The following is a 57,671-nucleotide window of genomic DNA, read 5'->3' as shown; positions in this document are numbered from 1 at the left end:
GCAAGCTCGAGGACGGGCACCTGGTGCCCGGCGGTCTGCTCGGCGACCAAGCCGCCATGGACGACATCGACGTCGGCATCTATGTGCTGGAGAAGGACGGCACCCTGATCGCCTGCAACAAAACCGCCATCGGAGCCTGGGGCCGCACCCCCGAGCTCGGCACAAGCGAAAAGTACTGCGGCGCATACCGTCTGCGCTACCCGTCCGGCGAGGTCATGCCGCACGAAGCGGCCCCGCCCTCGGTGGTCATCAACAACGGCGGCACCGTCCGCGACGCCGACGTCATCTGCGAACAGCCCGACGGTTTCCGCCTGCTCGCCCTCGTCAACGTCTTCCCCATCCGCGACGACTCCGACGAGGTGGTCGGCGCGGTGAACATCTTCCGCCACAACACCACCAAGACCGTGCCCGGACTGCTGGAGTCGGCCGGGGCCAGCTGACACAGTTCCTGTAGCTACGTAGCGCCTCTCTGCGCGGAACCGCCTGCACGGAGAGGCGCCGCCCCGAGCATCTCCCACCGAAGCCCCGACATCCGTCTGTCAGATGACTGCCAGGCACCCAATGCCGCACTCTTCAGGCGGCAAGTTGTAGTACCGAGTCCACGACCTCTCGTGACGACGATGACTCGTGGATCGTTTCTGGCACATAAGCTTCGGGGTCGGGTAGCTTGGGGCGTGTTCGGACATCGACGGGCGGAGGGGGATGCCGATGGATGACAGTGCGGAGCTTTACGCCGAATTGTTGAGTAAGGTCGAGGCATTGCTCCCAGATGTCGCCGCCGAGGTTCGCCGGGAAGTCGCCAGGGGTGGTCGAGAAATCGAGCTGTACGAGCTCCCAGAAGTCTGGGAAATGTATGACGGTCTGTCCGTGTCAGAGAACGGGCTACCAGAAACAACCGTTGGGCACGACCCGAATGACACCACGGTTGCGACGCCTTTCGAAGACGTGCCACAGCCGCACAATGATCCCACGCCACGCCCTGATTTAGTCCAGTCCCTCTCCGGTGACCAGGCTCTGGAGACTCTCCTCGAAGCATTGAGCACGCTGCTCCGGGTGGTCGACGGATCCGAACAGGAATTCACAGTCTTCCTGAGCCAGTGGGGAATCCGTTCCGTAGCGTTCGGGGTCGACGGCGTGCGACAAGCCCGTGTCGGTACGGCCGAGACGAGCGAGGTCTCCATTCACAGGGAACGGATACGAGAACATCTGTCCGAGCTTCTCGCTGCACTGAGGGAACAGCAGTGGTAACGCGGCAAGAGTTGAAGGCCGCAGTCGAGACAGCGCTCGCACTTTCGCTGTCAGGTCGGTACTCGACGCTGGCTCGGCCGACAGACCTCTACGAGGCGGCGCTGTTCGCGATCATGCTACGGGCTGCCGAACAGGCTGGGGGCACAGTTCTTGTAACCAACGACGGCCGGACACCGACCAGAGATGTCAGGTTTCGAACCGGGCCAGGCGTTCTTGCATCAGGCGATGAGTACACATTCGCTGTCGTGACCTTCCCACCAACGTCTGAGCGGTGCGAACAAAAGCTCGAAGTGCACCTCGGGATTGCATTCGCGGGGCGATCAGGGATCTGCCATGAGTGTGACATCGCAATTCTCACCCATGCGGAAGCGAAGCGCGTCCGAACAGGAAAGCGAAAGTATCCCTCGGCGCGTGCGCTGATCGCGGCCGTCGAAGCGAAGTTCCTGGTTCGAGGTCCGGTCCTCGGCGACGGCCGTAACCTGATCGGCCTAGGATCAGAACTGCGTCTCGGCAAGTTTCGTCTCGTCGCACCAACGAATGGTTCCGATGCTTTGCGCACTCTCCTGGCGCACTGGGCCTGCGGGTTCTTCGAAGAATTGATCCCAGGCTCGGCAGCGGCGCTAGAACTAGAAGACGAAGTACATGAGACAATTCAAGATTGGTTGAGTCGGCGACGTCGGCGTGTAGTCGCTGCAGTATAAGTATCGCCAGCAGTCCGTCCAATCACGTCGGACACGCCCGAACCTGGAGCGATGGACGCTTCGGGTCAGGCGTCGTCCTCCGGCAAAGTCACTGATGCTCGGTAGTTGGGGCAGTGGTCTAGGTGGGTGGTGTGGGGGCAGGTGAGGAGCCAGTGGAGGTAGTGGCGGGCTGATTCTAGGGCGCGCATGCGGGTGTCGATGGTGGCTATGTGGGTGGTTACGGTGGCGCGCCAGTCGTTTTGGCCGGGGCGGGCGGTGAGGAGGGTGGTTATTTCGTCGAGGGTCATCAGGCCGGTGGATTGCCATTGTTTGATCAGGGCGATTCGGTAGAGCTGGTCTTGGTCGTAGCAGCGGCGGCCGCTGCGGCGGTGAGCGGTGATCAGGCCGCGGCGCTCCCAGTAGTGCAGGGTGGAGAGGGGGATGTCGAAGTGGTCGACGACGGCGGCGATGGGTGTCAGTGGAGGCATTTCACTAGTTGACCTCAACCCGGGTTGAACAGGCAAGGTAAGCCTTAGCTTCGTTGTTTAACTTTGGGAGGACGAGACGTGCCTATCGAGCCATACTCCATTACCGCCGCCGCCCGCGCATTGCGTGCGGGCGAGACGACGAGTGTCGCGCTCATCGAGACGGCGATCGCGCGTGCCGATCGGTACGACAGCGAACTGGGTGTCTACCTCGCCCGGTTCGACGAGTCGGCCAGGCGGCAAGCTCAGCGCGCCGACGAGGAGCTCGCCCGCGGTGTCGATCGTGGTGTGCTGCATGGCATTCCGATCGCGGTGAAGGACACCGTCGCGGTGGCCGACGGTGACACCACGGCGCAGAGTCTGGTGCACGACCGCGAGTGGGCCGCGGGCCGGGACGCCCCGGTGGTCGCCAGACTGCGCGAGGCGGGCGCGATCATCACCGGCAAGACCACAACGATGGAGTTCGCCTGCGGGGTACCGAGTTCGAGTGAGCCGTTCCCGCTGCCACGAAATCCGTGGGACCCGAGCCGCTGGGCGGGCGGCTCGAGTTCGGGTACGGCCGGCGGAGTCGCGGCCGGACTGTTTCCCGCGGGGCTCGGCTCGGACACGGCGGGCAGCATCCGGATGCCGGCAGCGTTCTGCGGGGTAACCGGATTGATGCCGACCTTCGGCCACGTTCCCAAATCCGGTTGCGTGCCATTGGGTTACAGCCTGGACCGCGTCGGGCCGCTGGCTCGTACCGCGGCGGACTGTGCCGCGTTGCTGGCGGTCATCGCCGGTCCGCATGCGAGTGATCCGGACAGCACGGTCGCTCAGGTCGATCACCGACAAGTCAGCGAGCTCGACTCCGGTGCCGCGGATCTGACCGGGCTCCGCGTCGGGGTGGCGCGTCATGCGCATTTCCCAGTCGACGCCGACCCCGCTCTGCTAGGCGTATTCGACTGTGCACTAGGCGTTCTCACCGCCTGCGGCGCCCAAGCCGAAGAGGTCACCCTGCCGTACTGGAACGAAACCATCGTGGCGACAATCGTGACCGCGACGTGTGAAGCGCTCGCCTACCACCGCACCACACTGTCGCAACGATGGAACGACTATTTCGTCGCATCGCGCGGACTGCTCGCCAAGGGGGCACTGGTCTCCGGCGCGGATTACGTTCAGGCCCAGCGGGTTCGGCGTGTCGCGCAGGCGGCGATCGGTGAGCTGTTCGAACGGTTCGACGTGGTGGTCTGCCCGACGGCGTCCGTGGGCGCGCCGCGATTCGACGAACTCTTGGACGAGGCCGGGTTCCAGGATGACGCTCGGCTTTTCGGAAAGGTGTACACGCCCTATTGGAATGGGCTCGGCACCCCGGTGCTGGCGCTGCCGATGGGCTTCGGCGCGACTGGATTGCCACTGTCGTGGCAGATAGCCGGTCCCGCGTTCGGTGAGACCACAATTTTGCGGGTCGGCGACGTCTTCCAGCGGCACACCGAGTGGCATCGACAACTGCCGCCACTCGATCGGACGGCGGTGGCGCTATGAACGACATCGATGCGCTGTTGGCCGCCGCCGGGCTACCGGCGAGCGCGGCCGAAATAGCCGGCCTTGCAATGACTTACCCCGCGTATCGCGCGGCGGTCGATGCACTGTATGCCGTGCCCGCGGCGCGCTACGCCGACCCCGCGACGCGGTTTCACGCGGTGGCACGACTCGCGGAGTGGGACCGATGAGCACCACGGCGGCTCGCGCGCGCATCCGGCGGTGGGAGCCGCGACGGATGGTGCTGGCATTGGCCTGTATCGGATCGTTCTCCGTCGTCATGGACGCCACCATCGTCTCGGTCACCCTGCCTGATCTGCGCGCGGACCTCGGCTTCTCCCCCGCTGCCCTGCCGTGGGCGGTGAACGCCTACACCCTGGCCTTCGCGGGCTGCCTGCTGTTCGGTGGTCGCTGCGCGGATGTGTTCGGCCGCCGCCGGATCATGCTCATCGGGCTGGGAGTGTTCACGGTCGCTCGGGTGGCGGCCGGTCTGGCCGAATCGCCGGCGACGCTGCTGACGGCGCGGGCGGTACAGGGCGTCGGCGGCGCGCTGCTGATGCCTGTCACATTGTCCATGCTGACAACAACTTTCGTGGAGCCGGCGGCGCGGGCGCGCGCGTTGGCGACATGGAGCGCGGTGGCCTCCGCCGGTGCGGCGAGCGGGCCGGTGGTCGGTGGACTGCTCACCGACCTGGCGGGGTGGCGCTGGGTGTTCTTCGTGCTCGCACCACTGGGTGTGGTGGGTATGGTGGGCGCGATTATGGTGCTGCCACAGCATATTTCGGGCCCAAACCGGATGCGGCTGGACATGGTCGGCGCGCTGCTGGTCACCGCGGGCATCACCGGCGTGGTGCTGGCGATCATGCGCTCGGCGGCCACCGGCTGGGCCGATCGCACCGTGCTCGGCGCGCTGCTGGCCGGGTTCGCGCTGATCGGAGTTTTCGCTGTGCACCAGAGGTTTTGGTCGGCGGAGCCGATCCTGCCGCTGGATATCTTCCGCGCTCGTTCGGTGAGTAGCGCGAACGTGGTCATGTTCCTGCTCGGTACCGGCTTTCTGGCCAGCCCCGTGCTGCTGTCACTGTATCTGCAAGACGTGCAAGGTTATTCGCCGCTACTGGCGGGCATCGGGTATCTACCGGTCGGCGCCGCGATGTTCCTCGGGGCGCGATCGGCCGGGTCGCTCACCGTGCGATGGGGTGCACGCACCGCCACGATGCTGTACTGCGCCATCGGCGCGGCAGGCCTGCTGTGCACCGCGTGCGGGATCGCGGTCGACGCGTCTTATCTATGGACGGTGCTGATCTCGGGCACGATCCTCGGCTTCGGCACCGCCGCCGCCTTCACGCCGATCACCGTCGCCGCGACCGACGGGGTGCCCGCCGAACGCAGTGGCCTGGCCGCCGGCGTGCTGAACACCGTGCGCCAGACTAGTGGAGCGGTCGGGCTGGCCGCGTCGAGCGCGGTGGCGCTGTCCGCCGGGTACGCCGCGAGCTTCGGCGCGTGCGCCGCCTGCCTCGCGGCCGCCTGCCTGGTGGCGATGGTCGCGATGCCTCGACGCTAGATGCCCGTGTTCCGGAAGCGTCGCCGAGGCGGCTGGTGTTGCCGCACACCGGCGTAAACCCTCCGTCGCACCACCACGTGCAGAGGCGTCGCGGCCCGCGAATGGGCGGCGCTGGGAGCCAATGCATTTCGTATCGGTACGCGCCCAGACCCGATAGTGGAGTTTCCACCCTCGACCCGCTGCGGACAGAGGGCGAGATCGACGGCGTCGAACGGAGCACCCTGGGCGGCGCACATCCGCCCTGCCCAGCGCACCCCGGGAGGCGTGCCGTGGCCAGCGCACCCCGGGAGTCGCGCCGTGGCCAGCGCCTGTGGGCGGTGCACCGTTGCGAGCGCACCCCCAACCGCTGGAGCGAGCAAAGCGGAGGAATGGAGCAGAGTCATAGGGTCGCGACTTGATCTTGCGGGACGACCATATGACTCTGCTCGGTGGCGCGCGGGCCGTGTGATGCGCGACCCGCGATCCATATGCGGCTGCCGTTCCTGGCGCGCCTCCCGGCGGGCAACGGCTCCGGCAGCGCGGGCTCGGCGACCTCGGCCCGCGCCAGCGTTTCGAGGACGGCTCGACTACCTTGGATGGTCGGGGCAGCACCGCGACGTCTGCGGGGCGATGCCCCCCCCCGGCGCGCGCACCGTGCCGAGAGACGTTGCCGGGCAACCTGGCTCAGCGGTCGTGGTTCGCCACGAGCCACTGTGCCCCGGCCGGGCGTGGCCTCGGGCATCGAACCCCATACGCACAACCGGCAGTGGTTGCGCGGCACGCTGGCCGCCGCTCGGGTGAGATTACGGCCCGAGACGGCGGCCCGCTGGAGCGGCGCGCGGCCCAGCGTCCCGAGCATCGTCAGCACGACGAGCAGCTCCAAGCCGCGAGGGCGCGGCCCTGGTGAACCCCCTACGGTTTCCGGCCGTCCATGTCGTCCATCTTGTTCGCGGCACCGTACATGCCCTTGCTGAACTTGGCCGCCGAGTCCGCCATGTTGTCGCCGCCGGTCAGCAGGTTGTCCGAGGACTTGGTGTAGCCCTTGTCGCCTCCGGTGAACTTGTCTCCGTAGTCGTCGTGGCCCCACGGAAACCCGTGGGACTGCAAGTTGTTTCGCAGCGTGCCCATGATTTCCGTGGTCTTCTTGCCGACATCCTCCATCTTGGCCGCCGCGCTGCGCAACCGCGTGGTGTCCACCTCGACCCTGCGCTGTCCTGTCATGTCTTCATCTCCTGCCTCCCTGCCGGATCAGTATCGATCGACGACACGCCCGTCCTCCCAATGTGTTTCGAGACGCTGCATCAGATGGTCGATATCGCGCTGGATCCGTTCGGTCAGTTGCCTGCGCCCGGTGGCGACCGCGATCGGCGCCCCGTCGAGCGACATCAAGTACCGCCCGTCGTCGGCCACGTCGCGCCACATCATCTTGGTCTCGTGGATGCCGCGCGGCCCGTACTTCGAACGACCCTGCACCACGATGATCGATCCGGTGCAATCGGCGCGCCGCTGGAAGAACTGCTGGGTCTGATAGACCGGCGAGCTGTCGCGGTCGTCTCGGACATAGCTGGTCCCCCAGGTCGGCGTGATGTGCTCGGCCGGGTCGGTCACTATCGGAATGTCCTGCGAGCGACCGGCTTCCACCTGCGGCAGCCGGTCGACGACGGCGTTGGCCAGGCCGCGTGGGTCGCACTCGGTGACGGTGAACGCCGGGGTGTCGTAGGTGAGCAAACCGGGCCGCTGTTCGAAGAGGTAGCCGAGCGCACCGGCTCGCGCGGCGTGCAAATGGTACTGCTTGGACATATTGTTCTCGTCCTGCTCGTCCCAACTACGCACTCGCACAAACAGTTCCGGCGCGGTCAACACCTGGATCGCGCCGTCGAACGAGCCGCCGAGCCGTCGTCGCAGGTCCTCCCAGGCCGCACGCTTACGCCGTGCCAGATCGTCGGCCATCACCACCTCGTCGGTGACGAACAGGAACGGCGTCGGCAGCGAACCCTCGCGATACTGCTCGCACAGGACGATGAACTCCAGCGCGGTGAACTTCCACTGCTGTGTCACGGCTCGATCACCGGCTTCGACCGCTCGATGTCCGGACCGAGGGCGCTATCCAGATTGGTCACGGAGTCAAGGTATTTCGGCCGCTTGTACTCCCCGCTGCCATTCTGCGCGCCGGGCCCGGGGCCCGGGCCCATGGGCATACCCGGCCCGGCGGCCCCGTTGGGGTTGGCCTGCACCTGATGCCCCTCGGGGAGGCTCTGAATCGCGGCCCGCGGGAACAGCTTCGACGATTCCGACGGTGTGGACAGGGTGGTCAGCTGTGAGTGTGGACCAGGACCGGGACCTCCGCCCGAGGGAATTCCGGCGCCGCTGCCCCTGAGGGCGGACGCGAGATCGCTCGGCAGCGAGCCGTTGCTGCTGGCGAGGTGCATGGGCTGCAAATCGCCCATGCCCGGGATGCCGAGCATGCCGTTGTTCGCCAGACCGGCGAGGGTTTCGGTACCGGTTTTGATCACGTCACCGAGAGTCGAGGTGAAGCTGGTCAATCCGTCGGTCAGCAGCTTGATCACATCCGCGCCGCCCGGGGTCTGCGCCAGGGTCCGCCCCAGAGCCTGCATGGTGTCCGGGCTCAGGTTCCGCAACGTCTCCGCGTCGAGGTTCTTCAGGACTTCCGGGCTGAGATTCCGCAGCACTTCCGGACTGAGATTCTTCAGCGTCTCCGGACTGAGATTACGCAGGATCTCGGGATTGAGGTGCTTCAGCTGATCCGGGCTGAGGCCACCCAGGATGTCCGTTCCGATTTTCTTCAGTTCGTCCGGGCTCAATCCCTGCAGCAGATCGGAGCCCAGCTTCTGCAAAGCCTCGGGGCTCATGTTCTTCAGCATCTCGGGGCTCAGCCCGCCGAGCAGATCCGAGCCGATCTTCTTGAGGGCCTCCGGGCTCAAATCCTTCAGCGGGTTCTCGCCGTGCAGCAGCTTGTTGAGCATATCCTCGGGCGATCCCGGTGGCGGCGGCGTGCCGCCGCCCGGCCGGGAGGGCGTTGTGCTGACCGGCGGGGTGATTTTGGGAGTGTTTCCCTTGTCCGCGACACCCGGCCCGCTGTAGGGCATGGGGCTCGAATTGTCGTTGGCACGTCCGGTGGGGGCACCGCCGGGGGAACCGACACTGCCATTGGGCTGCGGTGAGTTCCGAGACCCGTCTCCCTGACCGTAATTGGAGAGGTCGGGTATTTGCGCCTTCGGGCCCGGTGAACCGTTACCGCTGCCGTTGGAGCCGGAGCCGCCGCTAGAGCCGGAGCCGCCTTTCGACCCGCCGTCCGAGCCACCGCCGGGGACCGCGGCCTTGTTGTCGCTGAGCGCCTGTTTGTTGCCGTCTTGGAAGCCGCCCTTGTAGTTCGGGCTGTTCTTGTCTATGCCGCCGTTGTTTCCGGTGCCGCCGGGATTACCACTGCCGCCGCTGTTCCCGGAGCCGCCGGGATTGCCGCTGCCGCCGCTGTTTCCGCCGCCCTTGTTCTGGCCGTCGCCCGGACCGTTGCCATTGCCCTGACCGTTGCCGTTCTTACCTCCGGCGTCCTTCAGACCCTGGTTGTAACCGTCCTGGTAACCGGCCTTGTACTCGGGGCTGTTCTTGTCGATGTTGTTGCCACTGTTATTGCCGCCGCCGTTGTTGTTACCGCCGCCGTTGTTGTTTCCGTTCCCGTTGCCATTCCCCTTGCCGTCACCCTTACCATCGCCCTTGCCGTCACCCTTGCCGTCGTTCTTCTCCCCCGGCGGCGGCGGTTGACTGACCGTGCCGGTCACGGCGATCAGCGGCATCGCGGCGACAGCGCCCTCGATACCGGGCATGTAGGTGTCCTTGTACCTGCCGCGGTAATCGCCCAGCCGGTCGCGCTTCACACAGTCCGAGGCGTAGGTGGCGTCCCAGGTCTTCTCGGGGGTCTTGTTGTAGGTGTAGTTCAGCCACTTCGAGCAATACAGCAGATCATTGCCGAGATTGGTCAGGCTGTTGGCGAAGACGAGCGAGTTCTCGGCGAAACGCTCGATCGCCTTCTTCGCCTGTTCCGCGCCCGCACCGGTCCACATTTCGGTCGCCCGCTTGATGGAGCCGTTCAGGTCGGTGAGGTCTCCGCTGAGTTGTCCGGCGATCGAATTGTATCGAGTACCGGCCTCATAACTGCGCCAGTCGTGTCCGATCAGCGACTGACCGAAAGAATGAAATCTATCCCAGCCCCAGCCACTGCCGTCCTCGGGGACGATCGGGTTGCCGGGGTCCGCACCGACCGGCGGCTTGATCTTGTCCGGATTGCTGTCGGTGTTCGACGGATGCGGCTCCTTCGGCGGCTCCGTCTTCGGCTTGATGGGATCGACCTTCTGGAGATCGCCCACCTTCTCGAGCGCTTCGGTCGACTTGCCCTCGGCCCGGAGATAGTTGCCCCCGGCACTGAGGAAGGTGTCGCCCATGTCCTCCATGATTATCTTCATGGTGTCCATCGCGGCGAGGACATCCCTGCCCTTGGAGTTGAAGCGCTGCGTGAGCTGGATCCCACCCGTCTCGTCCGACCAGTTCTCCATGTCGGCCATTTTGTTGTTCCGGATGTAGTCCTGATACCACTTCAATTTTCCGATCATGTCGTGGCACAGCTGTGCGCACCTGACCACGATCTCGGGATCGAACTTGAGGGTATCGAACCCCAGCGTATGGTGATCCGCCTTGGAACGCAGATCCTTCCAGTCGTTGACCGACGTCTTGGTCGTATCGTCGATCTTCTTCGGCTGCTCGTCAGCCATCTGCGGTACTCCTCGTGGTCGATCGCGCCGTGCTCTCCGGCTCGACTTGCTGGCTCGAAACTCCCAGAACGAAAGGGACGTCGACGGAGTCGTCGGGTCCGGCTCGGTCGGGCGCCTCTGATGGCGAAGGCATCAACATCGATTTCGGTGTCTTTCGAGGTTTGTCGTTCTTCTTGCGTTGTCGGCGTGGTGGTTTCTGCTTCGCGCCTGCGGCCGGCGACGCCGCGGGGGACGCGGGTGGCGGTGCGCCGCCGGGCGCGGACATCGCGGGCGAAGACTGGCCGTCGTGCATGGGGGCCATGGGCGGGCGTCCCGGCGAGAAGGGCTGCTGGGTGCCCACACCACCCGGCTGCGACGTATTTCCTTGCTGCTCGGGGATTTTCGCCTGTCCGGGTGCGGCCGGATCGTTCTGGCCACCGGGCGCACCGTGACGCTCTCCGGTGCCCTGGCCGGTCGCTTGATCTCCGGTTCCCGTGCCGCCGGAGCGTTCTCCGGTGCGTTCATCGCCCGTACGCTCGGTGGCGCCGGGTGCGTCCGCGCGGTTTTCGGCTCCGTGAGCGGGTGACCGGACATCGGAGGGCGAACCGTTCTCGGAACCTTTTCCGTCCGAGCGGTTCTCAGTGCCCCCATCACCGTGACGGTTGTCACCGACACGATTCTCGGAGCCCTGTCCGTTCGGACGATTCTCAGAGCCTTGGTCACCCGAAAGCCCTTCGGAGCCTTGACCACCGAAGCGTCCGTCGGAACCCTGACCACCGAGACGCCCCTCAGCGCCTTGTCCTCCGAAACGCCCGTCCGATACCCGGCCGTCGAGGCGACGATCGGCGTCCTGACCGCCGAAACGCCCGTCGGCACCCCGGCCGTCGGGGCGACGATCGAAACCTTGACCTCCCGAACGGCTTTCGGAACCCGAACCGTCCTGCCGGACGCGGGTGTCCGGCGTGCCCGAGTTCCTCCCCGCGCCAGGATGTTCGGCATTGCCGTACTGGTCCGTCGACCCCGGCCGACCGCGCGACGTGGCCGAGTTGTCCTTGGAGTCGGACGACGTTCCTCCCGGCCCACCGAGTCCGTTCTCGCCCAACTGGTTCAGCATTCCGCGCAGCGCGGAAAGATCTGGCGGTGGCGCGTTCCGCGACGAGCTCCCCGGGTCGAGGAGACGTGAGAAGTCCGGTGATCGTTCGCCCTCGCCCGGTAGCTCCGATCCCCCGATGCCACCTGGCGGGAGCATTCCGTCCGCGCTGTGCAAGTTTTGCAGCATGTTGGCCAACTCGGCCGGGTCCAGCTGCGGCGGAGGCGGTTCCTGGTCTACCGGAGGAGGTGTCGCATCGCGCTCGGCCGAGCCGTCACGGCCTACATCGGATTCGCCGGCGCTGGAGTCGCCACCGCTGCCGCGCCGACCGTCGGCATCCGTCGCGCCGGAATCGCCGAATCCGTCGCCGCTTCCATCCGCGGAGCCCGAATCGCCGAACTCGTCGCCGCTTCCACGCCGACCGCTGCCGCCCCTCGCACCGGAATCGCCGAAGCCGTTGTCGCCGACGCGGTCCGGCCCGCCGCCTGTACCGTCACCGCCGCCGTACCCGCTGCCCTGCCCGGAACCACGATCGTCGTCCCAATCGCGTTGGTCGCCAGCGGGTCCGCTGCCGTAATCGTAGTAATCGATCTCGTTGTCCGGGCCGGGCGGACGCCAATCGTCCGAGCCGGGCGAACGCCAAACCCGCCAATCCGGCGGAACCCAGTAGCCCCGATTCGGCGGATCCCACAGGAAGTTGTCCGGCGGTGTCTCGTCCTGTTCCTCGAAGCCCTCCGGGAGCCAATCCTCGGTTCCCGGAGCGGTCGGCGCGCGATAGGCGTCGGGCATCGGCTCGTTCTTGTTCGTGCGAGGCGGCCGCGGCTTGGCGGTCAGATCCTGGCCGTCCACATAGGGATTCTTCGGATCGGCCGGCAACGCCGCCGCGCCCTCCGGATCGGAGACGTGCACCTTGTTCTTGTCATCGACGGTCCAGGTGGTGCCGTCCGGCCTACTGCCCCAGGCGGTCTGGTTCTCCGTGGTGACCCGCACCGCGCCGTCACCCCGGATCTCGCGCACGTCCGTGTCGTTGACGAAAGCCGTTCCATCCCTGTGTGTCCCACGGGCCACGCCGTTGCTGTCGGTGAATGACGCGCCGTTCGGCCCGATCTCGGAGACCGATTCGTCGGGATGCACGACCCGCAGGCCCTTGGGTGTCCGCTCCAGCTGCGCGCCGTTCGACAGCTCGATCGGCTCGTTGATCGGCCGGGACTCGGTCTGCCCGTTCGGCGTGGTGACGCGCACGGACCCGCGCGGGCCGCGCTCGTAGACGGTGCCGTCGCCGTCGAAGACCCTGACGCCCTTGGGCGTCGACTCGAGGCCGATTCCGTCGGGCCGCTCCATCTGGATGGTCGCGGGTTTGCGCGGACCATCCTGATCGAAGCCGCCGAGCCGATCGCGCGGCCCGATGTTCAAAGTGTCGTTCAGGTCGTAGTGGATCACCGTGTTGTCGGGGTGCTGGGTCCGTCCGCCGCCCTGCGCGTCCGTGGCGTCGAACACGACATGCTTGGTGCTGTCGGGCAGTTCGATCGTGACGACGTTGTTGTGCTCGATGGTCTGTTTGGTCCCGTCGGGGCCGGTGATCACCGTCGGCCTGTCCGGGCCCGACTCGACGACGGTGTTGTCCGGCTTGTAAAGGGTCCGGTCGCCGGTCGGCGAGGTGAATTCCGCTGTCCCGTTGGGCCTTACGATCGTGGTCCAGCCGTCCGGGGACTTCGTCCGCACAGATCCGTTGTCCAGCACCGTGTGTGAGACCTGGTCGGGCCGGGTGAACGTCGGCGACTGCACACCGCTGCCCTTTCGGGTGGTCGCGTCGGGGCGGGCCGACGGGCCGGTGCCGTCCGGGCCGACGAACACGATCGAATGGTCGGTGTCGATCTTCAGCAACTGCGGATCGCCGGGGCGCCCCACCAGCACGGCCCCGTCCGCGCCGACCTCGTGCCTGGTGCCGTCCGGGGACGTGATGAGGAACTTGCCGTCGCCCTCACGCTTCCACTCAGCCTTGTCGTTCGGCACGGTGTTGCCGGGCGTGGTGTCCGTCGTCGGCTCGTCCGGACGGATCGGGACGACGGTGCCGTCCGGCTCGAACCGCGTCCGCTCGTCCCAGGGCGAACGGAGTTCCGCTCCGCCGTCGCGCTTGATGATCGTGATCGAGCCGTCCGGGGACGTGGTCCGGACCGTGCCGTCGCCCAGCACCGTGTGCTGGGTGCCGTCGTCGCGGCCGAAGCCGAAGTCCCCGTCACGGCCTGTGCCGGTACGCGGTCCTGCTTCTGCTACAGGGTATTTGCCATCATTGGGCAAGAACTCGACCGAGTTGTCCGGCCGGATCAGGACCACCGTGTCGTCGCCGGGGCGAGCGAGGAAGATGTTCCCGTTCTTGTCCACGATGTGCTCGGTGCCGTCGGGTGAGGTGATCAGCGCGTCGCCCCGGTCGGTGCGCGTCCAGTTGGGGTGGTTCTGATCGGCCTCGAAGGTCCAGCCGCCGCGGCCGCTCGACTCGGCGTCGTGGCCGCGCTGGCCGCCGTGGTCCGGCTGGGCCGGTAGCATCGCCGCCCGCGGCGCCGGCCGATCTCCCTCGGCGCTCGAGGACGAACCGGAACTCGACGGCAACCGCTGCCACCCGGGCCCGTTCGAGCCGGACTCGGACGGGCGCTGCCTCGACGGCGGGACGTTGCCTGAATCCGTCGCGGGCGCGGATGTGCGCCGTGGCTGCGACGTGTCGTCGCCGAGACCGGTATTCGGCGCCGGGTGCCGCTGTTGCCTCGGGTTGTTCGATCCTGTCTCCGAGGCGGGTGAATGCTGTTGCTGGCCATCAAGATTCAGGCCCATGGGTCGCCTCGGCGGCTGACCCGAACCGCTCGAGTTCGTATCCGGCACGGGCGAACGCTGCGGCTGACTCGCTCCCGACTCCGGCGCAGCCGACGAACGCGGATGACCCGAACCCGCCGAGCCCGTGTCCGGCGCGGCCGACGAACGCGAGGGCTGACCCGAATTCGAACTCAACTCCGACACCGACCCCGGCGCACGAGGCGACTGACCCGAATTGGAGCTCAGATCTGACACCGTCCCCGGCGAACGCGGGGACTGACCAGGACCTGTCGAACCCGTCTCCGATACCACCGTCGAGCGCGGGGGCTGACCGGAGCCGGTCGAACCCGTCTCCGGCACGGACGAGCGCGGCGGTTGGCCCGAGCCGGACGAACCCGTCTCCGACATGGACGAACGCGGCTGACCCGAACCAGCCGAACTCGTATCCGGCACGGCCGACGAACGCGGCGACTGGCCAGAACCAGTCGAACCCGACTCCGACGCGGACGAACGCGGATGACCCGAACCCGCAGAACCCGACTCCGGCCCAGCCGACGAACGCACCTGCCCCGAACCGGTCGAACTCGTATCCGACACATTCGACGAACGCGGCGGCTGACCGGAACTCGAGCTCACATCCGAGACCGACCCCGGCGAACGATGCGACCGGCCCGAATCCGAACTCAAATCCGACACCGACCCCGGCACACGATCCGACCGGCCCGAATCCGAACTCAGATCCGACACGGACCCCGGCGAACGATGCGACTGTCCCGCGGCGATATTCGGCTCAGGCGCGGTCGAGCGCGACGGCGTCTGAAAACCGTCGCCGGGTGTTTGGCGCTGCCACTGCAGCGAACCGTCGCTCCCGGCAGTCCGGTGCAGGAGCGGCTGGCCGCTGTCTCCGCTGATCCGATCGGTCGATCCGCTGATCACCGACGAATCGCGCCCGCCACCAGTCGAATTCGCCGAAGAGGTCGGTCGCGACCCTGCCGCATCGTTCCTGCTGTACGAATCTCCACTGCGCCCCGCAGGATTCGAAGTCGAGGGCGCACCCCGATCGCTCCCAACACCTGTGGAACGACCCGGCGGCGGACTCGACGAGTACGAATCGCCGTTGACGCCGACGACTTTGGTTCCATTACCCGACTGCGTCGAGCCGGGCTGACCGGATCCGCCCGACCGGTCACCGTTGTACTCGCTCGTAGTAACCAAGGGCCTGTTTGTACCGTTGCCGTTCGGCTCGTAGCTCGACACGCCATTGGGCGACTGATTCGACCGCCCCGAGCCGTTGTCCCCGGTCCACCCGGCCGGGTGGACGCTTCGTCCGTCACCTCCCGATCCGTTCGATCCCTGGACCGTGACGTGCTCGCCGTCGAAACCATTTCGGCCGCCGTTGAATTCGACGTTGTGGGAGCCGCCCCTGCCCGGATCGAACGAGAACCCGCCCCGCACCGGGGTATCCGCCGACCCGTCCCGAGGCCCTCTCCAATCGACCCCGAAGCTCTTGTTACCGAACTGATTGAAACCGACGTATCCCTTGACGCCGCCGGTGATCCCGCCGCGCGCCGCGCCGCCGACCCAGCCGGCCGGGTTACCCAGCGTCCCGGACCAATCCCCGGTGATCAACGCGGCACCGACACTGCCGGCACCGTACTCCAGCGCGCCGCCGCCGATCCCCACGATCGCGCCGTTCCCGGCCCGCACCCAGGGGTTGGTGAACTTGTCTCCGAAGAACTTCGTCGTGAATTTGTTGATCCCGTTGGCCCCGATCCGGCCGAACGGCGCGCCGACGCCCGCGGAGAAGATCGCGACCCCGAGCTCTTTCCCGTCGATATTCCGCCGATGCCCGGCCGCTTTCTGGCCGAGCTGCACGGCCAGATCGAGACCACCGGAGATGAACATCGCCTCCAGGATCTTCAGCACCCAGTTCTTGCTGAGGCCGGCGAACCTGTTTCCGAACACCGAGAGCACTTTGGCGATGATCCGCTCCTGCAGCTGCCACTCCAGGCGTCGCAGAATGGACTGCGTGGCAACCTCTTCGGCCGCCTGCACAGCGGGCGCGGTGGGCGGAAAGGCCCAGGCCCAAGCGATCTCGATGGCCAACGCGATCAGCGACACGATCGTCATCAGCTTCGCGGCCTCGACCTGCGTGCCGAAATCGAAAGTGGCGTCGGAGATCTGCTCCATGAAGCTCGCCAGCGACTCCATCGACTGATCGCCTTTGAGCAACTGGTCGAACATCGCGCCGATCTTCTCGCCGCCTGCGCCTTCCGGATAGGCCGAGACGGCGGTGCGTTTGGCATCCTCGATGTCGGGGATCTGACTGCGCAACGCGGTGGCGGTGTCCTTGTAGGCGGACGAGACGGCCCAGATCTTGTCCTCGTCACCGTCGGGCCACGCGCCGCCCGCGATCCACCCCAGCCAGCGCAGCTCCGGTGGCAGATAAAGGCTCATAAGCTCAGTCGAGGTCGCTGACTATCGAGCGGCGCCCGAGTGGACGCGCGTCGTCGAAGCCCGCGTCCTCGTCGTCGTAGCGCCGCTCCGGCGAGTTCGGCGGCGCGGTCGACACGGGCGGCGCCACCGGAACCATCGAGCGGACATCGGGCATGTCCTCCAGCAGATCCGACAGGTGCGGTAACCGAGACTTGCGCTCCCGCAACGGCTCCATGAGCCGACGGCCCTGCTCGCTGACCTTCTTGGCGGCGGCCTGTACGGCCTCGGTCATCGCCTCGGCGATCTCGGTGTAGGACAGATCGCTCACGTCGTCGGCGAACCGGGTCTCGATGAGGATGCCATCGGCGTTGACGGTCACGGCGATTCGTTTGTCGCACGCGGTGACGGTCGCGGTGAGCCGGGCACGGTCGCGTTGAATCTTCGCCAGACCCTGCATCTGTTCCGACATCGCTTCCATCATCATCGCGGCGTCGGCCCGCAGCCGTTCGTTCACCACCAGAAGCCTCCGGATCGTAGGTCGAGCTCATTCCGCGAGACCGCGCTGAGCATGGGCCAGCCCCTTCTTCGTCAGAGGACGAGTTCGACGCCCGGTCTGGCGCGGCGTTGCTGGAAGCGTTGTTCGAAGCCCTCGGTATAGGTCGACGGCGGCATGGAGGAAGACGACTGCTCGATGACCCCGTCGTCGGCGATGTAGAAGATCGCGCGGCCGATGGCGATCTCGCCGGGTTCGGTCGGCGCGAACACCATCCAGCCGACCTCGAGCCGTTCGGCGACGAGCGTGTCCAGCGGGTAGTCGGTGGTGTCGACGTCGAGGCCGATGATGTAGTCGCGCACCAGGGTGATCGCCTGGTCTCGCGATAACGGCTCGGGGGCCGTCGCGGTGAGTCCGGCCAGCGACAGCTGATACATCGCGCCGTCGATATTGGCGCCGGGCTGATCGAACACCGCGGTCAACGTATCGCGGGTCACCACACCGGCTTCGGCGGCCGCGACCAGCGTCGCCGCGGCCGTGCGCCGCTGTTCCGTGGTGTCGTCACCGGTGACGCCGCAGACGATCTCGGCGACGGTCTCCTCGGTCCACACCCCCGGCACGGCCGCGCTGATCAGGTCCGCGGTCGGCGACTCGCCACGATGCCAGCTGCCGTTGGCCCACCAGTAGCAAAACGACAAGAGGCCTTGGGCCGCACGGGGATTGAGCACCTGGTTGGCCACCCACTCCGGGGCCCCGGCATAAAGGTCCGGCAACTCGTCGCCGTCGTTGTAGGCGGCGTCGAGTTCGGCGGCGTTCCAGACGCCACCGGAGAGCACCGCGCGTCCACCGGGCAGGACGAACAGCGTGGAGCCGCTGCGCGCCGCGCCCTCGAAGATGCCCAGCGAGGGGCGAATTCGCGGTCCGAGCCCCGAGCCGACGGCGACGAAGGCCGCCGCGATCGTCGCCCAGCGGGCCCACAGCACCGGCAGCGCGGGGAAATCCTCCCGCGAGAGCACCGGCGTGATGTTCGCCTCGCGGTCGTCGCGGGCCTGCGCGGCCGCCTGTTCGGGCGAGCGCCACTGCCGCTCGTCGTGGAAGTTGTAGGCCGCCAACCACACCGGGATCCGCTCCCGCGGAAACGCCTCCAGGTCAGCGCGGTACGCGTCGGTGGACAGCAGCTGATCGTCGGGGAACGGCTCGTCACCGTAGTCGTAGTCGACCTCCACCGCGCCAGTGATCTCGAGCTCGACCATCATGCGCCACCACGGTCCGTCGCCGAGCTGCGCGGAGATCTCGCGGTGCGTCAGCACGAGTTCGGTTACCTCGCTGGACGGCTCGGCCCGGGAGACCTGATCGGTGTCGTCGTAATAGCGCACATAGGCGACGCCCCCGGCGACGGTGAGCGCGAAGACCGCCTCCAGCCACCGCCAATTCTCCGGGCCCGCCGCGCCGAGCTCGCGCGCGATACGGTGGGCGAGTTCGGCCGCTTGCTCCTCGATCGCCTGCTCCTGCGCCGACCATGGGTCGGTTGCCTGCTCGGTTGCGCCCCGCTCGCCGGCCTGCGGCGCAGCGGCCTGCTCGTCGGCGGCCTGCTCGGCAGACGCCTGCTCGGCGGCGTGGGGCTGCTCGGCGGCGTCGAGTTGCTCGGCGGCGTGGGGCTGCTCGTCCGCCGTCTGCTCGACGGCCTGCGGCGCGGCGGTGTCGGCACTCGTTTCGGTCGCACCGGAATCACTTGGCGCGGAGGGCGTCTGCGGCGCGTCGGCTGTCGGCTCGTCGCCGCCCGCCGGTTGCGCGCCCGCCGTGCTCAGCCGGAAGCTGACGTCGACGGGGTTACCGTCCCCGGCCCCGTTCTGCTGCTGGGGATCGCTCATATGATGATTTCTTTCTCGTCGGTACGCCGCGTCGGCCCACCGAATTCAGGCACGCGGCCGGCCACACGTTGCATTTGTCCAGATAGCGCTTCCATCATCATCGCGGCATCGACTCGCAGCCTTTCGTTCGATACCGGCAGCTACTGCAGCGCAGTGCGAACTCGTACCGCGACATCGAGGTCGAGCACACACCACTGATGGGATTCAACACCATGCGGCCCAGTCGGGAGTAAGTCTCACATAACAGGGCGTCATAATGGCGTAATAATTGCGTCATGACGGTGCGGAGGACACCGAATTCGAGGTCGGCACGGGGTCTGCGGCACCCAGTCTCGGGGTTCGTCGCCGACGGTCGAGCGGTTGTCCTGCCGAGGGCGTTGCGGCGCTGCATGTCTCAGCCACGGGCGGGTCGGTCGCCACTCAGCACCGCCCTGGCGTGCGTCGGCCGTGCATGCCCTTCTCGATTACCGCTATGGTGGCTCGACGACAATGGCCGAGCGTTCCCTTGCGGCATCGACTCGCGATTTGTCGTTCGATACCGAGCATAGTCCGCAGCGCAGTCCCTATCACGAAAACTTGTGTCACGGGTGCCGTCGACACGTTTCACCACCGGTATTCAACATCACGCGGGTCGACCTCGCGCAATATCCCCATAACAGAGTGCGTAATAGCCACATAATAATCGCGTCATGCCGGGATCCCGGCCGGTGTGGCGTGGTACGTTCGCGAGGTAATCAATGGCGGAGCCACGCATCGCGGGTTCACAGTTCTTCGCGGTAGGAGACTCGACGTGCGCAACGAGCGAATCAAGGGTGACGCCGCCGATCTGCTCGACACGGTCAATCAGCACATTCGCTCGATCGCGCAGGTGCAGCAGCAGCGGGTGGAGCTGACCGCCAGCGCTACCGCGGGCAAGGGGCAGGTGTCCATCACCGTCAACGCCGACGGCGTGGTGATCGACACCGAGTTCGGTGACGACATAGACGAATTGGACTATGACGACATCGCCGACGCCGTCACCGAGGCCACCCAGGCCGCCGCCGCCGAGGTCGCCCGCAAGGCCGAGGAATTGATCGCGCCCATTCGAGAGACCAGGTCCCGGTTGCCGAGTTTGTCCTCGATCGTCGAGGGTCTGCCCGATTTGCGCACGAAAACCCCTGAGCTGCAACGCGCTTCGTTCGACTCGCCCGCGGCGCGCAAGGAGCGCGGGTCCGATGCGCCGAACCGGCCGTGGTCGGTCGCCGACCACGACTGAACGGCGGCCCGGTTGTCGTTCATGACCGAGTCGAACACGTCGTCGGCCGGCGGTTCCGTCCGATGCGCGAGCAGGCGCTGCGAGCGAACAGCGCTGCGGCTCTTCGCATTCGGCGACGCTGCGGCGTGCTCGGCACGCAGGACCGCGCGGCCGATGCCTGACCGCTCTGGGCGCGCGGGGAGCGCTGGCCGATGAGCATCGAGATGCCCGCCGGCCTGCAATGGCTCAGTTATCTGGCGGGCGCGGCATGGCCCGAGGGCGACGAGGACAAGATGTTCGCCCTCGACGAGGACTACAAGGCCGGCGCGGAAACCCTCGAGGGTGCGCTGGATCTGCTGCACGCCGCCTGTAACGCCGCGACGGCCGCTTACTCCGGCGACGGCGCGGACAAGATGAAGGCCCAGTTCGACAAGTTCTTCGCCGGGGATCAGTCCATCCCCAAACTCATCGAGAACATGCGCCAGGTCGGCAAGTCCTGTCACGACATGGGCGCGGAGATCGAGCACACCAAACTCCAGGTCATCATCACCCTGGCCATCCTGGCCGCCGAGATCGCCTACGCCCTCACCACCTGGTTCGGCGCGGCCGTCATCCCCGCCCTGCAGGCCGAGACCGCCGGGGTCATGGCCGTCATCGGCCGCACCCTGGCTACGCGCTTGGAGTTCCTGGTCAACCACGCCGCCAAGATGGCGGCGATGCCGTTGTGGAAACTGGCAGCCATCAGCGGCGGGGTCCAAGGCGCGCTCGGGTTGCTCACCGAAGTCGCGGTCGAAGGCATCCAAAAAGAGAAAGGCCATATCGACGGCTTCGATCTCAAACGGATAATGATCGCCGGTGCCGTGAGCGGTGTCTCCGGCGCGGTCGCCGCGCCCGTGTCCAGTGTGATCGGTAAAGGCCTGGCCAACTGGGTGGGCCGGGATGCGATGACCTGGTGGAAATCCGGCGGTATCGCCATCGCCTCGGGTATTCCCGGCGGGTTGGTCGGTGCGGGAGCGGGTTTCGTCACCGGCGGGGCGCTGACCGGGCAATGGGAGTTCGATCCCGCGATGCTCGCCGGCGCCGCCGGCGGCGGCATCCTGGGTGGGCTGCACGGCTCTATCGGACACGCCCGCGCCGAAGCGATGGTCAACCTCAAATCGGTGACCAACTCCTCGACCAGCCTGCCGATCTCCGACGGCAGCTCGATTCACTCGGTGTCGGAGAAGGGTGGCGGGAACGGCTCGGGGGCCGTGGCCGACCATACGAACGGTAGCGCGAACAACGAAAATCCCACCCGCATAACGTCGGTCGGCAACGACCGATCCTCGGCCGAATCCTCGCGTGGGGCACGCGTTTCCGAGCAAGGATCGTCCGGGCCGCGCTCCACGCCGATTTCGGTGCACGACGGGAACTCCCCGGCTCGACCGACATCGGTTCGCACGGGCAGTATCTCGGCGGCGAGCGTGGTACAGCCCCGCCCGGTCTCTCCTCTGTCGAGCGGCGGCGACGGGTCCGTCTCGCACGCGCCGGTGTCGTCGGCCTCGAACGGCGGGAGCCGATCGTCCAGCGCGCCGCCGCCGGTCACGCGCGGGTTCGATTCCTCGTCCGAACCAGTATCCCGCGCGTCGTCGCCTGCGCCGCAAGGTTCGCACGACATCCGTCCTGCCGCTGGACAGTCGACGGAGAGGGGTGCGTCCGTATCGGATCGATCGGGCGAATCCGTCTCGCACGCAAGGAGTTCCGGCGATGTCGATACGCGAAGCTCGGTTACCCACCTCTCCGGCGAGTCGGACGCACGCGGTTCGGCCACCCACCTCTCCGGTGAATCCGACGCACGCGGCTCGGCCACCCACCTCTCCGGAGAGTCCGATTCGCGCGTCTCGCCCAGCCGCCTCGCTGGTGAGTCCGACGCGAACGGCACAGTTACGCACCTCACCAATGAGTCCGCCGCGCACGGCTCGGTCACCCGTCTTCCGGACGAGTCGACCGCACCCGCTTCGGGCAGGCAGGAACCCGCACTCAATCAGGCGGAGTCGCGACCCTCGTCGAGAGCCTCGTTCTCCGACGGCCTTTCGGACTCGCCGAGCCGGGTCCGGGGCGCGGACGGGCTTTCGGGCACCGGCAGCCGGACCTCCGAAATCCTCACTCGCCCAACCACGCCGGAGAGCGAGCCGGTACGCGGCCGGTCGGGTGTGCCGCTCGCCTCGCGGGGGCCGGACGAGGGTTCGCAGACCCGGATCACGGCCGCGCAGAACGAGTCCGGCTCGGCTGGGCAGCGGAGTCCGGCCGGCCGGGAAGAGCAGTCACCGGCGGCGAGTTCGGCATCCCGCGATGCGTCGGTGGATCGCAGCGTGTCCGCCCAGTCTCGCCCCGAGGTCGGCGGTAATCACTCGGAGCGGTCCCGCCTCGATGCCGGCGGTGATCACCCCGTGCCGCCCCGCACCGAGGGCCTCGGCGATCACCCCGCGGGCCTCGATCGCAACGGCGACGGACCGCGCCGCGTGGGCCAGGAGGATGCCGATCCGAGCCGGGCCGTCCGATCGGCGGCTGACGAGCCGATGGACCGGCGCGCCGTGGAGCTCCGAAACCGCCTGCGGGAAGAGCTGACTCACGATCCGGGTGTGACGGAGACTCGGGAACGGCTGAGGACCGCGGAGGCGGAGTTCGAAGACGCTCGCCGCCTTGTCGAGCACGAACAATCGCCGAAGGACGGCGCGGCCGCGACCACGCTGCGCGAGATGCGCGATGAGGCCGCGGCGCAGTTGGAAGAGGCGCGGGCCGCGCACGACGCCGCGATCGACCGGGCGGTCGACGACCGGTACGCGCAGTTGCGAGCCGAGGCGGATCACGCCATCGTGGTGGCCGACCGGGAAGCCGCCGCCGTGTACGCCGCCACCGCCGAACGGTTGACCGGGGCGAGCGAGAGCTTCCGGGATGCGCGCCAGCAGTGGGAGCGAAGCCGCGACGCCTACAACGCGGCGGCGGCCAATCACGAGGCGCGTGCGGACAAGGAGCTGGTCAGCAGCATCACCAAGGCCCACGACCGGGTGCGCCAAGCCAATCAGGGCCTGGTGCTGGCGCGCCGGGAATACGACGCCGAAGCCCGCGCCTCCGAGCCACGCGCGGAGCATCTCGCGTGGTTGCGCCGCGATATCGACCTGCGCGCACAAGGATTGCGCACCGAGCTGATCGAGCGCGAGGCGCTCTTGCAGGCCGCCTCGAAACACAGCGCCACCCTGGACGCAGGCCGAGCCGGACGGTGGTCGCTCGAACCGAACGAGAAGCCGAGCAACGCAACCAGATTCATGCGCTGGTTGCAGTCGCAGTCGGCCCCCAGCACCGAGTCCGCGCGAGTGATCGGGAACGGCGATGAGTTCCGGGCCGATATAGCGCAGCGGGTGCGCACACTGGAAGACGAGTTCGGCCACCGGGATTCGGCCACGCGGGCCGAAGTGTCGCTGGCGGAACTGAAACAACAGCTCGACCACGACACCGCCGCCTACCAAGGTGCCCGCGACGAGCTCGCGACGGCCGGGCAGGAGGTGATCCGCGACCGAACGCAGCTCCTGCGGCAGGCCGGCGCGGCGGAGAAAGCCGCCTTCGACGCCGGGCTCGCCGAACGCGGCCCGGCCTTCAAGGCGATCGTGGACAAGCGGATGGCGGCGGCGCGCGATGTGCTGGACGCGGTGTCGACCTACGAGCACGAGCTGTTGTCGAAGCGGCGGCCCGACGATCCGGTGTCGGTGCCCCTGTCCGGTGAGCAGCTGCGGAAGATCATCGCGGAGGGCACGCCCGAAGAGCGCTTGGCACATATGCGGGAGTTCGTGCGGATGACGCACCCGGAGGGACTGATTCCCCGCGAGAACCAGATGCTCGGCTATCTGCTGCGGGTCGGCAATCTGGGCACCGGTCAGGGTAAAGAGCTCTTGATGGCAATGCGGCTGGTCACCGACGCGATCGAGCACGGCACCGCGTTCGGGACGACCAGCAGCGACAATCTGGTGTCCTCGATGGTCGAGCTGGTCAAGACGTTCACGGGTTCGAAATTCGGAGACCTGCCGATTTCGGTGTCGCGGATGACCGATGAGGGACCGATGCCCGAGAGCGGGATCATCATCGGAACCAAAGAGGACTTCCTGTTCGCGGCGCTGCGCAAGGCGCAGGGAGCTTTGGACCGGATCGCCGCGGCCGGAGCGCCCGTCAAGGAGGTCAACGAGCTGCGCGATTGGCTCAACAACGACAGGCCCAACCTCGACGAGATGAAACAGCGCCTGGACTCGGTGCTGGAAAAATACAAGGTCGAGGAGAAGTTCGAGCCGTTCCCCAAAGGTATCTACACCGGCGACGAGTTCGACGCCGCCATGTTCGACGGCCAAGAAGCCGTCCTGTCCCCCGGCGGCGGGAAAGACGAACTCCCCGAGGTGGCACACCGGATCGAACAGGTCATGTACCGGGTGCTCGCCGCGGAGAAACTGCACGGCCTCACCCCCGAAGACTTCGCCAAACCACAGTTCACCCGCGGCATGTGGCGGGCCACCCTGACCGAGTCCGCGATCGAGAAGCTCAATCGCGTCCCCGGCGAACCCGTACGCGCCGACGAGGCCGAGCTGTATCAGAATGCGGCACTGGCGAATTGGGGTCAGCGACGCGGCAGTGACTGGATCAAGTCCTTTGATCCCGACAACCCCGGCGACACCGGCCGCACGGGTTTGCTGGCCTCGAATACCACCGACCAACTCATGGTGGATCGCTCCAAGGGCAGCACCGACGTACGCGAGAACAGGCTGCAAGGGGTCGGGCAATTCCTCGACGTCCTCGCCGGGGTGCCGGTGCGGGCCAACCACCCCGAGGGCACGCTGTATCTGGGCTTCGACCAACTCGTCGGCAGCAGCTATCTGCATTCACCCTCCGGGGTTTCGGGAACCTTGAAACAAGTCGAAGACGTCCTGTACGACCGCCACGGCATCGGACCCGTACCGGAGGTCCCCAACTTCTACAAAGACAAGATCAACGACGTTCCCGACGCGATCTTCCGGTCGCGGGAGGGCAAACTCGAAGCGATGGGCCAATCGATATTCGACAGTCTCGTCAAACCGGACGGGGAAATCGAGTTCATCTTTGGCGACAACGGCGAGGTCGTCGGCGCGAAGCAGCGTGGCCGCCCGCACTGGGTGGTCATGACCGACAACCGCGACATCGCCGGCGACGAGGTACGCATCATCCGCGGCGACGACGGACGCGTCACCGACGAAATCGCGCTCAACTCCTGGAAAGACAAGCGCCCCGAGGAGTTCGGCGTCACCGACTGGCTCGACAAGATCACCCACGAGCAAGTCCGGGCCGCCGCCGAAGCCGCCGGACTACCGGTGGCCGACGAGATCAAACTGAACTACACCAAACGCGACGCACGCTGGTACGAACTCAACGGCAACGGCGTCGAAGCTGAACTACTGGCCAACAAGCAGACCAAGGAGTGGGGCGCGCCCGGCAGCGCGCACTTCGGACACAAAGCCGACGCACGCGGCGCCAGCCCCAAACCCACCCCCGAATCGGTCGCACTCGGCGGCACCGCCGTCCTCTCCAGCGGCGGACCGGCCTACGGCGAACGCACACACATCCAGATTCGCGGTCGCGCACAACGCGGCGGCGTCGGCGACGATCACGACAACGGCGGGTACCCCGGCAGCTTCCAACGGTTTCTGTCGCCGGAGGACTACCACGGCCCGGTCGCCGACCACGGCGTGCGCGAGCAAGTCGTCCGATACATGAACTCCACCAAGGAGCATGACGAGGCGGTCGCCGAAAACCGGGTCCACGACACTCCGGAGACCCGTGCGCGAATGGACGAGACCGAACAGGCCGTCCGGCAAGCCGAGCAGAACCTGCGCGAGCAGACAGCGCCCCACCTCGAACGCGTCGTGGAGAACCACCTGCTCTCCTCCGGGCGAGGCGCGAGCCGGCAGGATTACACCCCGCCGCTGGCCGGCCTGTCCGGACTCGACAACCTCGGGCAGGCTCCGCCGGGCATGGACTTCACCAGCCCGCCGCCCGCAGTTCAGCTTCCGGAAGAGCAGGTGGTCACGCCGAAGCCGGAGGGCTCCGATGAATCCGGCGATATACGCGATGGTGGTGATGTGCCTCGGCGGGAGGACAGCTCGACGGATACCTCTCGTGCAGAGGATAGGACACCTAACATCTCCCAGGGAGAAGGCAAGGCGCCCAACACTTCCCAGGGAGAAGACAGGCACTCCTCTCGCGGAGAGGACAACTCGCCCGCCTCCCGCCTGGAGGAGGGCTCGCCGAATACGACTCGGGGTTCGCCGCCGATGGTGCCGTCGTTCGACTCAGCAAATTCCTTGTCGCCCAACCGCTCCGGCGCGCCCGAGCGCATTGGCTCGATAATCGAGCCCACGGTCCCCAAACCCACCTTCGGCCGCATAGGCGTCGAAAACGCAGCGCCTACTGCTCTGAGAGGGCCGGCGGTTGACCCCTACATCAATGCGACATATCCAGAGACCGCCCGCAGCGAGCCGAGGCAGCCGTACACCCAGAGCGGTGTTGCGCCGCAGGCATTGCCGTCTCGGGACGGCAGCGCCGTGCGTCCCTCAGCTCCACCTCCGCTCGAATCGGATACGACGGAAACAGACTTCGACTCCGCACACACCCTGAACACCCAGGATCTCCTACCCGATCTGACGCCCCAGTGGGATCCCGCCGAGGGAAGCACCCGTTACTTCCACGACATCGCACAGTTCCTCACCGAACTCACCGCGGAACTGAGCATCATCCGATTCGCCGGGGTCGAGAACTCCAGCTATCCGCCCGGCACCCACATCTACCTCGGCGACGACGAAGGCACACTCCGACTCACCGTCACCGAAGACGGCGGCCTACGCCCGCAATACCGCTCCCTCACCAATCCGGACACCCGGCACGACGGACCCGTCTTCACCGGCGACGACGCCATCCAACTCGTCCGCGACCACATCACCGCTCCACACCGCAACGTCACCACAGCATTCATCGAACGCCCCACCATCGACACCGCCACCTCGCCAATCCCTACCATCCCGACACCCGAGATCGCCTCCCCGGCCACGCCAGAAACGAACCCGGAATCTCCGCGGTCCGACTCCACGACGACATCGCTTCCCGCCATGCCCAGGCTTATTCGGAGCAAGAAGCTGTTACTCGCTCACCTCGATGCCGACTACAGCAAAACACGGATAGCGCGGGCTTTGGGAATCTACAGGTCGAATGTGAACACGAGACACAGAGATATAATGGGCCAATTGGGCAACATGCCGATCTCCGAGGCGCTGAAAAGGCTGCGTACCGACCCAGAATTTGTCCGGATCAGAGCGAACGTGCCCCACCCGTCCAAGCATATGTCACCGGAGGAAAAGAGCGTTCTACCGTACGTCGCGAAAGGCTATCGCCCTGAACAGATCGACGACGCACTCGGCAAAAATAACTGGTCCTCGAAGTATATCCGAGAGTTGGGCAAGATATTCGAGGTCGATATCGACGCCGACGATTGGGCGACGTCCGCCGCGGCCATCCGCGAGAACGCCCTGGACCACGGAGTTTTGACACGCGACGATCTGAAAAAGATAACATCGCCACCCTCGCTGAGTTTCCACGAGCGAGACATCGCCGAAGGCTATGCCGCCGGACTCACAACCAAGCAGATCGCGGAGGTCGCCGGAATCAGCCGGTCCAGCGTTACCAGGATTGCTCGCGCGCATTGCGAGCGGGAGGGTATCGAAGTCACCGGCCAATTGGGCGACAACGAGATCAGGCAGCTTCTGGCGATCATCGAGCCCGAGCTGCGTTCCGAGCGAATCGCGCGATTGCGCGCGGACTACGACACACGCTTGCGGGCAGAACACGCAGTTCGCAGTGGTGCGGGACCCGCGAGCTCGGGGCTGGGGGACGGCACCGCTCCCAGTGGACGAGTAGCCGACCCGTACCACGATCTGACCTACCCCGATACCGCCTCGGGCGAGACGGGACAGCCGTACATCCAGGGCGACGCCGCGGCGCGGGCATCGTCGTCCCGCGATGACGGCGCGGTGCGACCGTCGGCTCCTCCTGCGGCCGATACGGACTCGGCGACAACAGGTTCCAGCCGCTCACCATCCCCCCGCGTCGAGGGCCCGGCCATTGCCCCGCCCACACGCCAGGTTACGACCGATGGCCGCCCCTCCGTCGCGCAGACCTCGCCGTCGGCGGCCGACACTCAGGAGAGCCCGGTGCGACAGCAGCATTCGCGTCCCGAGCTCGTCTTCGATTCCGTGCTGCGTCAGCAGCAGGAAGCCGAACTCGACGGCCCGACCCACATTCCACGGCAGCGTTTCACCGAGGGCGGCCTGCGGGCACCGCGACTGCGGCACAGCCAGCTGCTGCCCAACCTCACACCGGCACAACGGGAACGAGTGATACCGACTCCTGGTGTGGCAGTGCGACTTCCACGACCCGCGGGCAGCGCGGACCTTATCACCATCGTCGATCACAACGGCCGAGTCGAGCGGCTTCCGGCCACCGGCGTGCGGGTTCCGGCCCAATTGGTCGAGCGACACGGCGCGGGACCCGACTACTACATAATCTCGCTGCCCAACCAACCGGCCCGGTTCCTACTCGAGGATCTGAGCGCGGGGTTCACCTTCGAACGCGACCCCAACGGCCCCCACGGCGCGCTGAGTTGGGATATACCCGGCGGCCAAAACCGATTCCTCGCCTTCGACGCCGACAATCGAGTGAGCCCGACGTTCGTGTGGCACGAGACCCCTGTCGTGATGACGCACGGGTTCGGACCGTGGCGATGGATGAAATTCCGGAATCAGCCGAGATGGGTTCGCATCAACGCACCGCCCACCGTTGTTCCGGAACTGCCGCGCTTGGCGCCCCGGCATGACGATCCGCTGTTCGGACAGGGCAGCGACGGGCGCCCTCAGCCCAAGCCGCATGAGGTCCGCCAGGGTAAGGCCGGAGACTGCGCGCTGCTGGCCGATCTCAAATGGCTCGCCGAAAACGATCCGGACTCGATCGTCGAGACATTGCACGACAACAACGACGGCACCGTTTTCGTCCGGCTGCTCGACGACGACAACGGCGTCACCCGCCCGGTATGGGTGCGGGTCGAGAAAACGGTCTATGTCACACCGGGCACCGAGACCGGATACTTCGTCCGCCACCGACCCGGAGAACCCCTGTGGGCCACTCTGATCGAGAAGGCGTTCGCACAGCACTTCGGCAACGGCGACGGCTACCTGGCCATCGATCAGCTGTTCCTCGGCCAGTCCGCGGCACGTCTCGGCAAGGGATTCCACCTGGCCGAGGGCGGAGTCCTCCGGCAGCCCGTCCACCATGTGCACAATTTCGACATCCTGCATCCGCTCCGGTTCGACGTCGATACCCTGCACGACTTGGTGAGCGCTCATTTCGCCCGTGACCGGGTGCGCTCCGACATCCCCGCCGACGTGCCGCTCGAGCCGGACTTCGAGTTCTCGCGCGCGCTCGGCGAATCCTTCGAGGAATGGCGAGTGCGGCACGAGGAGCTGCGCGATACGACGGAAAACCGTCTCATGGCCCTGCATCAGAACGATCCGGTGGCGTACGAAAACGCGTGGCAGGAGTTCGAGCAGACCGAGGATTTGCGCTCCCCCGCGGGTTTCCGCCGATACCTGGACACGCTCTACCCGCAGCAGTGGGAACTCGAAAAGGACGCGCTGACCGAGTATTTCCGGGAAATCTACGGCGTCGCGCCGGAGGATCGGGTCTTGTCCGTCAGATCAGCGGAGGTCGCGGGCCGGTCGATCAGCGAGATGATCGAGTGGGCGAAGCGGCGCGACACCACGATGGCGGTGGCGACCTACCTGTTCGGAAAGGACGGTGTGGATCCGCAAGCGGTGCCGGGCTTACAGCCGGGCCACGCCTATACCGTGCTGGGTGTCGAGCACGACACGACTGGCGCACCGGCGCGTCTGCTCCTGGAGAATCCGCACGACAATCACGGTCGGTACCCTGTCCCGCCCGCAGGCATCGAATACCGGCTGGACCCGCATGGCACCGAAAACTATGTCACCAAAACCGAATACGACTACCGAGGCATCGTCTCCGGCACAACCCGATACCGGATAGCCGATGACGGCACCGAATACGGCATCCGCTCCAACGGCACCCACTACCGTCTGCACCAGGGCACCGAGTACGGCATCACCGCACAGGGACACACCACTCTCAAGACCCCCGACGGAACATGGCACTATCTCCACCCGACCGGTCTCAGAGTTCGGAAAACACCCGACGGAACCTGGTATCGCACTCTTCCGGACGGTGTCAAAGAGCGGAGAGGCCCTCGAGACACCCGCTGGTCGCCCGATCCGAATCGCGTAGACCCACCGTGGAATATCACCATCCCACCGCGCGGCGGCATCCTCGCGGTCGACCTCCGGCACCTGCCGAAGTTCAGCGCGATCGGCATGAGCGGCCCGGGCGCGTACGGCCTACACCACCCCGCGCCTGCCGTCCCGCCGCTCGACGGACCCGAAAACTACGTGCTCCGCGACCTTTTCGATGGGTCCGCCACGCGCGTCGACCGGGACGGTAACACCACGCCCACATCGCCGCTCCCCGGATTACCGGCTCCCGGCGAAACATATGACCAGGTCCGCGTCGGCCCCGACCCGCTCGCTCCCCTGGAAAACCTTGTGTCCGAGAAGCTTTCGGAGGTAGGCCCGGGGCATCGGGTCGACGTGTTCGGCTGGAGCACGTTCCGAGACAAGTTCTCGGCGGTCGATTTCCCGGTGGGAACCACGTTCGAATTCATCGATGGCGCCGGCGGAGTCGGTTTCGTAGGGGCGGTGGAGAGTTCGGCGGAGGGACCGGTGGTGCGGCTGGTGGGCGCGGGGGATGTCGACGGCGCCAGCGGTCAGGTAGTGGTGGGTCCCGACATGTTCCGCGAAGGATTGCGTACGGGGTGGCCGGCACTGAGCGGCGGAAGTGTGGTTCGGGTGGTGCAGCCGGGCCCGGCCGAGGGGATGCCTGGCGTGTGGGAGACGGCTCGTCTGTTGTTCGAGCTGGACGAAGGCGGTTTCGGTGCGGGAACCCGGCTGTCGTGGCGCGAGCCGTCGGTGGACGGGCAGCGCGTGGCGTGGGCGCTGTTGCTTCCCGACGGTCTGTTCCAGATCGATGAGTCGGGCTCGACGGTGCCGGTGGCGGAACTGCGGCAACATTTGCGGAGCGTGGGAGCAGTCGAGGTGATCGCCGTCGGCCAGGACGCGGCGGCGTCGCGACCGTACCCGTCGACCGGAAATGCGGACCATCTATACTTCGGCCGAAACCCGCAGACCGGCGCGCCCGTGCCGTTCGCGCCCGGCGATGTCGATCTACTGTCCCGTATTTCACGACTCGCCGCCGGAATGGAATCCAAGCAATATGCGGATATAGCCGGGGAGCTTCGATCGGGCGGTGACTCTAGGGAGGTGAAGCGGCGGGCCGAACTTTTGTCGGAACAATTGCACGTGCCCTACCGTTCCCTGGCCGGCATAGCGCACACGGCTCGAACCTGGGGATTGTTGGCACGAACCCCGGAGTTGGGCGACGTGGACTATGAGAAATTCGCCCGCAATCCCGCAACAGGCGAGGTGGAATCGTTCTCGTCCGGCCAAATAGATCTCCTACAACGGTTTTCGTTGCGCAAACCCACCATGGAGAGCAAAAGCCGCAAAGATGTCTTTCACGAGCTGGCGGCGGCCGGAGCTCGCCGAAGCTCTGAAATTTCGGTCAGGGCCCGCCTCCTGACTATCTACGAGAAACTGAAACTATCCGCTGCCGACAACAACGTCAACATACTGGGAGCCGTGCGAGCGGCGCGCGCATGGGGACTGCTCCCTCCTCACCCGATGCCGGGTGATCTGGATTTCGAGTATATCGGGTTCGATCCCGAATCGAATACATACGTGTCGCTCACGGACGAGCACATGAGTGTACTCGTCCGGCTCGCTCGACCGCGGACGCCCAACGCGCCTGCGATAGCCAGAGAACTCAGAATTTCCGCCCCGACCGCCAGAAAGCGTATACGCGAACTGTTCGCAACATTCAGAGTAACGGAGAGTTCCGAGGTCACCGAACTGCTACAGGTGGCCCGGGAATGGAGTTTCCTGCCGCCCCGAATCGACGAGGAAGGCAACATCGGCCTCGGGCCCGAACAGGACGACGCGAGCGCCTACCAGGTCTTCCACGACCCCGATCGACTCGTCGCGCATATCGCCCAGGAGATGGCCATGAACCGGGTCGCCGACGGTGGGCTCCTCAGTTACCCGCCCGGCACCCGCGTCTACCTCACCGACACCGTCACCAGGCTGCGCCTGACCGTGACCCCCGACGGCGGATTCACCACGCACTATCCCGGCGCGAGCCCCGAAGGGCTCGCAAACTACGACCGCGACGCCTTGAATCTGCTCGACACCCATATCCGCGCCTTCCCCGGCACCGTCGCGATCGTGCGCAGGCCATCGCCGAACGCGACCGCTCCGGTCGTCCAGCTCACCGTCACCGATCTAGGCCACCGGCTGCAGCAGAACAACCTGTTGCCCGGCACCGAACTGCATCTCCCGGACGGAACCACCGCCACTCTGCACGCCAACGGTGACGTGGAATCGCACGTACCCGACGCGGCGCCGCACATCCTCGACAAGGTGCAGTTCCTCGCCCGTCTCGGCACCTACCCGAACGCCCCTCCGCACGTCACCATCCTCGAACCAGCACCGCCACACTGGGTTCCCCTCGATCACGACCCGTTCTCCGTCCTGATACCGAGTAACGGCGACCGTCAGCGACTGCGTGATGAACTCGCCCAGCATCTCGAGGCGAACTATCACCACTACGTTCCCCGCATCACCAACGACTATCTCGACGCCGAACAAGCCTACGAAACCGAACGCCGTCAGGCCTTCCTCAATGATCCGCTGTTCCGCGGCGACACCACGATCGACGTCGAATCGGCTCGTGCCCAAGAATTCTATGACCGCGTGCACCGCGAGCGCGAACAACTCCTCCGAAACGAAATCGAGGCGATACGCACCGGCCGTTTCACCGACAATCGCTCCGCCACCCATGACGGACTCCCCTTCGCTCTGCACATCATCGCCGAATTCACCCGTACCAACTTGGTGGTCATCCAGCCCGGCATCGCTCGACACAACCTCATCACGGCACCTGCGCCCGGTAAACGCACCTGGTTCGTTATGCATCAACCTGATCATGGCTACCAGCTCGGTACCACCGAATCGAATTCCATCTATTCACTACCGGTACCCGGCGTCGCACTCACACCGGAAGAGGTTACCTACCTGCATTATGTCGCCAAAGGCTACCGTAACAATCAAATTGCTGAACATCTGCGTAGCATCGGCTCGTACGATAGCTACACCAGAAGAGTTATCGATCTGCTGCAGCGAATATACTCGAAACTAGGAATCACGGGCATGCCAGGCGTACGCAGCGAAGCTGTGGCCAGGGCGCGGACGCTCGGGCTCCTCGACCAAGCCGTAATCGACGCACTCCCGCCCCCGCCACCGGTGTTCGTGCTGTCGAATTTGCAGCAGAGGGTTCTCGCGTACTTTGCCGCAGCAGTGGACCTCGGGATCGTGCTGTCGTACAGACGCATAGCGGAAGAACTTTACATCGAGGGGTATCGGCAAGGTACCGACCCAGCGCTCGATGTCCGCCCCGTGCAGAAGGCGGGCACAGCGGTGCTCAAAAAGTTCATTGAAACTGTTCCCGGCGAGACCTTCGCCAACCGAGTCACGCGGGCCGTCGGCGTCGCCCGCAATGATTACTTCGGCATGGTCGATGAATCCGCCGTCACCGCGATCGCGGGCCGACTGAACGGCGTCGTTCCCCAGGCAGCCGGCGACGGCAGCAGTTCGCACTACGCGCCCGATAGCCCGGCGCGGATCGGTTTCTCGCCCGGACAAGCGGTCACCGTCCGCGGCAACGACTGTGTCCGGCTCGCCTTCACCGAACTCCTCAGCGACGGAGACACCACCAACACACCCGTCACCATCCCCGCAACACCAGCAGGCCTGGGCGGACGCACCCGCGCAGAACTCGAACACCACGCCGCCGACCTACTCCAACAATTCCGCAACCACCAACACATCGCCGACCGACTACTCGAACTCGGCCACGGACACAAAGCACTCGTCGTCGACGCCTACCGCGGCGGCCCCAACCGTCACGGCATCGGCTCCCACGCCTACGTCATGCGAAACACCCACGGCACCATCACCATTCACGACCGAGCACTACGTCGCCACCATCCCTTCCCGCCCCGCACCCCCCGCGAACTCTCCCACACCCGCGCAATCCTCTACACCTTCGACAACCAACCCATCCCACCCACCACACACCTCACGCCCAAACCCGCTGATCCCACAGAACGTTTCGGCCTCAGCGGCACCCAACCGGACACAACCGGCTACGAGAGCGCGCAACCGGCGTTGTCGAGAGGCCGGCTCGCGATACCGCCCACCACGCAGCGGTCGGAGTCGGCACTTGTCCGCGCCGCCGCACAATTCGACAACCTGTTCGACGAGCCGCGCACGCTGAACCAGTTGTACGCCTCATTGCTGCCGATATGGCCCGACCTGACGTTCGATGACTTGCGCGAGTTGCGGGCGCCCACCTATCTGCGCAACGGGTTTCCGCTCCCCACGGTGTCGCAGGAGAATCTGGCGGATTTTCTTTCTCTCCTCTGGGATCAGCGCGAACACGTCGAGGACGCGGACCTGGTCTACAACGCGTACTTGATGCTCGGTGCGGGCGACCCGCCTGCCGACGCACAGGCCTTCTTGAACGACATGGTGCAAATCCTGGCCCGGCGCCCACCCGGCCGGGCCCAGCGCGGCGACATGGAGGAAGTAGGCACTCTTACGCCCGGCAATGCCGGGAACTGGGTGCCGGAGGACATCCCGGTCGTCCATTTCATCCGGCAACCGCGCGAGCAACCCACGGACTACACGAAGTTCAAAATCTATGTGAACACGACGGGCAACGCTCGGTCCACGGTGACCGCGCACCTGGTGCACGAAGTCCTGGACAACCCAGCCGGGTTCCCGGGCGTCGGCGAGGTGAAAGCCTTCGGCCCAGCGGAGCAACGCGTCGACGGCATCGTCGTATACATCTTCGGCCTCGCCGCGGTGAGCCGGGTGATCGGCTGGTTGCGCGAGTTCCAGCAAGCCCACATCGACATGTTCCACTGGGATACTCCCGCCGGTTCCCAGCAGATGATGGCCGGTGTCGGCTTCGGCGCCGAAACATACCCCGAAAGTTTCGGCATGACCCGCGCCAACGCGATATTCGCCGCGCTGGACCTGCACCGCGACGGAACATTCGAAGACTTCCGCGACGAGGTCCGCAACCAATTCCACTACGCAGGAATCGACCCCGACCAGGTCCATCTGAACCTCTCCGAACCACGCATCGGCCTCGAGGAGCCTCCCGGCACCCAGGCCGGACCCACCGGCCCCGAACCCGTTCAGACGCCAACGAATCAGCGGCAACCCGCGCCCAACCCTGCCGCGCGCCGGCCCGCCCACAGCTACGACATGACCTACGGCATGACCGAATTCATCGCCCGGTTCTACCGTGCCGAATATCTGGACGGGACGAAGCTGTATCTGCACACCAGGGACGGAAATCTCGTCGCCACCTTCGGGAACGGCGGCGTCGAGGTGGCTCGCGACGACCCCATCCCCTCGGGGAACCACCTCTCCGTCGAATTCTGGGACCACGTCAAATCCGCGCGTTCGGCGCAGGAGATCCGGCAGGTACGTGTCGTCCGGCCGCACGAGACCCTTTCCATGGCCGATGTCATCGACAGATTCGGCGGCAGCGAGATCACGGACGGGACGCGGCTGTACATACAAACCGGCCGGGGGGAACTCCTCGCCGTCTTCGGAGCCGGCGGTGTGGAGGTGCGCTGGAACGACAGCCAACCCCCGGCACCCCGACGTCAGCGCACGGACGCGGCCGGGCCGTCGAGTTCGCAACAGCCAGGCGCCGGGACTCGTCGCGTCGCGCCCATTCCGATCGGGACGCACCTCGTCGACGGCTTCTGGAGCCGTGCCGGGTCAGGACGCGCGGCGAGACTCGAGGATGTCCGAGTTGTCCAGCCGCCCAGCACATTCGATACGGCCGAGTTCGTCGCACGATACGCCGACGCCGCGTTCCCGGACCTGACCAAGCTGTACATGCAGACCGATTTCGGAGTGATCATCGCTTCTTTCGGGGGGCATCGTGTCGACGTGGTGTGGGCCGGCGGGCCGCCGACCCTTCCGATCGGCACGCGGCCCGCCCTCGACTTCTGGCGTCAGGCCGGTTCAGAAGCCGTAATCCGGCAAATCCACACGGTGCGGGTCGTGCAGCCGAAGATGACCAGCTCGGTCCCCCACCAGGTCTGGGAGAAGAGTTCCGTCAAGTCGATCGTGCAGATGAACTCGTTCAAGACTCGAACGGAGATTCATTTCCATACCGGCGCCGGACCCACGACGGCGATTGTTCGCCGGGACGAGAAGCTCGCGGTCCAGGCCGCGGGCACCGGCACGAAAATCGTCAGCAAGGCGCAGTTCAACTACCTTCTCGACACGACCCCGCTGAAGACCGTCCGGGTCACCCATCCCGTTCCGCCACGCTGGCATCGGGTCCACAACGGCTCGGATTCCTTGGCCGCCACGCTGTCCGACATCTTCTATTACCGCAGTCGCACGAAGCTTCTGAACGACATAGCCGATTACCTTGCGGCGAACAAAGCGCGCTATTCTCGCGAAATCACGAGCGACCTGATCGAACATGAGATCAGAGACGCGGCAGACGCCGGCAGTCTCCAATTCCGGCAATACATCGCGAATCAGCGCGAAGTGCTCCTGGAGAACGAAATCGCAGCCTTGCGTCGCGGTGAAATATCCGGGAATTCAGCCGTGGGCGCGAAACGCCTGGACTTCGCCTTCAAAGCGTTGTTCACCCTGAAACAGGTGAACTTCATGATCGCCGACCGCGACACGCCCATACTGCAGTTCAATATCGCCCCCGGGCATCCGTTCATCTTCGTGCGTCGCGCGGCGGACGGTGTATACGAGGTCGGTGTCACCGAGACCGGCGAGATCTACTCGGTCGTCACCCCCGGCCTGCCGCCCGCCCGAAACACCCCGATAGTCGTCGCACGGGACAAGATCCCCCCGCGACGTACCGAGATGATCGCGAGCCCGACCAAGCCCCTGCTCACCGGCGCGGTACGACAGCGAAAGTACACCCGCGACCCTCGCCCGTTCGTCCCGAGAACACTGTCGCGGCCGGTCGCCATGGCACCCGGTGTGCAGCGGGATTTCATGGGTCCGGCGCCGGAATTCTTCACGCCCGTCCACTACATGGACGATGCGGAGAGAGAATCCTATCGAATATTCGTGAACCCCGACGACGGTAAGCTGTACCATGCCCGCGACGGACGCGCCTTCCATGCGCCGCAGGGTAAGTTCACCGCTTTCGTCATGGATGAATTCGGCAATCTGTATGCCGGTGAGAAGATCCGTGGACTCATCCAGCACACGTCGTTCCTGAGCGGTCGTACCGTCTGTGCCGCGGGCGAAATAGTGGTCGAGGACGGAGTGATCCGGGTGATCATCGATCACAGCGGGCACTACATCCCCGATGCGCACATGAACGACCTGGCGCTCGCCTATCTGGAGACTCAAGGCCTACGCATCCCGGCCGACTCCAAGCGAATCGTCTGGCAACTCTCCGGAAAGGTGGAACGGTCACGGGCGGCCGCCCACCGGATACGAACCCAGACCGTCGCCCGCGCCCGCGCCATTCTCGAGAATGCCGCGAAGGATGACCACGACGAAACCAAGCTGACCGCGAAAGAACTGCTCGAGCAATACCCGAACTTCAGGGAGTACCCGACCACAGGCGAATTCCGCCTGCATACGTGGGACCATATTCCGCCAGGAACGCTGTTCAAATTCCGGGGCACCGGCTACGACACCGTCGCCACCGTCACGCGCGATCGGACCTTCGACGTCGTGGACTCCGCGCTCGACGGGTCCCTCCCGAAGTACGAGTACAACCTGAAGGCCGGCGCGCTGCGCGACCTGGCGATTCATCGCCGTGCCCCGACCGTCACCGTCGAACAACCCGAAGTGCCACGCGGCGGGCCGACTTGGACCAGGCCGGCCGCACCGGATCCCCGACCGATCACCAACGACTGCGCGCAACTCGTGCTGCGGCGCATAGCGAACCGGACGTTCAACCACACGGTCTTCGGCGCGGCCAACCCGGTGCGGCCACCCGAGGCGCCGGTCGGTCTCGCGGGCATGAGTGCGCGCTCCTTCGAGGAGGCGGCCGGCGAACCGCTGCAACAGTTCACCGACTACACCGTGATCGCCGATGAGCTGCGCAAGTACGGGCGAGGGTACGTCGCGGGCGTCGTGTTCGGCGACCGAACCCCCGACGCCCAGTACAACATCGGCGCACACACCATCGAGTTCTATACCCGGTCGATCAACCCCGCGGACACCACGGTGGGCCCCAAGGACAAAGCGGCGGGAGTGCAGGTCCGGGCCTACAACCCGATGACCGAGGAGGACCTTCCGGTCGAACGCGCCGACGGGCCGATCGGGCGGAACCAACAGCCGGTCAAGACATTCCAACCTCCGCCGGACGTCCACGCCACCGCCGCCGTGTTCTTCTACCCGCCCTCCGGCAACGCACACGGCGCGGCCTTCACGGTCCCCGGCTACCCCGTCACCGGTGCCGCCGCCCTCGGCGACGTCCGCATCGGTGCGGGCAGCCCCGGCAAGGATGTGACCGAAGCGGAATCGCAGACACCCGAACTCGCGGTTCCCCGCCCCGCCGGTACCGAAGAACAGCCGACCACCCGGCCCGCGGAACAGAACTCCGCACCGCGAACCGACGAGACCGAGCCGCAGGCAGCTACGGTTACGGAAAGTGTTGCGCCGCAGGAGTCTTCACCGCACCCAGCGGCTACGAATTATATCGTTCGTGATTTCGGCTCCAGGCGCGACGGGATCCAGGAGCTCGTCGAGATCATGCCGGTGCCGGACACGACGGTCCAGTCGCTGGTCGAGCAAATTTACGACTACGTGGTCAGCGAGGACCGCTCGGAATCGACGGCGCGGCGACTCGGCGAGCAGATCCGCCGGATAGCGGGTGCGGACAGCCCCGAGGAGGAGCTACGAGCCGAAATCGAACAGGTGCTGACCACTCGGCTGCTGAGCGCCGAGTATTCGAATCTGTTCACCAGCTCGGGGATGCGTTTGGACGTGACATATCGGGGTCGCCGCTACCCGGTGTCGATACGACTGAGCCTGCACGACGGCCGCCCGGCGCCGGAGCAACTGCCGCCCGTCGGCGACCGCAATGCCCCCGGCAATGGACCGCCGGTCGCCTTCTGGCGCTATTCGCGTGGTCTGGCCCACATCAGCAATAACGTCAGCGAACACAACCTCCGGACCCTGTCGGGCTCCTACGGCCTGAAATGGCCGCAGGACGAGAGCGGATTGCGCAGCCTGGACGGCACGCCGCAGGGTTCGCTCGTCTACGACCAATTGTCTACACACGTCGAGTCCGTCTCCGGGGTCGAGTCGACCGTCAAGAAGATCTACAAGGGCCCGTCCCTGCCGTACGACTACGCGATGACCTGGCAAGTCAGCCGCAACGAAGCCAAGGACGATCCCCTGGCGCCGGACGAGACGCCCAAGGTCTGGCGCGATATCGCCGTGGACACGTCCGACCGTCTGCTGGTCTGGTTCCCGAAATTCTTGGCCGACAGCACCGAACTGCCCCGGGTCGATCCGAAGAATCCGGCGACCATTCCCCCGCCGTTCCGCTCCGTCTCCGACGCGTCGCCCTCGGTGGAGGAGGTTCCGTTCTACGCGCCGCTGAGCATCCCGAACATCGACCATCTGCTCGCCGATGTCAAAGCCGGGTTCCGTACTCGTCTCGCCGGAATCTCCGAGGACTCCGCAGGCCAACTGGCTCGGTTCTTCAAGGAAGAGAACTTTCTCGGCAATATCCCGTTGATGCGCGGCGGCTCGATAGCCTCGCCGTCCTGGCAGGATTCGTCCGGTGCATCGCTCGGGTTCTTTCTGATCACCGTCGACTTCGACGGTGGTACCGAACTCACCGGACCCACCCATACGAAGTTCGGCCTGGAGACATACACGGCGCGGGATTTGGGCGTGAAAGGCAAGTCCACGATCACCAACGAACTCGGTACACACCCGGCGTTCACCATGACCTTCGGTGCGGGCGAGGAAGATCCCGACACCGGGTATGCCCGCCGCGGCGGCCAGATCACCGTGCGAGGAGGAGTGTCCGACCAGTCCAGCCAATCCCTCGGCTACGGCAGGAAAGCCCAGGCGATGCGCTCATTGCGGCTCCACGACGATCTGCTGCACACGACGCCGCGCATGACCGTTCGTATCACTCTGGTCCGAGACGGCGAGCGCTTCGGGCCGGAGGCGGGTACGCCGCTGGCCGACGGGAAGACCTACCCGATCAATATGCTGGTACCGCCGCAGGAAGCCCTCGGTCACAAACCGGAACCGGAGGAGGTCCGGTATCTGCCGCCGAAGATCCTGCATCTGCAGCAGCTCGGCCCGGATACCACGCCCGTCGAGGTCAAGGGCGCCGATCAGCTGATCGACCTGGCCGAGAAGTTCATGTCCGACAACGGTTTCCTCTCGAGCAAACACGATGACGAGGGCCTACTGGATCTGGTCGGCAGGAAGCGGCTCGAGACCGCGCGCGAGAACAATATCGTCGCCCTCGAGCAGTTGCGCGCCCAGTTCACCCAGAAGGGGGCGCTGCTGGAGATGATCGACGGCGAAGTGGACGAGGCGACGAGAAAGCTGGAGGGAGGCACCCTCCTCTGGTTCGAGAAGCCGAATCGGTATGGCAGCGAGCGCATTTCGGTCCGGCTGGTCACCAAGCGTCACTACACATCGCCGGACGACCCGCACGAGGGGGTCACCCACGACCGGGTGCTGACGAAGTTCCAGACACAGAACACGGTCGGCTTCATCTTCTCCGGCAGCACGGACAGCGGGAAAGCATCGGGCCGGTGGAATCCCAGTGGCGGTGGCAACCTAGCGATCACCAATCCGTTCGACGTGAAGCGCAGCCAACTGCTCGCCAGTTTCACGCCGAGCTATATCCATTCGTATCAGCACGAGGAGGGCAAGTCCCACGGTTTCGACACCGGCGTGATCAACCTGCTGATCAGTCCGACCGACGGAACGCACAACTTCACCGTTCCCGTCACGCATTGGCTGGAGATCTCCTACAGCCACGGTGCCGCTCCGGAGCCGATCCGCAGTGATGGCATTGTCCGCCTGAACGTCCCCACTTATCGCACGGAGGCCGACAAGCCCGCCGACTCGTCTGCGCCCGCACCCGCCACCATCCGCAAGATCACTCCCGAGGACATCGAGCACCTCACCACGCCGCTGTGGCGGATTCCCCAGCAGGCCCACATCGTCGATGCCGGCTCCAGCACGAAAGTCCGTCAGGCCGTCCTGAACCTCATCGACGCAACCCGAGCCGGGTCGGACCGAGGCGAGGGAACCGGACCCGATACCGTCGCTCACCGGCAGCCGATGCCCGGCGGGTACCCCGTCGACTCGGAGGCGAACGCCGCACTGCCACAATGGAATCCGGCTGCGGAGGAGCCTGCCCAGCAAACTGCCCCGCATACGACCGACACCGCTACTCCGGAGATCCCCACCATCGTGATCGAGGATCCGGCCGGCGCTATGCACAGTGCGTTCTTGTCGCCCACCGACATCGAAACCAGCACCGGAAGCCTCCGGCGGACGATGCCCGGCGAATTCCCGATAGATCCCGCGGAGAATGCCACGCTGCCCGGCGAGGACCTCCACGAGACAGAGCCGAGCCGAGCCGGCCCCAACCTGCCCGGCACCTGGACACCGCAGATCATCGTCACGGATCCGTCCGGCGCGCTGCACGACCCGTTCCGCCTGCTCACCGATGCCGAACCGGCTCCAGACGGGTCCGAAGGCTGGCTGAAGTGGGCAATGAATCGGGTGAGCGCCGGCGGTAAATGGATATGGCAGCAATCCTTCGGCGAGAGCGCCACGAGCCCGGAGTCCGGGCCGTATCAGATCATTCACACCAGCCTGTCCGCGCAAGGCTTGCTGGCCCTGCTGGTGCACAACTCCCAGCACTCCGACGATATCGAGATCCGCGGTAACGAGGGCATCATCACCGGCACCGATTACCGGGTCCGTATCGAGTCGTATATCACCGACGTGGCGGTGCGGCCGAAGACGGCGCAGATCAATACCGAGAACTGGCTCCCCTCGCACAACAAGTCCTCCACGAGCGATTCCGTCCTGCACAGCGACATGCTCGGGGTTAGCCTGACCGCACGACTCGGCGACAAGGCCGACGGCAGTGCTATCCCAGGTGGGACCTATCAGCACACCTTCGGAAGATCGCGGAACTCCAGCGCCGTCGAATCGATGGGCTCCAACCGGGTCACCTCCACTTCCGGCGGCCCGGCCTACGAGTTCACCGGGCGGGTGGTCTACGTCGTCACCGTCGAGAAGGGCACTCGCAACGCGCTCAGCGGTATCGCGAACGACTTCATCAGCGCGGGGAAGCGCTTCTTCGGCGTAGCGGAACCCGCGTCCCATGGAGATAACACCCTCGTCGTCGATTCGCCCGGCCGAGCGGGATTCGTGGTGCACGACAAGGATTTACACCGCTATCCCGAACTGAGCCGCCTGGTCGAGGAAAGCGGCGTGCACAAGATAGTGGAGCAGTCGAGTGCCGATCTGTACCTGCCGAGCACCTATGTTCAGAGCGGCGGGGCCCTCTCTTACGGCAAGATCGTCGGGACGAATTTCGAGGGCGGTCGGGACGGCTTCAAGAAGGCGATCGAGAACCTGGTGAAGTCGGTGGCTCCCGGTATCACGACGCCGAAGTCGGCCAATTACCTCCACGGCCTTGCGATGGAGGTCAACGGCTACGTCTTCGGCACACGCACGATCGGACCCGGCAGTCACCGAGTCGCCGTCGTCAACCGTTCCTCGTGGTTCGGTCCGCGCCTGGTCGAGCTCGAGTTCACCGCGCGCCCCAACCCGAAGACCGATCTGAACCGGATCCGCGGCAGGCGACTTCCCAAAGGCGTCGGTTTGGAGAACACCTTTTACCACAACACCGCCGACGGCAACGCCCTCGGCGGCCGGAACACCACGGTGGGCACCGTTCGCACCGGAGTCGATCAGTGGAGCGGCAATCCCAGCTGGCAACAGGGCGGCATACGCCCCACATTCAGCTTCGCGCTGCAGGGTGGTGGGAAAAGCAGCGCTTCGCAGGACTCCGATCGGTCGTCGGACACGTGGCTGCGCGGCGACGACACCTCGATCTTCGACGTTCCTTACATTTACGAGGTCAAGATCAGATGGTGGCGCCTGCCCAACCAGGTGGCGACCTATTTGGCGAACGTCGCCCGATGGACCGGTGGAGTCCTTCGGGGACTCGATACCTCGGCGTTGGGCCGACCGGCCTACTCGAGCTCTCTCACCCTGAACTCCGTCAATCTCGTCCAGTTCAATACCGCCGATACCCGAACCGATACGAGCGCCACCACCTCGGCCCGCGTCACACCCGGCATCTACCGGTCCGATCCGTCGGTCCGCCGGCCGGCCCCGCCCGCAGGCAGCGTGGCCATCGAGATGGAGATACCCGCCGCGGTTCGAGATCGGCTCACGGGGCCATGGGAGCGGAGCAGGCCGATCCAGGTCTACTGGTTCGATGGCTTCGTTCAGCTCGCGCAAGCGCTGCGCGCCGTTGCCCCCTCCGTCGAGGCGAGCCACCAGACCCACTCCGTCGAGAGCATGATCATCGCCCTGAACTCGCTGGCCCGAAAGGGCCGACCCACCGTTCTCGGCCCCGCGACCATCGCCGCCTTCCTCAACGCCGCCGAGACATTCGACGGCGACCTGCCGACCCCGGCAGAACACGAGCCGGGTCAGCAGGTCACCGACATCGTCGCCGAGGTGACGCTGCACTCGGTCGAGATCGAACAGACCACGGGGACAATCGCTCTCGACGGTCTGGCGATCGACACCGACAGTTTCACGTCCGCCGCGGACCAGTCCGTCGCCTTCATGCCGACCTTCGGCGTGAGCATCCCGACCACCGCGGACGCCAGCAACCGCGGCGCACCCGCCGGGTTCCCGTACAGCGGCGGGGCGAAGGGGTACGGCATGGCCAGAGACATCGGCAACCAGGTCCGTCATTACACCCGCTATGGCACAACGTCACTGAACTCTGACGGCCTCGGCTCGGACACTCATCGCGTCCAGACCGTCGCGCTCATCAAGCTCGTCGGGCCGGCGGGCACGGTCTGGGTCGTCGGCAACGCCGTCGCGCTCACCACGGAGATGCTGACGAAACCCGGAGGGGTCCGGAAGGTTTCAGCGGTCGTTGAAGCGGAACCCGAGCAGAGCACAGCTATCACCACTCAATCCGAGACCAATAACAAAGTCACACAGCAGAACTCGCCTGAACAGACGAACCAGCCAGTACCGCCGAAGACGCCCGCCGACGACCAGCTGGGCCCGGACAAGCCGCTGGGCGCGCTGCCCGAGAGTTCGCCCGTCCGCGACACCGCGTCGTCGCGCGGCGTCCGGGTGCAAGGCCCGCGATCGAACACGGTGGACGGCATCGCCGCGCCGGCAGGGCATGTCTGGGAATCCATGCGGGACAATGGCGATTGCTTGCCGCTCATGCTCGAGCGCGTCGTGTACCCGAACGACCCACCCTTGACCCAGGAGGTACTGGACCAGCGGCTACTAGATCTGCGCGCGGACATCGCGGCCGAGATCGAGGCGAATGCCGAGGACTACTTCCAGCAGTTCGCGGCCATCGTCGACGCGGAACTCGACGCTGGGCTGCTCGATCCTCGCGAATGGGCGGTCCTGCGCGCGGCGCGCGACAATCACCGGCTTCTCGCCGAGTTCAGCCGGCAGCTCCGAGCGATAAGAGCACCGAGGGTCTGGCGGAACGCGATCAGCCATCTGATGCCGCAGGCGGCCTCCGCCGTACTCCGGCGGCGCGGAATCTATCTGGCGCTGAACAACAATGAGTACCGGACCCGTCCGGTGATACTCGGTGCGGAGACCACCGAAACGCCGAGCGCCACGGCGTTGACTATCGGCAATCACTTCTACCTCGCCGTGCCGAGCGAACCTCACGCCTTTACCGCGCCGGAAACATCTCTCGCACAGGGCGATTCGAAAGTTGTGATGGATGGATCCCTTCCGCTGCCCACCATCACGGTCACCGCGCCCGACGGCAGCGTGCGGCCTGTGGACCCCGCCGAGGGCGCGGCGCTTCCCGACGACGAACAGGCTCCTATGGACCAGAAGAATGCGGATACAGAGCCACGGACGCAGGATGAGCCGGATACGAGTGAGCAGCGCCCGTCGCATGAAGAGCAGCTCACCGAAGCTGTATCGCAGGAAGAAATGCTCGACGCCGTTGTGCACGAGCAGGTCGGCGCGGCATCGCACGATGACACGACCCGCCAGAGCGACCGTAGTGACGCGACACGGGCTCCACCTGCGGGCATCGTCCGAACCTCCTCTCCCACAGGCAATGTCGAGCACACCAGCGGTATCGCGCCCACCGGCACCGTCGAGCCCACTGGCACGGTCGAGCCCACCGACACCGTCCAGCCCACCGACACCGTGAAAGCCGAAGACAGCGTCGAGTCCGTCGACACCATCCGGCCCGCACCGCTGCCCGAACAGCAGACGGGCGATATCACCAGCGAAACCGACCCACGAACGCCGTCGCGTCCGCAATCACCGACCGACAGCGCGTCGGTCTACAGCACCGACACGAATTACGGTGTACCGCACCGGGAATCGTCGGACGGTGAGCAGATCACGGACGACAAGACCGAACCGGTTGCTCCGATCAGCTTGGAGTACATCCGATCCGCACTGCGTTGGAACGACGACGAAACGGAGCCTGACACCGACGAGCCGACCCGTGCATCCGCTCTCACCGAGATGCGGTCGGAGACGCCGCAGGTACACGAGGCCGAAACCGCCGGCCGAAACGGGCTTCCCCCGGCGGTTACCAACGAGGCCCCGGATCGACCTGCCATCGGCCCGCAGGCTCAACGAGACAATCCCTTCGGTCGGCACCGATCGTCCGCCGACTCCCTACGGCGTGCCGACGTGCCCGACACATTCGACCTGTCGGGCACGGGCTGGGATACGCCACCGCACCCCCTGCGGCGGTCGAAGAGCGACCCCGGCATCCTGGCGCAGAAGCACGGCATGGAGCCCGCGGCACGCGACAACTACACCGACCGCGCCCCGAGTACCGGCGATGTCCCCGAGACCCACATCGCCACAACAGCTTTCACGCCCGACCAGCACGGCACGCGCACGGTATCCGACGGCAGCGCGCCCGCGCCTACCGGTGACACGACGCGCACGCACAGCAACGACACGTCGGTAGCACCCACCAGCCACACGACGCGCGAGCTCACCATCGGCACGACGCGCGAGCCCGCCAGCGGCACGACGCACAATCCGACCGACAGCACATCGCCCGTACCCACCGGCCCTACAACCCACGAGCCCACCAACGGTGCCCCGCGCACCGGCGATGTCCCCGAGACTCGCGCGAACTCAGCGACTCTCACGCCTGATCGGCACGGCACGAACACGGGAACCGACGGCGGTGCGGCTGTGCCTACCGGCGGCACGACGCGCGACCACAGCAACGGCACGTCACCCGTACCCACTGCGAGCGCACCGCGCGAGCCCGGCGACGGCACATCGCCTGAGCACAGCACGACGCACGAGTCCATCAGCCGCACAACACAAGAGTCGACCGGCGGCACGACACGCGAGCCCGGCAGCACAGCGCACGAGCCGACAGACGGTACGACGCGCGAGTCCGTTGTCGCTGGATCTCGCACGCGGAACCGATTGTGGGGTCTCGTCTCTCGACTTCGAGGCCGAAGTGAGGCGACGGCGGCAACACACGAATCATCGGGCGGGCGCGCCCCCGGCCGTCATCCGCGCACTATGTTCCAACAGCTCGTGCACCGACCCGCCGGTGGCACAACAACTTCCATCACCCGTGCGGCCGCGCTCCCCGCGCATGGCGACGGCACCGTAGACCACGTGGCCGCCACCGGCTCGCGTCTCACCTCGCAGAGCCACGAGCCCGCCTACGACTGCCTCACGCGCGCGCTCACCGATATCCGACGCGACAACCACAGTCGCGCGATCCAGCCGAACTACCGGGCCACGGCACCCTTCGGCCGCTTGAAGCGAGTACTGCTCGGTCAGCGAACTCTGCCCGGCCACTCGCGGCGGGAAGCCGAGCAGGCCGCAGGCGGCAAGCTCCGCGGCTACGCCGACGAGGATCGAATCGCCAGGCAGCTAGAGTTTCTCGGCCCCGGCGCACAAGCACTCGTCGTCGGGGTGCATCCGACCGTAGGCGCGAACGGCATAGGCGCACACGCCTTCCGCATGGTCAATGTCCGCGGCGCCATCCTCGTCCACGATGCCGCCGACCCCGACCATCGAGTCCCCCGGCAAGGCGGTGCCGCCGTGCACGCCGTCCTCTACTCCCCGACCGGCAGACCCACCCGTCCGCTGCGCCTCCCCGACGAAGCGGTCCCCGATTTCCCCCGCGGCATTCGCATCGGCGCACCGTCCGACGACACGACCACACAGCCGACGTCGTCGGCCACCCCTGTCGTCGCCGATCAACCCAACCTTGTCGGTCCCCGCCGATCGCACTATTCGACCGACGTGTCCGCGGAGGTGTACTCGACTCGCGAATTCTTCACGACGTTCTTCGAAGCCGAGTTCCCCGCAGGCACGGAGATACACTTCAGCGATTTCGCTGCGAGCTCAGGCGTTTCTGCCACGTTCACCGGCGATGCCGTGCGATCGATGACGTGGCCCGACGGCGCTCAGTGGGAATCATCGCCCGCCGAAACCTGGGAATTCTTGACACAGGCATCGCCGCCGGAGGGGTTGGTCACGGTGGTCCAGCCCGGCTTCCGTGCGGATTTCACCGAACGTGTCGTGCCGGTCGAGGGCACCGGTGGCTTGCGAGAGGCGGTGAGCCGTAACGAGCTTCTCGCCGGGACCACGGTTACTTGGCGCAGTCGGGACACGATCATCACGGCGGCGGTCCGGCCAGACGACGCCTTCGATCTTCTCGTCTCCGACGGCGACGGCCCCTTGGAGATTCGACTTTCGACCAGATCCGAACTTCTCGATCAACTGTCAGCCGATGGCGTTTCTAACGTGCGAACGAGCTTGCGCATGCCAGAGTCGTGGCACCGCTTGCCGTTCGGCCACGACTCGGACCTGCACGCTCTCGGCCACTTCCTCGACATCGATGCGGAAGTCCTGCGGACCGAGGTGGACCTACACCTTTCCCAGAACCCATCGAGTCTCGCGCACCAGGAATCCGCCCTGGTCACCGCGGCGAGACTGAAAAAGTTGAATCTCGTAGTGCTCGGCCCTGACGGGAAGATCACCGAGCATCAACTGGCCGGCCAGGGCTCATACGCGTTCTTGCGCCGAACCCACGACGGTGGGTACGAGGTCGGCCTCGGCGCGGACGGCAGCGCCTTCTTCACCATGCGACCCAATCCGATGACATCGGATCAGAGAAGAATATTCGAACACTATGTCGCAAAATACACCCTGCGGCAGATCGCGGAGGCCGTCGGGTGTTCACACGAGGATGTCCGCAATGTCCTGAGTGGTGTCACCAGAAGAATGTTCAGGATGCGTTCATGGATTGATGCCGCCCGGTTGGCTCGAGATAGAGGGTATTTGGACGAGGAATCCATCGACGAACTTCGACCACCGTGGCAGCCATTGACCGAAGTCCAGATCGACGCGGTCGAGCGTGTCGCCGCAGGGCAGAGTGCTTACATGGCTGCGCAGCAGTCGGGGAAGAATGAGTCCACACTCACCGGAAATTTGGCGCGGGCCGGCAGAAATCTCGCGATGCCGGATCCGTCGGATTTCAGAGCCACCGCCGCCAAGGCGCTCGAGCTGGGAATCATCAGCGCCGACAGGGTAGCTCGACTGCGCGCTGAAGGAAGCGCCGGCCGATCCGCGCCTCAGGGTCCCGAGCACAGAACGCTGAACGATACGCAACGGATGGGGCTGGAGCATATCCAAGCCGGCTTCACCTTCACCGAGACCAGAGAACGGCTCAACAAAAATAAGTCCACATTTCGCGACCAGCTCTATCGCGCGGGCGACAAGCTCGGGCAGCCCAGCCAAGGAGATCACAAAGCCACCGCTGCCCGAGCACTCGAAGCGAATGAGCTGGATCTCGCCCGAATCGCCGCGCTGCAGGCAGAGCTGACCGACCTACGCGCATCCGATCGAACGACCGCACAGGCCGGGGAGAGCTCTGCACAGGGGTCCTCCGCCTGGGTTCGCGGGGCGGCATGGCCCACCGCGCCACCCACATTCAGCCCCGCGCAGTGCGCGCCACGAGCTTTGAAGTATGCGGCGGACCGACTGCCCTATTCCCTCATTACTTGGCCACCGCCGGACTCCATCGGCCTCGGCGGAATGAGCGCCGGGCATTTCAACCGCCACGCCGGAACCGATCTGCGAACATTCAGCAGCCACGCCGAGATCGTGAGCCACCTTCGCGACCCGGGCGCCATAGCCATCGTCGTCGACGCCTACAGCGCCCCCGCCGATGAGAACGGAATCGGCGCGCACGCAGTGGTTTTCGAGAACGACCACGGAGCTGTTCGGGTATACGACACGATCACCGGAAACTACTACCCGCTCGACCAACACCCAGCCGCCGATCTCCGCGCCATCACCGCCGTCATCTACAACCCGGACGGCACCGTACGCATCACCAGCGATAGCCCAGCCGACGGCGCCCAGGTCCTCGGCGATATCGGCATCGGCGCACCGAGCGACACAACGCTATCCACCCAACCCGTGGGCGACGAGCGCGACGGAGTCGACGGCACGCCGACCGGCAGCGGCCCGACCGCCATCCCGATGTTCGACGCCCTCTGGAAAACCGGTCCAGGCGCACACGCCCTTTACGGATCGGGCGGGAGCCGCACCGGCGACAACACTTCCCAGCTCGCACCGCAGGCCGGTACGCGACAACGCCTGCGCGACTTCATCGCTCGGCTCCGCGGCCGCGACGCCGCCGGTGCGGAGACGGCATCCGCTGCGGCACAACCACTCCGAATCCAGCCGCGCACGAACCCACCGGCGCACCCCGTCAGCGACCTGGTTCGGCGGCGCAATCGCGTAACAGACAGCGCCACACCAAATTCCCCCGAGCTTCCGCCTACGCGCACCGTTCAGGGCGACGGCACCGCCGCGCACCCGTCACACGATCGAGAGACGTCGCGGGATCCCCGAACGTCGCGCGGCTTCGCGCTGTCGCTGAACGGGTTCCAACAGCTGGACGAACAGCAGCGGGCGGCGGTCCTCGGGCATGCGGCCAAACCCGTTGCGGTGAACGACTTCTTGGCCGATCCCGACGGTTTCATCCGGGAATGGGAGGAGATCGTCGATGCGTACGAAGGCATGTCGATCCTGTGGCCCGATCAGGATTTGCCCGCGTTCGACGAACTCGCCTCGAAACTCGACGAGTTGGAGCAGACCGAGGACGTGCCGTACGCGGTGCAAGGCGTGCGCGAGATTCTCGCCTCCGACGATCCGCGCGGTGAGTGGCAGAGCGTGGTGGACAACCACCGCAGATACCCCGAGTTGAACGACCACTTCACCACCCACCTGAGCACACCGTTCGGCATCGAGGAGGTCCGCGCCCAGATCCAGATTCTGGACGAGGCCACCGCGGCGAGACTGCCCATCACCACACCCTTGCGCGTGGTGACCCATGACAGCCTTACCCCACAGCAACTGATCCTGTTGGGAGAGGCGAACTCTGAGGTCCTGATCCGCACCTTCACCGCCGCCGAGGTCATCGAGGAAGCGCCGTCCACTACACGGCCCGACGTCGAGTTGATCGTGCCCGCCGGGACACATGGACTGCTGTTCGGCGACGCCGCGCACCCGAAGGTGCTGTTACCCCGCGACATCGTCGTCCGCATCACCGAAATACACGCGGGTGGGCGGGTCACAGCTGAGGTGATGGCGTCCGAGCCCGCTCCCGAGGACGCCCGCTACATCCCCGGCGGCGACGATCAGGCGTCGTTCATGGATTCGATCGACTCGGCAGCATTCGGCCCGCCCCGGCTGGGACGCCTGGTCGGGGGCGTGCACTACTTCGACGATGAGGGCGTCCGCGGAAACTTCGCCCACCACACCCTGCGAGTCTGGGACGACCTACCCGGCAACCTGATCGACGCGGTGCTCGCCTTCGAGGAGTCGGCGCTGATCAACTTCGCGCTGCGCTGGGGCGGAGTGTCCGGGCTGGAGCGGTGGGTCGATCATCTCGCCGAGAGTGCCGAGCTGTGGCGGGCGCGGCAGGAAGAACTGCGGCGCGCCGGAACCTCGCACTATCAGCCCATGGATCGGCAGATGGAGGTGCCCACCCGGTTGCTGTCCGAGCCACAGACCGCAGCCCGGTGGGCACAGATCGAACGCGATGCCCATATCGAGGAGTTGTACCGCGCGCATTTCGGCACCAACGCATCGGGCAGGCTCGACGCGAGCACGCTCCGAGAGCACGTCGACTCGCTCGACCTGGCCACGAGTGCGCGGCTGCGGTTGGCCGGCAAGGTGCACATCACGCGAAGCCTCGCCACCGTCGATTTCCTGATCGCCACGGACGGCAAACCTTTGGGCGACCGTGACCCCGAACTGCTCATCGGCGTCCGCCAGGTCGAACCCGCCTATATGTCCACCTCGTTCACCTCCCGGGTCGTCCACATGCCCGAGCAGGCGAAGTACCGGGTGGCCTTGACGGTGCCGCCCGGCATGACCGGCGTTTACATCGGTAGCGATGGCAGGGACCGCTTCAAGCGCGAACTCATCCTGCCCCGCGATACCAACTATCGGGTGACAAGGGTCGAGCACCGCCCCGGCCGTATCCCGGTACTGCACGCGGAGATACTGCTGCCGTCGACCGTCGGCTCTCCCAGCCGTGCGCCGAGCGCGCGGGCCCCGGCGTCTACCGGTCCGATCGACAAGGGCCGCAGCGAGATTCACGACGACGCGGAAGCGTATGCCAGGGCGGTATGGTCGGCGTCCACGCCGAAGGCCGCGCTGGAACTGGTGGCGGCGCTGGACCAAGCACGGTTGCGGGCGGTGCGAGACGCTTATCGCCACTTGTTCGAGGGTCGCGATGTGATCGCGGATCTGCGGCACGCGCTTCCCGGCGAACACGACCACATCGACCAGATCTTCGCCGAACCCGCGGCGAAAGACGAAAAGCACGTCGCTGTGCCGATCCCGAGCGCTACGGACCGAGGTTTCGACCGCACGGCGGAGCACCACGGCGCGGACATCCAGTCGCCGTACGACACGGAGCACCGCCGCATCGGCCATCCCGGCACCACCGACGGCAGTGCTCCGCGCACCCACACGGGGGATCCGACCACGGGCGCGCGGGCCGCCCACTGCGCGCCCCTGGCCCTGCGCTACGCCGCTACCCGAAACCCCGCCGCGCCCATCACCTCGCCCGCGGCGGACTCCGTCGGTCTCGGCGGCATGCGCGCCGCGCAGTTCAACGACTACGCCGGAGCCGAACTACGCACGTTCACAAGCCATTCCGAGATCGTCGACCGACTCCGTCGACTCGGCGGCGGGTCCATCGCACTGGTCGTCGACGCCTACCACGGTCCGGCCGATGAACACGGGATCGGCGCGCACGCTTCGGTTTTCGAGAACCATCGAGGAACGGTTCGCGTTTACGAACCGATCACCGGACGCCACTACCCGGCCGACGAACACCCCACCCGCAACGTCCGCGTGATCGCCGCCATCATCTACGCCCCGGACGGATCCGAGCACATCTTCGCCGACCACGCAGCCGACGGCGTCGCGATCCTCGGCGATCTCGGAATCGGTGCGGGTAGCCCAGTGGTGCACAGGCCGCCGTTCCGAGATCCCTTCGCCGAGCAAAACCTCGAAATCGCAGAATTGCGAAAAGCTCTGACGGAGAACAATTTCGACACCGACACCGAGATACACTTCCACGACGGCGACCGGCCCCGGGTCGCCGTGGTCCGCCGGGACGGCAATCTCGCCGTCCGCGAGCCGCACACCGAGGGTGATCTGCCACCGAACGCACTGGAGATCATCGACCGAGCGGAGTTCGCTCGCCGGCTCGACGAGTACGAGGCGCGGCAGGTCCGCATCACCCTGCCCGCGCCGATCGATTGGTACCGGATTCCCTCGACTGATCAAGACAATCCGATTCCGACTTTTGCTCACATTCTCCGAGTAGACGCCGCGGAGGTGCGAAGGGAAGCCACCAAAAACCCCGCGCCGGACGCCGAGGATCCCCTGCTTTCCGGGGCGGCCAAACGCTACTCCCTCAATTACATACTGGTGCACCCGGACAAGCCGCGGACAACCGTGACGAACGACCCGGAGGTGCCGACCTTCTTCCTGCGGCGCACGGAGGCGGGCTACGAGGTCGGCATCACGGCGACCGGTCATTACGCCACCGTCGTCCGGCCGGACCTGCCCCCGCCGCCCCAGCCCGGCGCACTGCCGAGGGAGCAGATCCCGCCGCCTCGCACGACGATGCTCGCGGGCGGGCCCGAACCTCTACTCGAGGGTGCCGGTCTGCGGCGACTCTACCTTGCGGAACAGCGTCCAGTGACCGCGCGAGCGCCGAAACCCGCAGTGGTGCAGCGGGGTCGGCGAAACCGGACGCGGTGGATCCGCGACCGAACAGTGCCGGACCGCAAACTCCGCGGCAAGACGGTCAACTCCGCGCACCTGCCTCGAGCGTGGAGTCGCGTGACGCCGACCCACTACATGGACGACACGGAGCGGGAAGCCCATCGGGTCTTCGTGGACCAGGACGGCCTACTGCGCCATGCCCGCGACGGTTCGCTCTTCCACTCCGAACGCGACGAGAAGGAGATCAGCGAACGCAAGGACATCTTCGTCATGGACGAGTTCGGTAATTTGTATGTCGCCAGGAAAGTCAATGGCCTGATCCAGCATTCGTCTTTCCTCGGCGGCCGGACCGTCACCGCCGCAGGCGCCATCTCGGCGCGACACGGCGTAGTCACCAGGATTGTGGACTCCAGCGGGCACTACTGGCCCGACGAGCAGATGAACGATTACGCCCTGGCCTTCCTCGAGACGCAGGGCCTGCGATTCGCCGACGACTTCCAGCGGGTGATTTTCACCGCGAAAGAGTTTGTCAAGATCCGTGACCCGCAGACCCAAGCGAGCACTCGCACCGCAGCTCTCGCCCGCGCCGTGCGGATCCGCGACGCGGGGCCGACTTATATCCGGCCGTTCAAGGTCTACCGAACGGAGAATTCCCACAAGAATCTCGGCTGGGAGAATTTCCTGCCCGGCACGACAATTCGCTTCAGGGACACCGTGTTCGACACCACGGGCACCGTCACCGCCGACCACACCGTCCGGGTAGTGGCCCGCGGGATCGCCGGAGCACCCCTCGACCGCGAGTACGAACTCGAGGCCGAGACACTGCAGAAACTGGTTCTCGACCTCGGCGTGCAGTCCGTCCGGGTGGAGCAGCCCGAACTCCCCGCCTTCACCTATCTCGGCGAGGACCTGCTGCGGCAGATGGAAAGGGGCGCAGACGAATTCACCGCCGATCCGGCACTCGCCGACCAGCACGCCCACATCGACCCTCCCCCGGCGACGGGAGAAGCGCTCGCGCGGCCCATGCCGTCGCGCTGGGAGCCGGTGCCGACCGGCGTTTCGATACTCGCCACCGTCGCCCGAATCCTGAGCACCCCCAGAGCGAGCACCCGCAAGCACGTCTCGGATCACCTGCGCGACGAGCTGGAGATGGAGGACGAACGGCGCGAGGAAGTCGACCAGAGCCGCGCGGACGGCGACCTCGATGACGTGGAGTGGCAGGCAGAACAGCGGGTTCGGCAGGATTTCGATCGCTGGCGGTCGACCGCGTACTGGGCCATGGTCGATTCCGTCGCCCAAGTGAGTTCACCGGACGCACAGGCCGGAGACGAGGCGCTGCGGGTGGTCTCGCGCGCCTACGACGTGAACTTCGTCAGCGTGCATGCCGACGGAAGCGTGCACGAGATCGGCGAGTTCCCCTGGCCGGCAACGGTGTTTCTGCGTCATACCGCACCTGGTGGTTACGAGATCGGTGTCACCGATACGGGCGCGCCGTTCGCGGTGTGGCCGCCGCAGCGGCTCTGGGACGGGCTCTCCTCGCCGACCGGCCGGGTACCCACCGATCGCATTCCGCCGCCGTCGCGGCTCGGACTGGCCACGCCGCAGATTCCGTTGCTCCGCGCGGCCGTGGCGCCCAGGCTCACCGATCCGGAATCGAACTCCTCGCTGCCCGTGTACTACATGGACGCCGCGGAACTGGAGTCGCACCGGCTGTTCCCGGGCGAGGACGGCAGACTGTACCGAGCCAGTGACGGATTGCGGTTCGATACCACCAAGCTCGACGATCTGACGGACTACGCCCGCCGCGTGCTGTTCGTGATGGACGGGTCCGGCAATCTCTACGCCGCCGCCACCGAGCGCAGCCGTCGCATTCAGCACGCGTCGTTCCTCGGTGGGCGCGCCGTCACCGCCATGGGTGAGCTGGAGGCGGCCGACGGCCTGCTCACCGAGTGGACCGACGCCGATCTGCCAGGCCCACCGGGACCGGAGAACAATGATTACGCGCTGGATTGGCTACGCCGCCAAGGGCTCGTGCTCGACTCCAGTTTCATCCGAATAGACAGCGACTCCTCCCACCGAGACAGGATCGGCGAGCTGGAGCGTCAGCGCACCGCGCTCACGCACCGGCAGATCCTGGCGACCGCCACGGGAGCCGCGCTGCACCACATCGATAACGCGTCCACCGCGGACGACCCGGCGGCGCGCGAGGCGAGGCGGGCCGCGCGCGAGCGGTTCTTCCAGGAGCAAACACAGCTGAACCACTGGCGTCACCAACTGAACGCGAACAGAACCTCGAAGACCCAGCAGGCAGGCATATTCGTCCACCCCGAACCCACCGGCCCCGACGATCGCATCACCCCACCCCACGCCCCCGACACACTGCGCTCCGAGAGCACGCAGGGCGACCGAGCGACATGGTGGGAACAGCACGGCCGCGAGTGGTGGCACGCCCTGCATTTCGCGGATCTGGCCCCGGGTTACCAGGCGCGCCTGCTCGCAGACTTCCCCGGCCTGCGCAATGGCCACGGCATCCCCGCCGCCATACGAAACACTCTTAACCGCAAGTTCATTCAGCTCGAGATCGCATGGATCCGCGACCCCGCCGCTCCCTCGGCACGATTCGCCGCCCACCGACGCCGCTTACACAGTCTCGAAACCACCCTCGCCGCACTACATGTCGCAGATTTCGAGGCGACATTCGCGCAACGTCGCTCCGATCTCGCGACCCCAGAGGCGCGATTGCTCTCATTCGACCTGGACCCACGAGCACAACGCGGCAACGTGACAATCGCCATCGGACCGGTGGACACCGCAACGACCACCGATCGACAGATCCTCCAAGCCACCTCACTCGACCCCCTAGCACACACACTCACCCGCCTCATGCACTCACACGCGGAAACCCCAAGCCCCCAAACCGATTACGCAACAGTCCTCGTCGTCAACCTCGACGCCCCCACAGACCGCGAACCAGCGGACCCCGCGCAACAAACTTCACCAAGGCCACCCGTGCCCCTACCCATACCCCCAAGGCCCCCGGTGCCACTCCCGCCCAGCTTCACTCCACCTTCAACGGACGGGAGTGCACCGACCCGCGCCAAACCCAACAACCCCCAAGACCCGACCGTTCCACGCTGAGACACCGCCTGACTGCCCACGGCTTCTACGGCTACCCCGAACCGATGGAGATCCTGGACCAGCGAGTGTTACTTACGAGGTGACGGGGCCACACGCGGAGGAGTTTCGGGCGGGCATCGAGCGAAGCGCCTAACTTTCACGACCTCGCGCGCGCCGGATCCACTCGGCGGATACAGGCTCACCCTCCATTGCCATGCTTCCTACGACCTGGTCGATGACGGATTCTCGGCGGCGCCGGACTTTCTCCGAGAGTGGGAGGGCACGCCACGCGGCAACCATCTCGGCCATCTCTGCGCTCATGGCAAATCGGACTTCCTTCGTCGGTTCTGCACCTCATGACACGTTCTCACGATCTTCGACAACACTGTGCACTCGCTCATCAACTGTCGATCGACCCGACACGACCCGCCATACGCAGCTTCGACGAGCTTGGTTTATTGGACTCCATCG

The 57,671-nt window shown here is 66.0% G+C and carries 15 protein-coding genes (1 of these 15 running past the window's edge); 8 read left to right on the top strand and 7 right to left on the bottom strand.

Translation table 11 applies throughout. The annotated features are described in order from the left end of the window. From ON39_RS43760 to ON39_RS49485, 3 genes are all read left to right on the top strand, one after another. On the top strand, positions 1-440 hold the 3' portion of the coding sequence (locus tag ON39_RS43760) for a PAS domain-containing protein (RefSeq protein WP_040743070.1). Its footprint begins 55 nt before the window's first position; only the last 440 of its 495 coding nucleotides appear in the window; the start codon falls outside the window, past its left edge; it ends in the stop codon at positions 438-440. Between the two features lie 268 nt (positions 441-708). Next, a complete protein-coding gene (locus ON39_RS43755) occupies positions 709-1,248 on the top strand; it encodes a hypothetical protein (RefSeq protein ID WP_146251336.1) in 540 nt (179 codons plus the stop codon). Then, the gene (locus ON39_RS49485) at positions 1,242-1,949 is read left to right on the top strand and encodes a hypothetical protein (protein WP_146251335.1); all 708 of its coding nucleotides are present in this window, start codon (positions 1,242-1,244) and stop codon (positions 1,947-1,949) included. The genes ON39_RS43755 and ON39_RS49485 overlap by 7 nt, the downstream gene beginning before the upstream one ends. Before the next feature lie 65 nt (positions 1,950-2,014). Here ON39_RS49485 and ON39_RS43750 read toward each other — a convergent pair whose 3' ends face one another. After that, positions 2,015-2,416, bottom strand: coding sequence for a helix-turn-helix domain-containing protein (locus ON39_RS43750; RefSeq protein WP_040743060.1), 402 nt, complete (start codon positions 2,414-2,416; stop codon positions 2,015-2,017). Positions 2,417-2,494: 78 nt separating this feature from the next. Between ON39_RS43750 and ON39_RS43745 the strand changes: the two genes are divergently transcribed. From ON39_RS43745 to ON39_RS43735, 3 genes are read left to right on the top strand one after another with little or no spacing between them, the layout of a single operon-like run. Then, positions 2,495-3,934, top strand: a complete 1,440-nt coding sequence (locus ON39_RS43745; RefSeq protein ID WP_246003161.1) for an amidase — start codon at positions 2,495-2,497, stop codon at positions 3,932-3,934. Next, entirely contained in the window at positions 3,931-4,122 is a 192-nt protein-coding gene (locus ON39_RS43740; RefSeq protein ID WP_040743058.1) for a hypothetical protein, read from the top strand. The genes ON39_RS43745 and ON39_RS43740 overlap by 4 nt, the downstream gene beginning before the upstream one ends. Continuing rightward, positions 4,119-5,492 (top strand): DHA2 family efflux MFS transporter permease subunit, encoded by a 1,374-nt coding sequence (locus tag ON39_RS43735; protein ID WP_051187902.1) that lies wholly within the window; start codon positions 4,119-4,121, stop codon positions 5,490-5,492. The genes ON39_RS43740 and ON39_RS43735 overlap by 4 nt, the downstream gene beginning before the upstream one ends. Before the next feature lie 891 nt (positions 5,493-6,383). Here ON39_RS43735 and ON39_RS43730 read toward each other — a convergent pair. From ON39_RS43730 to ON39_RS43705, 6 genes are all read right to left on the bottom strand, one after another. Beyond that, positions 6,384-6,692, bottom strand: coding sequence for a hypothetical protein (locus tag ON39_RS43730; protein WP_040743056.1), 309 nt, complete (start codon positions 6,690-6,692; stop codon positions 6,384-6,386). Positions 6,693-6,719: 27 nt separating this feature from the next. After that, the gene (locus ON39_RS43725; protein ID WP_040743054.1) at positions 6,720-7,529 is read right to left on the bottom strand and encodes an ESX secretion-associated protein EspG; all 810 of its coding nucleotides are present in this window, start codon (positions 7,527-7,529) and stop codon (positions 6,720-6,722) included. Continuing rightward, positions 7,526-10,255, bottom strand: coding sequence for a WXG100 family type VII secretion target (locus ON39_RS46615; RefSeq protein ID WP_051187901.1), 2,730 nt, complete (start codon positions 10,253-10,255; stop codon positions 7,526-7,528). The genes ON39_RS43725 and ON39_RS46615 overlap by 4 nt, the downstream gene beginning before the upstream one ends. Next, on the bottom strand, positions 10,248-16,586 hold the full coding sequence (locus ON39_RS43715) for a WXG100-like domain-containing protein (protein ID WP_040743052.1): 6,339 nt from the start codon (positions 16,584-16,586) through the stop codon (positions 10,248-10,250). Before ON39_RS43715 ends, ON39_RS46615 begins: the two co-directional genes overlap by 8 nt. 4 nt (positions 16,587-16,590) lie before the next feature. Beyond that, on the bottom strand, positions 16,591-17,079 hold the full coding sequence (locus tag ON39_RS43710; RefSeq protein WP_146251334.1) for a YbaB/EbfC family nucleoid-associated protein: 489 nt from the start codon (positions 17,077-17,079) through the stop codon (positions 16,591-16,593). 74 nt (positions 17,080-17,153) lie between these two features. After that, entirely contained in the window at positions 17,154-18,929 is a 1,776-nt protein-coding gene (locus ON39_RS43705) for a hypothetical protein (protein ID WP_040743047.1), read from the bottom strand. A gap of 790 nt (positions 18,930-19,719) precedes the next feature. Here ON39_RS43705 and ON39_RS43700 point away from each other — a divergent pair. Beyond that, a complete protein-coding gene (locus tag ON39_RS43700) occupies positions 19,720-20,184 on the top strand; it encodes a YbaB/EbfC family nucleoid-associated protein (protein WP_040743043.1) in 465 nt (154 codons plus the stop codon). 191 nt (positions 20,185-20,375) lie between these two features. Then, a complete protein-coding gene (locus tag ON39_RS43695; RefSeq protein ID WP_040743042.1) occupies positions 20,376-57,221 on the top strand; it encodes an IQM protein middle domain-containing protein in 36,846 nt (12,281 codons plus the stop codon). Positions 57,222-57,671 lie beyond the last annotated feature (450 nt).

The sequence above is a fragment of the Nocardia tenerifensis NBRC 101015 genome (assembly GCF_000308715.1).
Lineage (GTDB): Bacteria > Actinomycetota > Actinomycetes > Mycobacteriales > Mycobacteriaceae > Nocardia > Nocardia tenerifensis.
Note: the sequence above shows the minus strand (reverse complement) of the source record. Positions and strands in the feature narration are given on the sequence as shown.

Coding starts and splice junctions, on each gene's coding strand:
- ON39_RS43705 (WP_040743047.1), bottom strand. CDS start 18,929: ATGAGCGATCCCCAGCAGCAGAACGGGGCCGGGGACGGTAACCCCGTC.
- ON39_RS43735 (WP_051187902.1), top strand. CDS start 4,119: ATGAGCACCACGGCGGCTCGCGCGCGCATCCGGCGGTGGGAGCCGCGA.
- ON39_RS43755 (WP_146251336.1), top strand. CDS start 709: ATGGATGACAGTGCGGAGCTTTACGCCGAATTGTTGAGTAAGGTCGAG.
- ON39_RS43695 (WP_040743042.1), top strand. CDS start 20,376: ATGAGCATCGAGATGCCCGCCGGCCTGCAATGGCTCAGTTATCTGGCG.
- ON39_RS43715 (WP_040743052.1), bottom strand. CDS start 16,586: ATGAGCCTTTATCTGCCACCGGAGCTGCGCTGGCTGGGGTGGATCGCG.
- ON39_RS43740 (WP_040743058.1), top strand. CDS start 3,931: ATGAACGACATCGATGCGCTGTTGGCCGCCGCCGGGCTACCGGCGAGC.
- ON39_RS43730 (WP_040743056.1), bottom strand. CDS start 6,692: ATGACAGGACAGCGCAGGGTCGAGGTGGACACCACGCGGTTGCGCAGC.
- ON39_RS43750 (WP_040743060.1), bottom strand. CDS start 2,416: ATGCCTCCACTGACACCCATCGCCGCCGTCGTCGACCACTTCGACATC.
- ON39_RS46615 (WP_051187901.1), bottom strand. CDS start 10,255: ATGGCTGACGAGCAGCCGAAGAAGATCGACGATACGACCAAGACGTCG.